This window comes from Cryptosporangium arvum DSM 44712 (genome assembly GCF_000585375.1).
Classification (GTDB): domain Bacteria; phylum Actinomycetota; class Actinomycetes; order Mycobacteriales; family Cryptosporangiaceae; genus Cryptosporangium; species Cryptosporangium arvum.
Window position 1 is genome coordinate 5341565 of sequence record NZ_KK073874.1, and the last position, 55480, is coordinate 5397044.

58 protein-coding genes and 1 pseudogene (2 of these 59 cut by a window edge) are annotated in these 55480 nt (G+C 74.3%); 32 read left to right on the forward strand and 27 right to left on the reverse strand.

Going from position 1 to position 55480, the window contains the following annotated elements:
• A protein-coding gene (locus CRYAR_RS24275) for a phytanoyl-CoA dioxygenase family protein (protein ID WP_051570890.1) crosses the window boundary here: on the forward strand, positions 1-267 show its 3' end. 516 nt of this gene lie to the left of the window's left edge; only the last 267 of its 783 coding nucleotides appear in the window; the start codon falls outside the window, past its left edge; it ends in the stop codon at positions 265-267.
• On the opposite strand, the gene CRYAR_RS24280 is transcribed toward CRYAR_RS24275, so the two are convergent.
• On the reverse strand, positions 249-1025 hold the full coding sequence (locus CRYAR_RS24280; RefSeq protein WP_035855423.1) for an alpha/beta fold hydrolase: 777 nt from the start codon (positions 1023-1025) through the stop codon (positions 249-251). The genes CRYAR_RS24275 and CRYAR_RS24280 overlap by 19 nt on opposite strands.
• 113 nt (positions 1026-1138) lie before the next feature.
• Between CRYAR_RS24280 and CRYAR_RS24285 the strand changes: the two genes are divergently transcribed.
• Genes CRYAR_RS24285 through CRYAR_RS24295 form a run of 3 tightly spaced genes read left to right on the forward strand, consistent with a single transcriptional unit; the run spans position 1139 to position 4415 of the window.
• Positions 1139-2317, forward strand: a complete 1179-nt coding sequence (locus tag CRYAR_RS24285) for a hypothetical protein (protein WP_035855424.1) — start codon at positions 1139-1141, stop codon at positions 2315-2317.
• Between the two features lie 8 nt (positions 2318-2325).
• The gene (locus CRYAR_RS24290; RefSeq protein WP_035855427.1) at positions 2326-3006 is read left to right on the forward strand and encodes a response regulator transcription factor; all 681 of its coding nucleotides are present in this window, start codon (positions 2326-2328) and stop codon (positions 3004-3006) included.
• Entirely contained in the window at positions 3003-4415 is a 1413-nt protein-coding gene (locus CRYAR_RS24295; RefSeq protein WP_035855428.1) for a sensor histidine kinase, read from the forward strand. The genes CRYAR_RS24290 and CRYAR_RS24295 overlap by 4 nt, the downstream gene beginning before the upstream one ends.
• Before the next feature lie 6 nt (positions 4416-4421).
• Here the strand turns inward: CRYAR_RS24295 and CRYAR_RS24300 are convergent, their stop codons facing one another.
• The 9 genes and pseudogenes from CRYAR_RS24300 to CRYAR_RS24335 all read right to left on the reverse strand — a co-directional run bounded on the left by CRYAR_RS24300 (position 4422) and on the right by CRYAR_RS24335 (position 14328).
• The gene (locus CRYAR_RS24300) at positions 4422-5090 is read right to left on the reverse strand and encodes a hypothetical protein (protein ID WP_035855429.1); all 669 of its coding nucleotides are present in this window, start codon (positions 5088-5090) and stop codon (positions 4422-4424) included.
• 104 nt (positions 5091-5194) lie between these two features.
• Positions 5195-5632, reverse strand: a pseudogene (locus CRYAR_RS50895) (helix-turn-helix transcriptional regulator); the annotation flags it as partial.
• A gap of 7 nt (positions 5633-5639) precedes the next feature.
• Positions 5640-6041, reverse strand: a complete 402-nt coding sequence (locus CRYAR_RS49075; RefSeq protein ID WP_211247614.1) for an FHA domain-containing protein — start codon at positions 6039-6041, stop codon at positions 5640-5642.
• Positions 6042-6446: 405 nt separating this feature from the next.
• On the reverse strand, positions 6447-7733 hold the full coding sequence (locus CRYAR_RS24310; RefSeq protein WP_035855433.1) for a VWA domain-containing protein: 1287 nt from the start codon (positions 7731-7733) through the stop codon (positions 6447-6449).
• Positions 7730-8674: a protein phosphatase 2C domain-containing protein gene (locus tag CRYAR_RS24315; protein WP_035866165.1), complete on the reverse strand. Its 945-nt coding sequence runs from the start codon at positions 8672-8674 to the stop codon at positions 7730-7732. The genes CRYAR_RS24310 and CRYAR_RS24315 overlap by 4 nt, the downstream gene beginning before the upstream one ends.
• Before the next feature lie 5 nt (positions 8675-8679).
• The gene (locus CRYAR_RS24320; protein WP_084700902.1) at positions 8680-10923 is read right to left on the reverse strand and encodes a serine/threonine-protein kinase; all 2244 of its coding nucleotides are present in this window, start codon (positions 10921-10923) and stop codon (positions 8680-8682) included.
• A complete protein-coding gene (locus CRYAR_RS24325; RefSeq protein WP_035855434.1) occupies positions 10920-12047 on the reverse strand; it encodes a hypothetical protein in 1128 nt (375 codons plus the stop codon). Before CRYAR_RS24325 ends, CRYAR_RS24320 begins: the two co-directional genes overlap by 4 nt.
• A 5-nt stretch (positions 12048-12052) precedes the next feature.
• On the reverse strand, positions 12053-13024 hold the full coding sequence (locus tag CRYAR_RS24330; RefSeq protein WP_035855435.1) for a glutamate ABC transporter substrate-binding protein: 972 nt from the start codon (positions 13022-13024) through the stop codon (positions 12053-12055).
• Positions 13021-14328 carry a hypothetical protein gene (locus CRYAR_RS24335; RefSeq protein ID WP_035855437.1) on the reverse strand — a complete coding sequence of 436 codons (1308 nt, stop codon included), beginning with the start codon at positions 14326-14328 and terminating at the stop codon, positions 13021-13023. The genes CRYAR_RS24330 and CRYAR_RS24335 overlap by 4 nt, the downstream gene beginning before the upstream one ends.
• A 176-nt stretch (positions 14329-14504) precedes the next feature.
• On the opposite strand from CRYAR_RS24335, the gene CRYAR_RS43580 reads away from it, so the two are divergent.
• The 6 genes from CRYAR_RS43580 (at position 14505) to CRYAR_RS24365 (ending at position 21288) form a co-directional block, all read left to right on the forward strand.
• Positions 14505-15656 carry a hypothetical protein gene (locus CRYAR_RS43580; RefSeq protein WP_157018026.1) on the forward strand — a complete coding sequence of 384 codons (1152 nt, stop codon included), beginning with the start codon at positions 14505-14507 and terminating at the stop codon, positions 15654-15656.
• Positions 15656-16699 carry a serine/threonine-protein kinase gene (locus CRYAR_RS24345; RefSeq protein ID WP_035855438.1) on the forward strand — a complete coding sequence of 348 codons (1044 nt, stop codon included), beginning with the start codon at positions 15656-15658 and terminating at the stop codon, positions 16697-16699. The genes CRYAR_RS43580 and CRYAR_RS24345 overlap by 1 nt, the downstream gene beginning before the upstream one ends.
• Before the next feature lie 360 nt (positions 16700-17059).
• Positions 17060-17227 (forward strand): hypothetical protein, encoded by a 168-nt coding sequence (locus CRYAR_RS47530; protein ID WP_157018028.1) that lies wholly within the window; start codon positions 17060-17062, stop codon positions 17225-17227.
• The gene (locus CRYAR_RS24355) at positions 17205-19688 is read left to right on the forward strand and encodes an Hsp70 family protein (protein WP_035855439.1); all 2484 of its coding nucleotides are present in this window, start codon (positions 17205-17207) and stop codon (positions 19686-19688) included. The genes CRYAR_RS47530 and CRYAR_RS24355 overlap by 23 nt, the downstream gene beginning before the upstream one ends.
• Complete coding sequence (locus tag CRYAR_RS24360) at positions 19685-20626, forward strand: tetratricopeptide repeat protein (protein WP_051570895.1); 942 nt, start codon at positions 19685-19687, stop codon at positions 20624-20626. The genes CRYAR_RS24355 and CRYAR_RS24360 overlap by 4 nt, the downstream gene beginning before the upstream one ends.
• Positions 20627-20679: 53 nt before the next feature.
• Positions 20680-21288: a hypothetical protein gene (locus CRYAR_RS24365; RefSeq protein ID WP_169745081.1), complete on the forward strand. Its 609-nt coding sequence runs from the start codon at positions 20680-20682 to the stop codon at positions 21286-21288.
• Positions 21289-21310: 22 nt separating this feature from the next.
• On the opposite strand, the gene CRYAR_RS24370 is transcribed toward CRYAR_RS24365, so the two are convergent.
• Positions 21311-21553 (reverse strand): hypothetical protein, encoded by a 243-nt coding sequence (locus CRYAR_RS24370; RefSeq protein ID WP_035855442.1) that lies wholly within the window; start codon positions 21551-21553, stop codon positions 21311-21313.
• Between the two features lie 228 nt (positions 21554-21781).
• On the reverse strand, positions 21782-22909 hold the full coding sequence (locus tag CRYAR_RS24375) for an FAD-dependent monooxygenase (protein WP_035855443.1): 1128 nt from the start codon (positions 22907-22909) through the stop codon (positions 21782-21784).
• A gap of 70 nt (positions 22910-22979) precedes the next feature.
• On the opposite strand from CRYAR_RS24375, the gene CRYAR_RS24380 reads away from it, so the two are divergent.
• The 3 genes from CRYAR_RS24380 (at position 22980) to CRYAR_RS24390 (ending at position 25283) form a co-directional block, all read left to right on the forward strand.
• Positions 22980-23660 carry a TetR/AcrR family transcriptional regulator gene (locus CRYAR_RS24380; RefSeq protein ID WP_035855444.1) on the forward strand — a complete coding sequence of 227 codons (681 nt, stop codon included), beginning with the start codon at positions 22980-22982 and terminating at the stop codon, positions 23658-23660.
• Between the two features lie 112 nt (positions 23661-23772).
• On the forward strand, positions 23773-24285 hold the full coding sequence (locus CRYAR_RS24385; protein WP_035855445.1) for a SigE family RNA polymerase sigma factor: 513 nt from the start codon (positions 23773-23775) through the stop codon (positions 24283-24285).
• Positions 24286-24287: 2 nt separating this feature from the next.
• Entirely contained in the window at positions 24288-25283 is a 996-nt protein-coding gene (locus CRYAR_RS24390; protein ID WP_035855448.1) for a hypothetical protein, read from the forward strand.
• Here the strand turns inward: CRYAR_RS24390 and CRYAR_RS24395 are convergent.
• Positions 25280-25849 carry a TIGR03086 family metal-binding protein gene (locus CRYAR_RS24395; protein ID WP_035855449.1) on the reverse strand — a complete coding sequence of 190 codons (570 nt, stop codon included), beginning with the start codon at positions 25847-25849 and terminating at the stop codon, positions 25280-25282. The two genes, CRYAR_RS24390 and CRYAR_RS24395, sit on opposite strands and share 4 nt — an antisense overlap.
• A gap of 97 nt (positions 25850-25946) precedes the next feature.
• On the opposite strand from CRYAR_RS24395, the gene CRYAR_RS24400 reads away from it, so the two are divergent.
• Genes CRYAR_RS24400 through CRYAR_RS24415 form a run of 4 tightly spaced genes read left to right on the forward strand, consistent with a single transcriptional unit; the run spans position 25947 to position 28785 of the window.
• Complete coding sequence (locus CRYAR_RS24400; protein WP_035855450.1) at positions 25947-26576, forward strand: TetR/AcrR family transcriptional regulator; 630 nt, start codon at positions 25947-25949, stop codon at positions 26574-26576.
• Positions 26577-26611: 35 nt separating this feature from the next.
• Positions 26612-27211, forward strand: coding sequence for a TetR/AcrR family transcriptional regulator (locus tag CRYAR_RS24405; protein WP_035855451.1), 600 nt, complete (start codon positions 26612-26614; stop codon positions 27209-27211).
• A gap of 22 nt (positions 27212-27233) precedes the next feature.
• The gene (locus CRYAR_RS24410) at positions 27234-27671 is read left to right on the forward strand and encodes an SUKH-4 family immunity protein (RefSeq protein ID WP_051570897.1); all 438 of its coding nucleotides are present in this window, start codon (positions 27234-27236) and stop codon (positions 27669-27671) included.
• 16 nt (positions 27672-27687) lie between these two features.
• Positions 27688-28785, forward strand: coding sequence for a WD40 repeat domain-containing protein (locus CRYAR_RS24415; RefSeq protein WP_051570898.1), 1098 nt, complete (start codon positions 27688-27690; stop codon positions 28783-28785).
• Here the strand turns inward: CRYAR_RS24415 and CRYAR_RS24420 are convergent.
• From CRYAR_RS24420 to CRYAR_RS24440, 5 genes are all read right to left on the reverse strand, one after another.
• Positions 28782-29984, reverse strand: coding sequence for an MFS transporter (locus tag CRYAR_RS24420; protein WP_051570899.1), 1203 nt, complete (start codon positions 29982-29984; stop codon positions 28782-28784). The genes CRYAR_RS24415 and CRYAR_RS24420 overlap by 4 nt on opposite strands.
• A gap of 74 nt (positions 29985-30058) precedes the next feature.
• Positions 30059-31057, reverse strand: coding sequence for an LLM class F420-dependent oxidoreductase (locus CRYAR_RS24425; protein ID WP_035855454.1), 999 nt, complete (start codon positions 31055-31057; stop codon positions 30059-30061).
• 2 nt (positions 31058-31059) lie between these two features.
• Positions 31060-31812 carry an SDR family NAD(P)-dependent oxidoreductase gene (locus tag CRYAR_RS24430; RefSeq protein ID WP_035855455.1) on the reverse strand — a complete coding sequence of 251 codons (753 nt, stop codon included), beginning with the start codon at positions 31810-31812 and terminating at the stop codon, positions 31060-31062.
• Between the two features lie 10 nt (positions 31813-31822).
• The gene (locus tag CRYAR_RS24435; protein ID WP_035855456.1) at positions 31823-32626 is read right to left on the reverse strand and encodes a crotonase/enoyl-CoA hydratase family protein; all 804 of its coding nucleotides are present in this window, start codon (positions 32624-32626) and stop codon (positions 31823-31825) included.
• Entirely contained in the window at positions 32623-33393 is a 771-nt protein-coding gene (locus CRYAR_RS24440; RefSeq protein ID WP_051570900.1) for an enoyl-CoA hydratase/isomerase family protein, read from the reverse strand. The genes CRYAR_RS24435 and CRYAR_RS24440 overlap by 4 nt, the downstream gene beginning before the upstream one ends.
• Before the next feature lie 79 nt (positions 33394-33472).
• Between CRYAR_RS24440 and CRYAR_RS24445 the strand changes: the two genes are divergently transcribed.
• Genes CRYAR_RS24445 through CRYAR_RS43585 form a run of 4 tightly spaced genes read left to right on the forward strand, consistent with a single transcriptional unit; the run spans position 33473 to position 37204 of the window.
• The gene (locus CRYAR_RS24445; RefSeq protein ID WP_035855457.1) at positions 33473-34429 is read left to right on the forward strand and encodes a Zn-ribbon domain-containing OB-fold protein; all 957 of its coding nucleotides are present in this window, start codon (positions 33473-33475) and stop codon (positions 34427-34429) included.
• Positions 34429-35484, forward strand: coding sequence for a lipid-transfer protein (locus CRYAR_RS24450; protein ID WP_035855459.1), 1056 nt, complete (start codon positions 34429-34431; stop codon positions 35482-35484). The genes CRYAR_RS24445 and CRYAR_RS24450 overlap by 1 nt, the downstream gene beginning before the upstream one ends.
• Positions 35481-36647 carry a thiolase domain-containing protein gene (locus tag CRYAR_RS24455; RefSeq protein ID WP_035855460.1) on the forward strand — a complete coding sequence of 389 codons (1167 nt, stop codon included), beginning with the start codon at positions 35481-35483 and terminating at the stop codon, positions 36645-36647. Before CRYAR_RS24450 ends, CRYAR_RS24455 begins: the two co-directional genes overlap by 4 nt.
• Positions 36647-37204 carry a TetR/AcrR family transcriptional regulator gene (locus CRYAR_RS43585; protein WP_051570901.1) on the forward strand — a complete coding sequence of 186 codons (558 nt, stop codon included), beginning with the start codon at positions 36647-36649 and terminating at the stop codon, positions 37202-37204. The genes CRYAR_RS24455 and CRYAR_RS43585 overlap by 1 nt, the downstream gene beginning before the upstream one ends.
• Here the strand turns inward: CRYAR_RS43585 and CRYAR_RS24465 are convergent.
• From CRYAR_RS24465 to CRYAR_RS24475, 3 genes are read right to left on the reverse strand one after another with little or no spacing between them, the layout of a single operon-like run.
• Positions 37155-38327, reverse strand: a complete 1173-nt coding sequence (locus CRYAR_RS24465; protein ID WP_051570902.1) for a serine hydrolase domain-containing protein — start codon at positions 38325-38327, stop codon at positions 37155-37157. The two genes, CRYAR_RS43585 and CRYAR_RS24465, sit on opposite strands and share 50 nt — an antisense overlap.
• An 8-nt stretch (positions 38328-38335) precedes the next feature.
• On the reverse strand, positions 38336-38710 hold the full coding sequence (locus tag CRYAR_RS24470) for a hypothetical protein (RefSeq protein ID WP_035855461.1): 375 nt from the start codon (positions 38708-38710) through the stop codon (positions 38336-38338).
• Between the two features lie 28 nt (positions 38711-38738).
• Positions 38739-39755 carry a LacI family DNA-binding transcriptional regulator gene (locus CRYAR_RS24475; protein WP_035855462.1) on the reverse strand — a complete coding sequence of 339 codons (1017 nt, stop codon included), beginning with the start codon at positions 39753-39755 and terminating at the stop codon, positions 38739-38741.
• A 90-nt stretch (positions 39756-39845) separates the two neighbouring features.
• Here CRYAR_RS24475 and CRYAR_RS24480 point away from each other — a divergent pair, with 90 nt between their 5' ends.
• Both CRYAR_RS24480 and CRYAR_RS24485 read left to right on the forward strand, forming a co-directional pair.
• On the forward strand, positions 39846-40928 hold the full coding sequence (locus CRYAR_RS24480) for a phytanoyl-CoA dioxygenase family protein (RefSeq protein ID WP_035855463.1): 1083 nt from the start codon (positions 39846-39848) through the stop codon (positions 40926-40928).
• A 5-nt stretch (positions 40929-40933) separates the two neighbouring features.
• Complete coding sequence (locus tag CRYAR_RS24485) at positions 40934-41935, forward strand: Gfo/Idh/MocA family protein (RefSeq protein ID WP_035866192.1); 1002 nt, start codon at positions 40934-40936, stop codon at positions 41933-41935.
• A 101-nt stretch (positions 41936-42036) separates the two neighbouring features.
• Here CRYAR_RS24485 and CRYAR_RS24490 read toward each other — a convergent pair whose 3' ends face one another.
• The gene (locus tag CRYAR_RS24490; RefSeq protein WP_035855464.1) at positions 42037-42639 is read right to left on the reverse strand and encodes a TetR/AcrR family transcriptional regulator; all 603 of its coding nucleotides are present in this window, start codon (positions 42637-42639) and stop codon (positions 42037-42039) included.
• On the reverse strand, positions 42640-43074 hold the full coding sequence (locus CRYAR_RS24495; RefSeq protein ID WP_035855465.1) for a nuclear transport factor 2 family protein: 435 nt from the start codon (positions 43072-43074) through the stop codon (positions 42640-42642).
• 1597 nt (positions 43075-44671) lie between these two features.
• Here CRYAR_RS24495 and CRYAR_RS24500 point away from each other — a divergent pair.
• The 3 genes from CRYAR_RS24500 to CRYAR_RS24510 all read left to right on the forward strand — a co-directional run bounded on the left by CRYAR_RS24500 (position 44672) and on the right by CRYAR_RS24510 (position 46765).
• Complete coding sequence (locus tag CRYAR_RS24500; RefSeq protein ID WP_157018030.1) at positions 44672-45589, forward strand: ABC transporter ATP-binding protein; 918 nt, start codon at positions 44672-44674, stop codon at positions 45587-45589.
• A complete protein-coding gene (locus tag CRYAR_RS24505; protein ID WP_035855467.1) occupies positions 45586-46437 on the forward strand; it encodes an ABC transporter permease in 852 nt (283 codons plus the stop codon). The genes CRYAR_RS24500 and CRYAR_RS24505 overlap by 4 nt, the downstream gene beginning before the upstream one ends.
• An 82-nt stretch (positions 46438-46519) precedes the next feature.
• Complete coding sequence (locus CRYAR_RS24510) at positions 46520-46765, forward strand: helix-turn-helix transcriptional regulator (RefSeq protein ID WP_035855468.1); 246 nt, start codon at positions 46520-46522, stop codon at positions 46763-46765.
• Between the two features lie 7 nt (positions 46766-46772).
• On the opposite strand, the gene CRYAR_RS24515 is transcribed toward CRYAR_RS24510, so the two are convergent.
• The gene (locus CRYAR_RS24515) at positions 46773-47315 is read right to left on the reverse strand and encodes a TetR/AcrR family transcriptional regulator (RefSeq protein ID WP_035855477.1); all 543 of its coding nucleotides are present in this window, start codon (positions 47313-47315) and stop codon (positions 46773-46775) included.
• A gap of 96 nt (positions 47316-47411) precedes the next feature.
• Between CRYAR_RS24515 and CRYAR_RS24520 the strand changes: the two genes are divergently transcribed.
• The 4 genes from CRYAR_RS24520 (at position 47412) to CRYAR_RS24535 (ending at position 50560) form a co-directional block, all read left to right on the forward strand.
• Positions 47412-48215 (forward strand): alpha/beta hydrolase family protein, encoded by an 804-nt coding sequence (locus CRYAR_RS24520; RefSeq protein ID WP_035855478.1) that lies wholly within the window; start codon positions 47412-47414, stop codon positions 48213-48215.
• Positions 48212-49084, forward strand: coding sequence for an LLM class flavin-dependent oxidoreductase (locus CRYAR_RS24525; RefSeq protein ID WP_035855481.1), 873 nt, complete (start codon positions 48212-48214; stop codon positions 49082-49084). The genes CRYAR_RS24520 and CRYAR_RS24525 overlap by 4 nt, the downstream gene beginning before the upstream one ends.
• Before the next feature lie 95 nt (positions 49085-49179).
• Positions 49180-49701 carry a GAF domain-containing protein gene (locus CRYAR_RS43590; protein WP_051570903.1) on the forward strand — a complete coding sequence of 174 codons (522 nt, stop codon included), beginning with the start codon at positions 49180-49182 and terminating at the stop codon, positions 49699-49701.
• A gap of 157 nt (positions 49702-49858) precedes the next feature.
• Positions 49859-50560 (forward strand): hypothetical protein, encoded by a 702-nt coding sequence (locus CRYAR_RS24535; protein ID WP_035855482.1) that lies wholly within the window; start codon positions 49859-49861, stop codon positions 50558-50560.
• Between the two features lie 38 nt (positions 50561-50598).
• On the opposite strand, the gene CRYAR_RS24540 is transcribed toward CRYAR_RS24535, so the two are convergent.
• From CRYAR_RS24540 to CRYAR_RS24550, 3 genes are read right to left on the reverse strand one after another with little or no spacing between them, the layout of a single operon-like run.
• Positions 50599-51705, reverse strand: a complete 1107-nt coding sequence (locus CRYAR_RS24540; RefSeq protein WP_051570904.1) for a peptidoglycan recognition protein family protein — start codon at positions 51703-51705, stop codon at positions 50599-50601.
• 35 nt (positions 51706-51740) lie between these two features.
• Positions 51741-53195, reverse strand: coding sequence for an O-antigen ligase family protein (locus tag CRYAR_RS24545; protein ID WP_035855485.1), 1455 nt, complete (start codon positions 53193-53195; stop codon positions 51741-51743).
• Positions 53192-54115, reverse strand: coding sequence for a glycosyltransferase family 2 protein (locus tag CRYAR_RS24550; protein ID WP_211247615.1), 924 nt, complete (start codon positions 54113-54115; stop codon positions 53192-53194). The genes CRYAR_RS24545 and CRYAR_RS24550 overlap by 4 nt, the downstream gene beginning before the upstream one ends.
• Positions 54116-54217: 102 nt before the next feature.
• Between CRYAR_RS24550 and CRYAR_RS24555 the strand changes: the two genes are divergently transcribed.
• Positions 54218-55051 carry a sulfurtransferase gene (locus CRYAR_RS24555; RefSeq protein WP_035855487.1) on the forward strand — a complete coding sequence of 278 codons (834 nt, stop codon included), beginning with the start codon at positions 54218-54220 and terminating at the stop codon, positions 55049-55051.
• 23 nt (positions 55052-55074) lie between these two features.
• Positions 55075-55480, forward strand: the 5' portion of a protein-coding gene (locus CRYAR_RS24560; protein WP_035855488.1) for a hypothetical protein. 149 nt of this gene lie beyond the right edge of the window; the window shows 406 of its 555 coding nt (coding positions 1-406); the start codon lies at positions 55075-55077; the stop codon falls past the right edge of the window.

A 55480-nucleotide genomic window follows, 5' to 3' on the forward strand; every position in this document is an offset into this window, starting at 1 on the left:
CATCCCGACGACGCGTTGGGGCGGCTGCGGCCCTCGGTGCTGTGCCGCACGGTCGTGCACGCCACCGGGCGCGCCGGTGACGTGTTCCTCGGCCATCCGTTCCTGGTGCACACCGCGACCTGGCCCCATCGGGGCGTGACGCCGCGGATGGTCGCGCAGCCCGCGGTGCACGCCGGCGGGTTCGCGCTCGACGGGTCGGACCCGTCGCCGGTCGCGCGGGCGATCGTGACCGGGTTGCGCGAGGAGGCCTACGCGCCGAGGAAGTGACGCACGGCGCCGGCGAAGAGCTCCGGGGCGGTGTGGGTCGCGAAGTGCATTTGGCCGGGGAACACGACCCGTTCGGATGCCGGGAGCACCGCGGCCAGGGCATCCATGGTGGACGGAAGGGGATCCCAGCTCTCCCCGCCCTGCAGCAGCAGCACCCTGGCGTGGATCGCCCGCCAGCGTTCGACGTCGCCCGAGTCGGCGGCCAGAGCCTCCAGGTCGTGCGACGACCCGACCGCCTCGGCCGGGTCCGGGCTCGACGCCGCCAGGGCGGAGAGGAGGGGTTCCGGTACGCGGGCCACCTTCTCGGCGAACAGGTGATTGGCGGCGGCCAGGTCCCCGGCCGCCACCAGCGTCCGGTACTCCTCGGCCACCCCCGCCGTCCCCGCCGCGAACAACGGCGGCTCGAACAGGACGAGCGACTCGATCCCACCCGCCCGCGCCGCGTGCAGGCCCACGATCGCGCCGTACGACGCGCCCACCACCGCGGCCGATCCGGCGCCGCCCCCCGCGGCCGCGGCCACGGCACGGAGATCACTCACGTCGTCGGCGAAGGACTTCGGGCGGGTGGGCCTGCCGCTCGGCGCGTAGCCGCGCCGCGCGTACGTCCAGAGCTCGAACGTGTCCTCGAGGTACGGCGCCACCGGCGCCCACGAGTCGAGCCCGCCCGCCGTGCCGTGCACCAGCACGACCGGGGCACCCCGCCCACTGCGCCGCGCCGCGATGCGCGTCCCGTCGTCCGCGTGCAGAGAGATGTCCACGGGGCGGAGCCTCGCACGCCCCGTGCCGGCACCGCACGCGAGATTCGCCGGCTCTGAGAACTCACTCAGAACTTCTGCCGGGACACCTAACCCGGCCCAGCAGTGTGCCGCCCATGACACCCATCCTCCGCGGCGCGGCGGCCGCCCTCGCCGCCCTGGCCGTGACGGCGGGCCTCGCCGTGACCGCGCTGGCCCTCCTCGACCTGCCGATGACGCTGGTCCCCGCGGTCCTCTCCGCGGCCGCCGGCGCGCCCGCCGAGCTGAGCGGCGAGGTCGCGACGCCGCTGGTCCCGATCGCGCTGCGCGGCACCGTCGACGTGGTGCCGCTCGGCATCACCGCGCCCGGCGTCGTCGTCCTCGCGCTGGTGTCGTGGGGTTCGGCGCGGACGCCGCTCCGGACGCTCGCGCTGCGCGCGGCCGGGACCGCCGGAACGGCGGTGGTCGCTCTGGCGGTGCTCTCGCGCGCGGGGAGCACCGTGGTCGACGTCCCGCTGCCGGCCGGGCGGGTGCCGCTGCCGACGAGCGCGGCACTCATGGTCGAGCCCGGGTCCGCGGTGCTCAGCGGTCTGCTGGCGGTGCTGGGGCTGGCGGCCGCCGGCGCGCTGCTCACGCGTGTGCCGTACCGCCGGGTCGTGATGGTGACGGTGCTGGCCGGGGCGGTCGTGCCGGTGCTGATCGGGCTGGTGGCGGCCGTGGTCCTGGTGGGGCGGCAGCCCGCGCTCGCCGGGGCGGCGCTGCTGTTCGGCGCGAACGCGGTGCTCGCCGCGGTCGGAGCGTCCTCGCTGACGGGGCCCGGCGGGCCGTCGGCGCAACTGGTGGACGCCGCGGTGAGCCGCGCCGACTGGCTGCCCGGCGCCTGGGCTCCCGCCACGGCCGTCTTCGTCCTGCTCGCCACCGCGGCCCTGGCCCTCACCGCACCCCGCCCGCACGCGACCCCGCCCCTGCGGGCGCGCCGACCGGGCCCGCACCCCCGTCCGTTCCCGGCCACCCCGCGGACCACGGCCGACGGACGGTGGCGGCGCGCCGGGACCGAGGCGGTGGTGGCGGGGGCCGCCCTCGGGCTCATCCTCGCGCTCACCGCCCTCCTCACCGCCGGCGGGCTCGACCTCGCGATCTCCCTCGCGGTCTTCCGCACCCCGCTGCTCGCGCTGCGGCTGGAACCCGCCCCCGGCTGGGCCCTGCTCGCCGGCGCGCTCGCCGGCGCCCTGGCGGGTGGCGTCGGCAGCTTGACCGCCGACGTACGGTGGCGGGCTCAGCAGCGCCTCCTCCGGCGCATCCGCGCCTACGGGTGAGGTCAGCAATGCAGCGCTTGCTCGTGGTCGACGACGACGACACGGTCCGCGGCCTCCTCGCCGACGCGCTGCGTTACGTCGGGTACGACGTCACCGCGGTCGCCACCGGAGCGGACGCGCTCGACGCGGCCCGGCACGACCCGCCCGACCTGGTCGTGCTCGACGTGATGCTGCCGGGCCTGGACGGCTTCGACGTGATCCGCCGCCTGCGCGCGGCCACCGAACACGTTCCGGTGCTCTTCCTCAGCGCCCGCGACGACTACGCCGACAAGGTCAACGGCCTCACGCTGGGCGGCGACGACTACGTCACCAAGCCGTTCCACCTGCCGGAGCTCATCGCGCGGATCGAGGCGATCCTGCGCCGCGCCGGCGGCGGGCCCGGCGACGGCACGCTGAGCGTCGCCGACCTGACGCTCGACCCGACGACCCGCGAGGTGACCCGCGGCGGCCGGCCGGTCCGGCTCTCGCCCACCGAGTTCCGGCTGCTGCGGTACCTGATGGAGCGCGCCGGTCAGGTCGTCTCCAAACCGCAGATCCTGGAGGACGTCTGGCACTACGACTTCGCGGGCGACACGAGCATCGTCGACACCTACGTCAGTTACCTGCGGCGCAAGGTCGACGCCGGGGAGCCGAAGCTGATCCACACCCTGCACCGCGTCGGCTTCGTGCTGCGGGGGCCACGGCGATGATCCCCCGCTCGCTGCGGGCCCGGTTGCTGCTGATCACCGCGGCGCTGCTGGTCGTCGGCCTGCTCGTCAGCGACGCGGTGGTGACCTCGGCGCTGCGCACCCGCCTGGTGGACCGGGTCGACCACCAGCTCGTGCCGATCACACTGGTGCTGGCGCGGCTGGAGCCCGGGGTCGTGAACCTGGACGGCGCGGCGACGGTCGTCCGCGCGCTGGACCTGATCAGCGCGGTGTCGGTGGCGTACGTGGGAGCCGACGGCAGCGTGGCGCACGTCGACAGCACCGGCGCACCGCCGCCGCGCTTCGACGGGTCGCTGCTCGGCGCGCCGCCCGGCGAGGCGTTCACGCTCGGCGGGTCCTGGCGCGCGGTCGTCGCCCCACGGCCGGGCGGCGGTGTCGTGGTGGTCGCGGCCTCGCTGAGCACGATCGACGCCACGATCCGGCAGCTGCGCCTGGTGTGCCTGGTGACCGGCCTGATCGTGGTCGCGCTGCTGACCGGCGTCGGCTGGATCGCGATCCGGGCCGGGCTGCGCCCGCTCCGCACGATCGAGGACTCCGCGGCCGCGATCGCCGGCGGCGACCTGACCCACCGCATCCCCGAGGCCGGCCCTCCCGGCACCGAGGTGGCCCGGCTCACGCTCGTGCTCAACACCATGCTGACGCAGATCGAGCGGGCGTTCGCGGCGCGGGCGGAGTCCGAGGCCCGGATGCGCCGGTTCGTCGCCGACGTCAGTCACGAGCTGCGCACACCGCTGTCCGGCATCAAAGGTTCGGCCGAGCTGCACCTGATGCGCGGCGGCGCCGACGAGACCGTGCGGCGCATCGACCGGGAGGCCGGGCGGCTCGCCGCGCTGGTGGAGGACCTGTTGCTGCTGGCGCGGCTGGACGAGCCGGCGGCCGGGCCGGTGCTGGAACCGGCCCCGATGGACCTGCGCACGCTGGCCGCGGACGCCCGGCACGATCTGCTGGCGCTGGACGCCGCCCGTCCGGTCTCGCTCACCGGCCTGTCCGACGCCGACCCGCCGGGCGCCGCCCTGGTGCTCGGCGACGAGGCCCGGCTGCGTCAGGTCGTCAGCAACCTGGTGGGAAACGTGCACGCGCACACCCCCGCCGACGCTCCGGTGCGCATCGGCGTCGGCCGCCTCGGCGACGAGGCCGTCCTGGACCTCGCCGACACCGGCCCCGGGGTGGCCGACGACGACGCCGAGCGTGTGTTCGACCGCTTCCACCGGGCCGACGATTCGCGTACCCGGGCGGCGCCCGGCCGCCGGGGCTCACCCGCGGGGGCCGGGCTGGGGCTGGCGATCGTGCAGTCGTTGGTGGTCGCGCACGGGGGGCGGGTCGAGGTGCGGCCGACACCCGGCGGCGGCGCGACGTTCCGGATCGCGCTGCCGTGGCTGGCCGACGGCTGAGCGAGCTCATCCCCGCCGGGTCGGCAGCTCACGCACCCGGGAGGCGAACGCGGCCACCAGGAGGACGACGAAGATCGCCAGGTTCACGATCCACCGCGGATCGTCCACGTGGAGTCCACGCGCGAACTCGGCCCGCTCGGCCGCCGTGAGACGCGCGGTGGAGTGCTCCGCGCCCGCGAAGTCCAGCCGGGCGCCCGCGAACACGAGGTACGTCCAGACTCGGAGGCCGAAGTAGAGCCCGGCCGCGACCAGGATCAGCACCCGCCGGAGCCCCGGGCGCCACCCCACGATCAGCAGCATCGGCATCACCACGAGCTCGGTGGGCGCGTTGGCCAGGATCGCGATCGGGATGCTCGGGAGGAACATCGCGATCACCACCTCGCCGGTGACCGATCCGGTGTCCAGCGCGGTGCTCAGCATGAGCAGCCCGACCGCCCCGCCGAACGCGAACAGCGCCATCGCGGTGGCGCCGAACGCCACCAGCACGTCCTCGGTCCAGGCGCTGCGGACGGGACCGCGCCGCACCCACCGCGCGAGGATCGCGACGAGAGCGGCCCAGACCGCGGCGAGCCCGACCGCCACCGGGGCGGGCAGGAACTCGACGAGCGAGAGACCGTGAACGACGAGCGTGAAGATCGTGGCGAGCACAACGCTGACTTTCGAGCCGGATTCCATGCCGGCCGACGGTAGGAAGCCGGACCGTTCCCGGCATCTGCCGAACGGCCTAGACCGGGTTCAATCCAGCAGACCGGCGTCGCGGGCCGCGCCACGGCCTGCAGGCGGCTCGTCGCGCCGAGCTTGCGGAAGATGTGGTTGAGGTGCGCTTTCACGGTGCCCCGCGCGACGAACAGCGCCGCCGCGATCTCCGCGTTCGAACGCCCGGCCGCGAGCTCACGCAACACCTCGACCTCCCGGGCGCTCAGCGCCTCTCCCCTCCACCCACCGCCCACGCCGCGCCCGGACGCGGCGACGTCCGGGGGCCGCTCGTCGGCGGACCGCTCGGCGGCGGGCGGCTCGTCGGCGGGCGGGGGTGGGGCGAGGACCGAGCGGACGGCGAGGACCGTGATGAGGAGGACGGCGGCGCCGAACGGGGGGACGATCCACCACTCGTCGAGACCGCGTTCGACCATCGCGAACGACAGGCCGACGACCACCATCACCCAGGTGAAGCAGCCGCCGACCACGGCGGCGACGAGTGCTGCTCGGCGGACTCGCATCTTTCGCCTAGGCGGGTGGGCCGGCGTGCAGGGTGAGCCTGGTCCAGGCGCCGACGTTCACGGTGGCGCCGTCGGGCAGGGGCACGGGACGCTCGGCTTCGATCGGGTCGGCGCTGCCGTTGAGGTAGGTGCGGTTCGTGGAGCGCAGGTCGATGATCGCCCAGGTGCCGTCGGGCTGGGGCACGAGCAGCGCGTGGGTGGCGGAGACGGCGGCGTCCTCGGGGGGTCCGGTCAGGTCGATGTCCGGGTAGATCCCGCGGGAGCGGCTGCGGCGCCCGATCAGCAGCTGGCGGGGGCCGAGCGGGAAGCGTCGCTCGGGGACGAAGGCCGGGAAGTCGACGTCGGCGGCGTCGGGTCCGTCGAGCGACTGCATGCGGTCGAAGTAGGCGCGGTCGGCGGTGACGCTCACCCACCACGTCCCGCTCGCCCGCTCCTCCGCCGGAGCCGCGAGGTCACCCCAGCCCGGTGCGGGCGTGGCCGGTGCCGGGCCCGGCGGGGCCGAGGACGGCAGGGGCGAAGTCGGCGGGCCCGAAGCCGGAGGGGCCGAAGCCGGAGGGATCGAAGCCGGAGGGGCCAGGGAATCCGCTCCGCACTCCTCGCAGAACCGACCGGCGAGACCCGTACCGCACTCCGGACACACCGCGGCGCCCCCGGGCCGCTCCCCCGCAGGCTCACTCGCCGCCGAGCCCGCCCCGGAACCCGCCCCGGAATCCCGCCCGGAGCCCGCCCCGTCCAGCCGGACCCCGCATTCGTCGCAATAGTCCGTCGCCTCGGACGCATGCCCCTTCGGACACACCACCATGCCGAAGCCCTCTCAGTCGGTCTGCCGCGGCCGGACCTGCTGCGTCTTCCGGGACGCCACCGCCGCCATCTCGGCGTCGATACTCGCAGCCACCTTCCGCAGCCGCACCGTCCCGGTCCGCTCGTCGACCACGTCCACGACCTTCGCCAGCAGCTTCGCGGTGTCCTCCCGGCCCGACTCGGCCGCCAGCTGCACCGCCCGCCCGAGCTTCAGCGTCGCCCGGTCCAGGTCACCGGCCTTCTGCGCCTCGGTCCCCTCCAGGATGGCCTCGGCCAGCTCGGTCTCGTCGGTGTAGTGCGCGACCTGGCGGTTGATCGCCGTCGTCGAGGTCAGGTCGTCCGTCCACACCGCACGTACGAGCGACTGCCCGAGCACGTCGTCGCCGTGGACGACCGAGACCCGCGCGGCGAGCACCTCCTCACCGATCGGGTTGGGCTCCAGGTCGATCTTCAGGTGGTAGTCGCGGCTCTCCGCCCCCCAGGCGCCGATCGGGTACTCGCCCGCACGCTTGCCGGCGTCCCGGCGCCGCCCGGTCAGGTCGATGATCTCCGGGTGGACCTGCTTGACGAAGCGGATCGTCGCCCCGGCCGGTGTCCACACCCGGAGCAGCACGTCGGCCCGGGTCTTGCCCATCGCCGCCTGCGTCATCGCGACGAACTCCGCCGCCAGCGCACCCGGGTCGGTGATGCCCGACGCGGTCCCCAGCAGCTGTTCGGCGACCTTGATCAGGTCACGCGCCATCCAGCCGTCGCCGACGCCCCGGCTGTCGCAGACGAACAGACCGGCGCAGCGCTCGAGCGCCCGGTCGAACGTCTGCTCGGACTCGCCGTTGGCGCCGTCGGTCAGCAGGATGCCGTGGTTGATCGCGGCTCCGTGGCGCCGGAACAGGTCGGCGGCGAGCGTGAGCCAGGTGCCGATCGCGGTGCCGCCGCGCGTCCGCAGGTGCTGGACGGCCTCGCGGGCCTCGGACCGGTTGGCCGGCGAGGACGTCGCGAGCCGGGTCCGGCCGGGGTAGACCGTCCAGGCCTCGGTGTCGCCGGCCACGATCGCGAACGCGACGCCGTCCGGGATCACGTCGATCGCGGCGATCGCGGCCGCCTTCGCGGCGCGGAGCTTCGCACCGCTCATCGAGGCGGAGACGTCGATCATGATGACTTCGGCCGCACCGGCCGCGCGGGGAGGAGCCGCGGACACCTCGCCGGACTGCGTGACGGTGACGACCGCGTCCACGGTGCGGCCGCCGGCCGGGAGGAACTCGTTCTGGTGGGTCTCCACGGTGACCTGCGGTGTGCTGCTCATGGCAACTCCCCTCCCGGGATGCTGGGTACCGCCAGCAGGGCGACGGCGATGTTGTCGGCGCCACCCGCGTCCAGCGCGAGCCCGACGAGCTCCCGCGCGGCGGCGGCGGGCGGCGACCCGGCGACGCGGGCGAGGTCGGCCGGGCCGGCCAGGTAACGGGACAGGCCGTCGGTGCAGAGGAGCAGGAGGCCGGGTCCGTCCGCGGGAACGGCGACGACGTGCGGGCCGACGCCGGGCGCGTCGGCGCCGAGCCAGCGGGTGAGCGGCGCACCCGGGGTGTCGGGCCGGGCGTCGTCCTCGGTGAGGCACCGCGCCGCGCCGCGGTCGGGGATCCAGTACGCCCGGGAGTCACCGGCCCAGCTCACGGCCATCCCCTCGCCCGTGACGACGCCGGACACGTAGGTGCAGCTGGGCGCGTCGGCCGGCACCGTGTCGACGAGCGCGTCCACCGCGGCGAGCGCGTCGTCGAACGCCTCGAGCGAGGCCGCGCCGGGGTCGCCGCCGCCGGTGAGCGCGCGGAGCAGGGCGGGCAGCGCGGCCTCGCAGGCGGCCACGGCGGCCGCGTCGGCGCGGGGCGAGCTGGAGACGCCGTCGCAGACGACCGCGACGGGCCCGGCGGGGGTACGCCCGATCGCGACCGCGTCCTCGTTGTGGTGGCGGTGGGTGCCCCGGTCGGTCAGCGCGGCGACCCCCGGCAACTCCAGCGCGGCCCGGTCCCGCCCGGCTCCGCGGCGGCGCCCGCACTCACCGCAGTAGCCACCGATCGACGCGTCCGCTCCGCAGTGCGCACACCGCCCGGCCGCCGCCCCCGACCCCAACCAGCCGCCGACGGCGTCCGACCCTCCCGGGGCCGCCGGGGGTCGCCCGGGCAGATCGGCGCCGCAGGCCTCGCAGAAGACGTCGGTGGGGGCGGCGGGGGCCGCGCAGCGGGTGCAGGTCATCCGGGTCACACCAGCGTCCGGGGGCGCACCCGGTTGGCCCGGTCGACGAACGTGATGCGCCGCTCGGCGTCCGGGGCCAGTTTGGCCAGCGTGCGGTACACCGTCTCCAGTCCGAGCCGGACGTCCCGCTCGGCCAGCCGGCAGCCGAGCACCGTCCCACCGGGAAGCGCCCCACCGCCGGACCGCGCTCCGGTGGTCAGCCAGGTCAGCACCGCGGTGAGCACCTCGGCCGACAGCCGGGCCCGCGGCTCGCCGTCGAGCGGCAGCCGTTCGATCCGGGCCGACACGTCGAGGAACCCGGCGGCCGACGGCGGCGACTCCAGCCGCGCCCGCACCGCCGCGACCTGCGCGGTCAGGTGATGGCTGGACGCGGCCGGGACCTCCTCGAGCACCTCGATCGCGCCCGCGTGGTCACCCCCGGCGCGCCGGACGCGGGCCAGGCCGAACGCGGCGCTGACGTACGCGTGGTCGCCGGACCACACGCGCTGGTAGCGGGCGAGCGCCGCCTCCGGTTCCCCGGCCCACTCGGCGGCGACGGCGAGCGCGAGCTGGGGTGCGAGCTCGCCGGGCAGCGCGCCGTACACCGCGTCGAACGAAGCCAGGGCCGCGCGCGGGTCACCGTCGGTCAGTGCCGCGAGCCCGCGGAGCCAGTCGACGCGCCAGTCCAGCGGCTCGTCGCGCGCCCGCTCGTCGATCAGGGCCCGGGCGGCGGTGGTCTCGCCGGCCAGGAGGCGCGCGCGGGCCACCGCGATCGGCACCTCGACGCTGTCCGGCGGCGCGCCCCGTGCCGCGGTCGCCAGGTCGGCCGCGCCCAGGTCCCGGGTGGCGAGCAGGAACGCCGCGCCGGGGTCGGCCGCGTCCACCTGCGGCACCGGTAACGCCGCCGCGATCGCCGGCCCGTCGAAGGCCTCGGCTCCGGTCGTCGTGGCGAAGGCGGCGCCCTCGTGGGTGAAGCGGGTCGAGGCCGCGGGGCGGGGGGTGCCGTCGGCGGCGCAGAGCACCTGCCGGAGGACGCCGAGCAGCTGGTCGGACAGGTCGGCGGCGGAGTCGAAGCGGCGGTCGGGGTCGGGGTCGGTGGCCCGCAGCAGGAGCCGGTGGTAGGACTCCTGCTCGGCCAGCAGCGGCTGCTCGGCGGGGTCCGGCAACCGGTCGGCGTACCGGCCGGAGAAGCCGCGGAAGTCGAAGCTGAGCACGGCCATCGTGCGCGCGACCGTGTACAGGTCGGAGCTGATCGACGGCCCGTCGGTGGACACCTCGGGCGCCTGGTACCCGACCGTTCCCCACACCACGCTCACCGCGTCGTCGAGGCGGCGGACCGCACCGAGGTCGACGAGTTTGAGCCGGTCGTCGCCGTGGATGGCGTTGTCGGGTTTGAAGTCGCAGTACAGCAGCCCGCGCTCGTGCAGGTACCCGAACGCGGGGAGGATCTCCAGCCCGTAGGCGAGCACCTGGTCGAGCGGCAGGGGTCGGGCGCCGCGGGCCGGGTCGGTGCGGAGTTCACGCAGGGAGCGGCCGCCGACGTACTCCATCACGAGGTAACCGACGTCGGCGTGCGTCCTCGGGTCGGGGTGCAGCGCGAAGTCGTGGATCGTGACGATCGTCGGGTGGTCGACCGAGACGAGGAAGCGGCGTTCGGACACCGCGGCGGCCACGGCGTCGGGGTCGCCGGCGTCGATCAGGCCTTTCAGGACGACCCAGCGGTCGCTGACGTCGTCGCCGACGTTCTTGTCGCGGGCCAGGTAGATCCAGCCGAGGCCGCCGTAGGCCAGGCAGCCCAGCACCTCGTAGCGTCCGCCGACGAGCGTGCCCGGGGCCAGACCGGGCACGAACGAGAACGGCGTGCGGCAGGCCGGGCAGAAACCCGCGACGCGGCCGGGCCGGTCGTCCCGGTCGCGCCCGACCGGCCGTCCGCAGTCGGGGTTGCCGCAGAAGCGACGGTCCTGGGCCACCTGGGGGTCGGCGAGCACGGCGGTCGCCGGATCGCGCAGCGGCACCCGCGGCAGATCGAGCAGACCACCACCGAGCCGCGCCCGCGAGGAGCCGGTCCGCCGCGACGCACCGGTCCCCCGCGAGGAACCGGTCCCGCGCGAGGACCCGGTCCCGCGCGACGCACCGGTCGCCACGGGCGACGGCCCGCTCGCGCCGGAGGTTCCGACCCCCGCCGCCGGGGCCTTCCGGCCGCACTCGTCGCAGTACCCGTCCGCGTCGTACGTACCGGGGCATCCCGGCCGCCGGCAGGATCCGCTCACGCCGCACCCCCTCCCGGCCCGGCGAGGGACCGCTGATACGCCACGACCGCGCGGGTCGACGCGGCCAGATCGCACGGCGCCGTCCACAGCAGCGCCCGCGCCGCCTCGTACGCCGCCAGCACCGCGGGATGCTCGCCCACCCCGGTGCGCACCGCTTTCGCCCGGTAGGAGTCCAGCCGTCCGCGCAGTTCCTCCCGCCGGGCCAGCAGCCCGTCGGCGAACTCACGGCGCTGCGCCACCGCGTTCAGCGCGGCGCCGACCGCCTCCTCCAGGGCCGGGAGCGCCTGGTCGAGCGCGGCCGCGTCGAGCCGCTCGAGCGTGTCGAGCCGCCGCCGCAGGCCGGCCGACGCGACCCCGTCCGGAGGCAACCGCGGGTCGTGGATCCTGGCCAGGGCCCGTGCGTTCGCGTCGCGCACGCCGTGCTCGTCGGACTCCAGCCGGGTCAGCGCCCCGGCCAGCGCGGCCCGCCGGGCGCCGTACCCGGCTCGCCTGGTCGCCAGGGCACGCAGCCGCTCGACCGTCGCTTCGGTCGTCGCGATCAGCGAGGCCGCCGCGGTGGCGTGCAGATCGATGCCGAGCGGGTCGGCCGCGGCCCGCCCGGCCAGGTCACGCAGGGCCGCCGCGACCGAGGCCTCGCCCGTCCCGGCGGCGCGCGACGCGTCGTCCAGCGCGGCGTCGAGCCGACGCAGCGTGTCGACGGTCGCGAGCCGTTCGCCGACGTCGGCGAGCGCGGCCCGGACCTCCCGGCATTCCTGTTCGAGCCACTCGCCGACCCGCGCCACCGGCACCCCACGCACGGCGTCGGGGACGTCCGGGCCGGTGAGGGGGCCGAGCAGCCGCGCGGAGAGCGACGTCAGCTGGGTACGGCTCCACCGGTCGCCCGGCGGACGGGCGGTGTCCAGGGCTTCGCCGAACGCGGCGAAGGACGCCCAGAGCACGTCGATGCGCAGGCGCAGGCGCTCCCAGAACTCCCGGGTCACACCGTCCAGCGACGTCACCCGCAGGTACGCGAGCCCACCGTCGGAGCCGTCCATCGCCAGCAGCGCCTCGGCGATGCGGCTGCGTTCGTCGGCCAGCTCGGTCAGCAGCCGGGTGATCGACGCCCGGTTCGGCGCGGTGACCACGGCCGTCAGTCCCGGTAGACCGCGGCCGGCGTGGGCGCGGGGCCCAGCGCGTTCAGCCAGCGCCGGTAGCTGCGCGCCAGTGCGCCGCCGGACCGCAGCCGCTCGAGGACCCCGTTGGTGAACCGCACCAGGTCGACGTTCTCCTTCGGGATGGCGACGCCGGACGGCTCGCTGCTCAGCGGCGGCCCGACCATCTCGGTGCCCGGGTCCTGGGCGACGAGCCCGAGCAGAATCGTGTCGTTCGTGGAGACCGCGTCGACCTGGCCCTGCTGGAGCAGCACGAGGCAGTCGATCGTGCTGTCGGTGGTCACCGGCCCGATCCCGGGGATCGTGGCGATCTTGGCGATGCTCGTGCTGCCCTTGGTGGCGCAGACCTTGCCCCGCCGCGCGGCGACGTCGTCGAGCGAGGTGATCCCGGACCCGCGGTCGACCACGATTCGCTGCCGGGCGCGCAGGTACTCGGTCGAGAAGTTGACCTGCTGCCACCGGGAGCAGTTCATCGTGACGGTGCGGATCACCATGTCCACTTCGCCCCGCTGCAGCACCGGGATGCGGTCCTGCGTGGTGATGTGCCGGAACTGCACCTTGGCCGGGTCGCCGAAGAGCGCCCTGGCGATCTCCCGGGCCAGGTCGATCTCGAACCCGGCCAGGTCACCGGTGGTCCGGTCGCGGTAGGCCAGCAGGTAGGCGTTCTGGTCGATGCCGACGACCAGCCGGCCGCGCTGCACGATCCGCGCCATCGTGCTGCCGGCCGGCATCCGGCCCGGCGCCGGCATCGACGCCGGCGGCCGGTAGCTGGCCAGCGGGTCGCACCCGGGCTGCGGCGACGGGCTCGGCACCACGGCCGGGTCGGCGACGTTCTGCGGCCGGGGCCGGAGCGGCGCGGGGTCGTCGGTCCCGGCCCCGGGCCGCGCGGAGGAGCAGGCGGTGCAGGCGGTCAGCACGAGCACGGCCAGCGCGAGCAGGAGGCGCCTCATCGGTACTCCCCGATCCGGTTGCGGGTGCCGAGCACCACCGCGGCGAGAGCGATCAGACCGAGCGCGAGCACGGCCACCCGGGCGCCGGCCAGGTCGGCGGCAGCGTCGTCGGCGCGGGCGTCGAACCAGCGGCCGGCGGCGTCGGCGTACTCGTCGAGCGCGCGGTCGAGCTGCTCGAACGTCGCGGACGGCGGCCCCGCCGCGAGCCGGACGGCCTCGGCGTACCGGCCGCTGTCGTCGAGCGCGCGGACGTCGGCGTGGAGCGTGCGCCACCGTGCGGCCAGGCCGGCGATGCGCCGGACCTGGTCGCGGTCGGCGCCGGGTGCGGCCGCCGCGTCGCCGAGGAGCCCGGTGCGGCCGTCGTTTCCGATCAACCCGTTCAGCATCTCGGCGTAATGGCGCTCGTTGGCCGCGCCGTCACCGCGTGCGATCAACGTCAGCGACTCGTCCGCGCGGGCCTGCAGCACCACGACCCGGGCCTCGGCCAGCCGGATGAACTGCTCCGACCCGGTTTCCCGGCCGATGTTCACGTTCCCGACCGCCGACCCCACCGCCACGACGAACCACACCAGCGCGACGACGGTCGCCGCCGACGCCACCGCCAGGCCCGGGTTGACCAGCCGGTTCGTGCGCCGGGTGAGGAACACCTGGGCACCGGCCAGCGCGAGCAGCAGCGCGAGCCCGACGATGAGCACGAGCACCGGGAAGTCGGCGCCGCTGCGCTGGGCGTCGGCCAGCCGGCCGGTCTCCAGCGTGAACAGCCGCTGCGCGGCCGGGAGCAGCGTGTCGCGCATCAACCCGGAGGCTTCACGCAGGTAGGCGGCGCCGAGCGGCAGCTGCTGGCGGTCGTAGGCCCGTGCGGTCTCGACCAGTCCGGTGTAGACCGGTAGCCCGGTGGACAGCGCCCGGAGCTGGTTCTCGCTGGCGCGGCCGGGGTCGCTCGCGCTGCTGGTGGCCCGCAGCGCCGACGCGATCGCCGACCCGGCCGTGGCGACGTCGTCGAGGTAGCGGGTACGCAGCGCGGACGTCTCGGCGCCGGTGCCGAGGAACGCCGCCGCGGCGGTGGCGTCGGCATCGGAGAGCGAGCGGTAGATGTCCAGCGCGTGCACCGACAGCGGCCCGCTGACCACGCGCACGTCGTCGACCAGGGCGGCGCGCCCGCCGACCGCGAGCAGCCCCGCGACGCTCCACACCAGGCCGAGACCGACGAGCGCGACCGTGATCGTCACCAGCAGACCCGGCGTGGTACGCGCGCGCCGGGCCGCCGGTGAGGCCGAGATCCGAGTGGGTATTTCCAGCCGCACGACCGCCCCCGTTCCACGGGCCGAGCACCGAGTACGCCTCAGGTTAGGGACCGGGTCAACCGGTGGGCGGGCACGACTGTCGGTAACGCGACAACCGACCGTGGTGTGTAGGTGACGTGTAGCGGCGCCGAACACTCTGGACGCTCACGGCCGGCACGCGGCGACGGGGCGCGGTGATGGACTCAGTGCTAGCGGCGTTACGGGAGAGCGCGACACCCGCTCTCTACCGGCGGAACATGTTCCGCCTGACCGGGCTGCCCACCGGCGCCGACCGGCGCACCGTCCGGCAGCGACGGCAGCGGGTCCTCACGCTGCTCGAGGTCGGAGCCGATCCGGGTGGGGAGGGCGGTGACCCGCAGGACGTCGCCCGCGCGTTCGACCTGATCCTCGGCGACCCGCGCCGGCGCCTGGTCGACGAGCTGTTCTGGTACTGGGACGCCGACACCACCGCCTGCTCCTGCCCCAGCACCCTGCACCGCGACCACGACGAGGCGGTGCTCTCCCACTGCGAGGTGCTCGAGCGGGAGGCGCGCAGCGCGCAGCTGTCCCCCGGCGAGCTGCGCGAGCTCGACGAGGACTGGGCCGACGCCGCCGAGGAGTGGGCGTCGGTGCTGCGCCGCGTCGCGTTCTGGGACCACGTCCGCCACCGGATCGAGGCGCTCGACGACAAGCAGCTCGACGAGTCCGCGATCGACGTGATCCGCGACGAGCTCCCGCTCGTGCTGGTCAAGCCGCTGGTCCTGCTCGCGGCCGGCTCACCGGCCCGCCCGGCGACCCTCCGCGGCGCGGCCCTCGGCTGGCCCGCGCCCCGCGACCAGGTGCTCGACCTGCTCGAACAGTCGGCCGAGCCGCTCTACGACGAGGTCAGCGCCGCCCTGCGGGAGGCGCGGGAAGCGCTCGAGGGCAGCAGGCCGCTCGCCGCCGCGACCGCGCTGACGAGGTCCGCGGTGCCGCGGCTCGAACGCCTGGACGCCCTGGCCCCGGCGGCCGACCACCGCCGCACCAGCCGCACCCGCAACGACGTCGCGATCGCGTTCAACAACTGTGCCGTCCAGGACATCGACACCCGCGGCGCGCCCGCGGAGCAGTCCGCACGCCAGTGGCTCACCACCGCGAAGGGCCTCGCGACCGACGCCGGCACCCGCACCGCGATCGCGCAGAACACCGAGTACGTGGGTCAGGTGGTGCTCGCCGCCCGGCTGCGCGGCGTCGGCCGCGAGTTCCAGCGGGCACCGGCTCCGCAGCCCCGGACCTCCGGCGCCGGATGTGTGCTGTGGCTGGTGGTGGTCGCGCTGGTCGTGATCTTCCTGATCGCGGTGAACCGCTGATGGCGCTGGTCCGCAGCGGTGAGCGGATCGGCGACTCGCTCGTCGTCGACCGGATGCTCGGGGAGGGCGCCTTCGCCGAGGTGCACCGCGTCGAGCACCGCTACCTCGGCTGGCAGGCGATGAAGGTGTTCAAGCGGGTCGCGTCCGAGGCCGAGACCCGCGAGCTGCTCGACGAGGCGCGTCTGCTCTCGACGCTCGGGCACCGGCACGTCATCCGGCTCTTCGACGTCGGCACGCTGCCGACCGCCGAAGGCCGGCGCGGGTACTTCACGATGGAGTACGTGCCCGGCGGCACGCTCGAGCGGTTCGTCGCCGCGCACCGCCCGGCGGTGCCGACGGACGTGGCCGCCGAGGTGATGACGCAGATCGCGGCCGGTCTCGCGGTGGCGCACGGCCAGGACCCTCCGGTGCTGCACCGCGACCTGACGACGGCGAACATCCTGGTCGGCTACGACGGCGCCGGCCTGCGGATCCGGATCAGCGACTTCGGGCTGGCCAAGCGGGCCGACCCGTTCACGCGGCTGGCCAGCGCCCAGGGCACGTACGCGTTCATGGCGCCCGAGGTGATGCGCTCCGGCGGGTACTCCTGCGCCGGGGACGTCTGGTCGGTGGGCGTCCTCGCGTACCTCATGCTCACCGACCACCTGCCCTACGACGACGGGGCGCCGTTCGCGCCGCACCACGCGCGGTTCACGCGACCGCTGCTGCCGCCGAGCCGGTACAACGAGACCGTCGACGAGGAGCTGGACCGGATCGTCACCGGGGCGCTCACCGTCGACCCGTGGCTGCGCACCCCGACCGCCCGGGAGCTCGGCGACGCCCTGGCCGCGCGCCGCGTGCGGGCTCCGGTGCCCGCGGTCACGACGGCCGAACCGAGCCCGCGGGCCCGGCGGCTGGTCGGCGACGCACACGAGCTGGCGCGCACCCCGGGCGGGCTGCAGCGCGCCGCGGATCTCCTGGAGGAAGCCATCGGTCTCTCCCCGCGCCTGGCCGGAGAACACGCCCACACGCTGATCCGCTGGCGGCGAGGAGTGGTGATGTGAAGCCCCTGATCCGTCTGCGGGCCGGGCTGCGGCAGCGCAGACAAACCCGCGAGCTTCCGCATCGCGCCGCCGGACGACGACGAGGTCATCGCGCTCCTGACCCGGCTCGTCGGGACGGTCCCCGACGAGCCGGCGCCCGACGAGCCGGCGCCCGGGAACGATCCACCGGACGACAAGGCGCTCGCCGACGCGGCCACGAACCTCTGGCGGGCCCAGCGGCGGCTGGCCCGCGACGCCCGGACCGCCCGCGACCGGCAGACCGGCCGCTACCTGCGCTCGTGCCGCGACGCGCTGAGCGACGCCGGCCTGGTCATCCAGGAACACGACGGCGACGCGTTCCACTCCGGCCGGTCGATCGAGGTGCTGGCCGTCCAGGAAGAGGAGGGCCGGACCACCGAGGTCGTCCTCGAGACCGTCCGCCCGACCGTGTACCTGCACGACCGCCGCATCCAGATGGGCCAGGTCATCGTCGCCGGCCCGGCCGTGACGACAACGAGGAGCGACCATGCCGGCCAGCAGCACGATTGACGTCGGGATCGACCTGGGCACCACGAACAGCGCCATCGCGGTCGTCACGAACGGCGAGGCCGTCATCGTGAAGAACAACGACGGCTGGGACACCACGCCCTCCGCGGTATGGATGCCGAAGGCCGACGTCGTGCACGTCGGGCGTCGCGCCCGGGAGCGGGTCGAGTCCGACCCGGACAACACGGCGGCCGAGTTCAAGCAGGAGATGGGGCTCGCCGACGCGCGCCACCCGTTCGCCCGGGCCGGGCGGGAGCTCACGCCCCCGCAGCTGTCGGCCGAGGTGCTCACCTCGCTGCGCGCCGACTTCGCGCAGCGGCTCGACACCGCTCCCCCGCCGTTCGCGGTGATCACCGTGCCGGCCGCGTTCACGCTGAACCAGAACCAGGCGACGGTCGAGGCCGCGACGCTGGCCGGGTTCGAGCCCGGCTGCCCGCTGGTGCAGGAACCGACGGCGGCCGCGTTCGCGTACGGCTTCCAGGACGCGGCCGACCGCGGGTACTGGCTGGTGTTCGACTTCGGCGGCGGCACGTTCGACGCGGCGATCGTCAACAAGCGCGACGGTGACCTGCGCGTGCTCAACCACGCCGGCGACTCGTTCCTGGGCGGCAAGCTCATCGACTGGGCGATCGTCGAGAAGGTACTGGCGCCGGCGGCGGGCCGCGCGCTCGGCTTCGCCGACTTCCGGCGGGACAACGCGGCCTGGCGCGCGAACTTCGCGAAGCTCAAGCTCGCCGCCGAGGAGGCGAAGATCCAGCTCTCCCGCACCGACCGCGTCGACGTGGACGCGGTGCTGCGCGGCCCGAACGGCGAGGAGGAGGAGTTCGAGTACGCGCTGCGCCGGGACGAGCTGGACTCGATCGCGGAGCCGTACTACGTCCGCGCGATCAACCTGTGCCGCTCCGCGCTGCGTGAGGCCTCGCTGGAGCCCGCGGACGTCGACCGGCTCCTGCTCGTCGGCGGCGTCACGCTCTCGCCCGGGCTGCGTGAGCGGCTGGCCGACCCGCGGCACGGCATCGGCATCGCGCTGGACACCAGCCTCGACCCGAGCACCGTCGTCGCGCGCGGCGCCGCGATCTTCGCCAGCACGATCCGCCGCCCGGCCACGACGCCGACCCGCGCCGCGTCCCCGGGCGAGTTCCTGGTCGAGCTGGCGTTCGAGCCCAGCGTCACGACGACGACGCCCACGGTCGGCGGGCGGCTGCGCGGCGCGGGCACGCCCGACTGGACGTCCTACGGCGTCACGCTGACCAACCCGGACGGACACCCGCCGTTCCGGTCCGGTCTCATCCGCCTGAACGCCAACGGCGCGTTCGCCACCGAGGTCGACCTCGACCCGCACACGACCTCGCACTTCACCGTCGCGCTGACCGACTCCGGCGGCACCCGCCGGCCACTGACCCCGGACACGTTCTCGATCACCCACCGGGACGTGGAGTTCGGCGGCGTGCGGCTGGCGCACTCGCTCGGCATCCAGCTCGCCGACCGCGCGTTCGCCGCGATCCTGCGGAAAGGCGAGACGCTGCCGGCGCGGGCCCGCGAGGTGTTCCACACGTCCGGGGCGCTGCAGCGCGATCAGGCCGACGCGGTGATCCGGATCCCGATCGTCCAGGGTGAACGCCCGCGCGGCGACCGCAACCGGGAGGTCGGGGTGCTCGAGATCCGCCCGCGCGACGTGCGGATCGACCTGGCGGCGGGCACCGAGGTGGAGGTGACGTTCGAGGTCGACGCGTCCAGCCTGGTCACCGTCGTCGCCGACGTGCCGCTGGTGCAGGCGCAGTTCGAGGCCGAGATCAACCTCGACGAGGTGCGCACGGCCAGCGTCCAGAGCCTCCAGGAGCAGCTCGCCGAGGTCGACCGGCGCCTCGAGCGGCTCCGCGAGGCCGCGCCGGCCGGCGGTGGCCGCGAGCAGCTGGACCGGCTGGACGACGAGAGCGCGCTGGACACCGTCCGCGACCAGGTCGGGGCCGCCCGCGTCGACCGGGGCGCGGCGGCGGCCGCCGAGGAACGCCTGCGCGACCTGCAGGCCGATCTGGACGACATCGAGGAGAAAGCGCAGCTGCCGGAACTCGTCCGTCAGCTGCGCGGGGTGCTCGACGAGGCCGCCGGGACCGTGGACGCCGCCGGCGACGCCGCCGACCGCCGGGAGCTCGCCGACCTGCGCCGCCGGGCCGACACCGCGATCGACGCCGGGGACGTCGCGGCGGTGCGCGCGGCGATCGATCGCACGTCGTCGTTCGTGATCGAGCTCGAACGGCGCCGGCCGGACTGGCCGGTCCAGCTGTTCTTCGCGCTGGAGGCGATGGTGCCGCGCTCGGCGGCCGCCGAGGGGTTGCTCTCCGAGGGGCGCCTGGCGATCGCGAACCAGGACGCGACCGCGCTCACCGCGGTCAACCAGCGCCTGGTGCGGCTGCTGCCGAAGGAGGCGCAGGACCAGGTCATCGGCTTGCGGTCGGCGTCGTGACCGCGACCGCGCGCGCCACGCCGGAGCACCGGCTCACGCTGCACCGGGCCCGCTCCGCGGCGTACGTCGGCGACCTGGAGACCGCGTCGGCGCTCCTGGCCGAGCTGGACCCGGGCGGGGACGGGCCGCACCCCGGCGAACCGGGTGCGGACGCGTTCGATCTGCGCGCCCGGGTGCGTGCCCAGCGGGGTGAGTACGGCGCGGCCGACGAGGACTGGGCGCGGGTGCTCGCGCTCCGGCCCGGCGACCCGGACGCGGTGGCCGGGCGGGCCACGCTGGCCCGGCTCGCCGCCGGGCGGCGGGTCCGTCCGGTGTACACGCCGGCCCGTGCGGTGGCGCTGCTCGCGGCCGCGCTACTCGTGGCGTCGACGACGGCAGTGGTGTGGGTGGGGACCGACCGCGGGGAGGCGACCGGCGACCCGGCCGCGGCGGGGTTGCGGCGCGAGGTCGCGACGCTGCGGGCGGAGCGGGACGCGCGCGCGGCCGCGGAGGCGCGGCAGCGGGAGGCGGGCGCGGCGGCCGCGGCGCGGCACCGGGAGCGGCTGACCGCTGTGGCCTCGGCGTTCGCGGGACTGCCCGGGGTGCGGGTGGAGCAGCGGTCCGCCGACGTGCGGCTGGTGTTCACCTCGGGGGTGTTCGCTTCCTCGACCGAGCTGACCCCGGCGGCCGGGCCGGTGCTGGCCGCGGTCGGCCGCCGGCTGAGGACGCTGGAGGTGGTGACGACGGTCGTCGGGCACACGGTCGCGGTGCCGGGCGGGCGCACCAGCGGCGGGTCGGTGGTCGGGTACGGGCGGGCGCAGGTGGCGGCGCGGGAGCTGGCGGTGGCGTCCGGACGGCCGCTGGCGCAGTTCGCGCTGGTGAGCGCGGAACAGTCGGAGGGCCCGTTCCCGGACGCCCGTCGCAACCGGACGGTGACGATCCTGCTGCGCCCGGAGTGATTCCCGGTGAACCCCGGCGTGTCACCCACCCGCCTGCCACGCTGATCGGAGAAGTGCGGCGATCAGCGGACCCGGCGGCGGACGGACCGGAGGTGGGTGTGGTCGGCGAGGACGGGCTGGTGGAGTTCCGGGCGGCGGCCCGGGCGGCCGCGTCGGCGCGGGCGGCGATGACGAACGTGGCCCGGCAGCGTGAGGTGGCGCAGGCCGCGGTCGCGCAGGCGGCCGGATCCGCGCGGCACTACCGCGAGATCGATCTGCTCCGCACCGAGGACGCCCGGCTGACCCGGGAACTCGACGCCGCGCGCACCGAGCTCGTCGCGGCCGAGCAGGCGGCGGCCACGGCACGCGACGCCGCCGACCGGCTTCCGCTGACCGCGCGGACGCGACGCCGGGAGGCCAGGGCGGACGCGTCCCGGGCCGCCGCGGACGCGGACGCCGCCCGGGCCCGCCTGGCCGTGGCCGAGGAGAAGGCCGGGCAGCAGCGCGCGCTCACCGACGCCCGGGTGGCCGGCGAGCACGCGGCCGTCCGGTTCTCCCGGGCCGAGGTCCACGCCCGCCTCGAACGTCTCCGCGACGCCGACGAGCGCCTGCTCGCGGCCCGGGCCGCAGCCGAGGACGCGGCCGCGATCGAACACGCCGCCGCCGCCCGCCGCCGCTCCTGACCGGCGGCGCGCACCGATCCGGTCAGTCCCCGGGCACGGCCTGCCCGGGGAAGAGTCTGCGCCACAGATCGCGCTGCGCCGCGACCGCGGAGCCGCCGAACTCCCCGATGGACTCCTGCCACCAGCCGGCGGCTCCGGTGGGTTCGGCGGGTTCGGCCATCGCGCCGGCCAGCTCGTCGCGCAGCCACGCGTAGTGGCCGTCGGCCAGGCTCGCGCGGAGGTCGGCGATGCCGCTGGGGTCGAAGTTCCAGCAGTAGGTGCGCAAGATTTGGCGTAACCGCAGTGACGGAACGGAGCGATCCTGCGTGCCTGATATCGAAGGAGCCTGCATGGCGTGTTCCTCCCGCAACGGCGTGTTCACCCGAGCGTCAGGCTAGCGATACGCAACGCACATGAACACAGTCCGACGGGCTCGAATTTGTGAGAACCAATCTGTGATTCGCAGATCTGCAATTCCCACCGGCGAGCGCGGCTGCCGGCGCCCCCGTGCGCGTCACGCGTAGCTGGGCAGCGCCGGGTCGGCGGCGAAGTTGTCGGTGCTCTTCAGCAGCGCGCTGCGCACGACGGCCTGGCTGAACAGGGCGTTGCGCAGCCAGAGGCCGTGGCGGGTACGCGGCGCGAGGAAGCGGCCCGGGTCGGCACGCTTCTGCCAGCGGCCGGCGTACCGGCGCAGGTGCTCCTCGTACGCGGCGAGCGGACGGCCGTTCGCCACCTCGCCCGCGAGCACGTGCGCCCCGACGATCCCGGTGCCGACGCCCATCCCGCCCAGCGTGACGCCCCAGGCGGCGTCGCCGAGCAACGCGACCCGCTCGCTCGTCCACCGCGGGACGCGCACCCGGCTGATCGCGTCGAAGTAGATCTCCGGGGCGTCGGCCAGGCCGGCGAGCAGCTCCGGGACGCGCCACCCGAGGCCGCGGAACGTCGAGGTGATCAGTTCTTTCTGGGGTGCGGCGTCGTGGAAGTCGACCGGGAGCTCGGGCGCGGCGAACACGACCATCGCCGAGCGCGGGCCGAGCGCGGCGAGCCGGCCCGGCACCCCGTAGTGCAGCACGTCGGAGCCGGCGCCGGACACGTCCCAGCCGGCGACGTAGTAGTTCAGATGGCGCACGAACTGCTGCTCCGGCCCGAAGCGCAGGCGCCGGACGCCGGAGTGCATGCCGTCGGCGCCGACGACGAGGTCGAACGTGCGGTCGGGCGCGTGCCGGAACCGCACCTCGACGCCGTCGGGGGTCTCGGTGAGGCCGGTGATCGCGTCGCCGAAGACGTATTCGGTGCTCGGGGCGCTGTGGCGGACCAGCGTCGCGGACAGGTCGCTGCGCCGCACTTCGAGCTCACCGCCGGTGAACTCGGGCGGCAACCGGAAGATCTCGCTCCCGTCCTCGGCCACGAACGTCATCGCGCTGCCGTGCGTCTGCTGCTCACGCAGCTCGTCGAGGACGCCGAGGCGGTCGAGGACACCCAGCTGCGCGGGGCCCCGGACGTCGACGGCGAAGCCGCTGGTGCGCAACCGCGGCGCGACCTCGACGACGGTCACGTCGGCGCGGGCGCCGGCGCGGCGGAACGCGAGGGCAAGGGCCGGGCCGGCCACACCGGCCCCGGAGATCAGTACGCGAAGGGTCATGGCAAAAACTGTATCCCTCGGATACAGATTACGCTAGACGCAGTTGACGACGACGACGCGAGGAGAGCGAGTGGACGTCCTGTGGGGAGAGCGACCCGCACCCCGGCGGGGCCCCCGCCCCGCGTTCGACCGCGAGCGCATCGCCAGGGCCGGTATCGAGATCGCCGACCGGGAGGGCCTCGCCGCGGTGACGATGCAGCGGGTGGCCGAGAGCCTCGGTGTGACGAAGATGGCGCTCTACCGCTACCTGCCGGGCAAGGCCGAGCTGGTGGCGCTGATGGTCGACATCGGAATCGGCGCGCCCCCGGCCCCGGGCGGTGCGGGCTGGCGCGAGGCGCTCGCGCTCTGGGCACGTGAACTGTTCGTGCGCTTCCACCAGCACCCGTGGACGCTCGAGGCCACCCGCGGCGCCCGTCCCGTCGGGCCGAACGAGCTGGGCTGGATGGAGGTCGCGGTCGCCGCGCTGGCCGGCTCGGGGCTCGACGGCGCCGAGACGCTCGACACGGTCGTGGTGCTGACCGGCCACGTCCGGGCGCTCGGCGAGCAGACCGTGGCGTTCGGCACGGTGTCGGCCGAGGACCCGCTGACCACGGGGGTCCAGGCGATCCTGGCCGGGCGCGAGGACCGCTTCCCGGCCGTGAGCGCCGCGTTCGCCTCGGCGGCGGCGAGCGGGAACCAGAACCAGGCCCTCGACTACGGCGTCGATCGCATCCTGGACGGCGTGGCGGCCCTGATCGCGTCCCGCCGATAGGGTCCGCCACGGACACCGGGGTCTGACGAAATAGTGCCCGACGCCGGGCAACCCGGCGCCGGGCACAGCCCTCTAGGGAGAGGAAGCGCGCAGAAATCCCGGAGGACGCGGCGTGAGCGAAGGATTCCGCGAGTACGTGGACGTGCGCCTGCCCGCGCTCCACCGGCTGGCGTACCTGCTGTGCCAGGACCGGCACCGCGCCGACGACCTGGTGCAGGACACGCTGGTCAAGCTGTACCTGAAATGGGACCGCGTCCGGGCCGCCACCGACGCCAACGCCTACGCGCGCACCACGCTGGTACGCACGTTCCTGAGCGAGCGCCGCACCAACTGGGCCCGCCGGGTCGTCCTGGTCGACCGCCTGCCGGACACCGCGTTCTCCTCCGATCCGGACACCGCCGACGCGGTCGCGGTCCGGGCCGCGCTCGCCGGGCTGCCTCCGCGCCAGCGCGCGGTGATCGCGCTGCGCTTCTACTCCGACCTGTCGGTCGAGGAGACCGGCCGGACGCTCGGCTGCTCCCCCGGCACGGTCAAGAGCCAGACCGCGAAGGGCCTCGCCGCACTCCGGCGCGCCCTTCCCCACGTCGAGCCGGACGGCGCCGCACCGGCCCGGGCGAGGAGCTGACGATGGACGAGTCCACGACCCGGATGCTGCTCGAACGGGTGCTCGCCCAGGCCCCGCCGCCCGCGCCCGTCGACTACGACCGGGTGGCCGCGCTGGCCACCGCGCGCCGGTCGGCCCTCCTGCGCTCGACGATCGCCGCCGCCGCGGTGCTCGTCCTGGTCGTCACCGTGACGGTCGCCGTGCTGACCGGCGGCGTCGAGGGCGACCGGGCCGCCCCGCCGGCGCTGAAACCGGCCGAGACGGAGCAGCGGGCCGCCGCGGACGGCCTGCCGGACAGCGCACCGGCCTGGTTCGACCCGGCCCGCAGCACGCTCACGATCGGCGGCCTGCCGGGCTCGATGCCCGACCGCGCGACCGCGAACCGCACCACCGACCTCGAGATCCGGGCCGCCGGCCGGGGCACGTCGCTGCGTGCCCGCGTCGGGGTGCGGGGCTACGACCTGTCCGAGCTGATCGGCGACGGCCCCGCGGCGAGCACCACCGGGCCGGCGATCGAGGGCCACCCGTCGGAGTGGGTGGACCAGGGCGACGAGCGCTACACGCTGGTCTGGCGGTGGGCCGAGGACGCGTGGGCCTCGGTGGCCACGACCGGGCTGCCCGACCCGCTGGCGCTCGCGACGACCGTCGCCACCTCGATGTCGGTGGACCTCGAGGCGCGCACCCGGCTCCCGTTCACGGTGACCACCCCGGACGGGTTCGAGCTCACCGAGGTCGACACCGGGTCGGCCCCGTCCGTGTCGATGGAGTTCACCGGCCCGTCGTCGACGATGCGCGTCACCGTGGAACCGCTCGGTGACGGCATCGGCGCGGCGACGGAGACGTTCCGGGGACGCCCGGCCCGGGTGGACGGCACCGCGATCGTGATGGCGGCGGGCGCGGTCAAGGTGACCGTCGCCTGCCGCGCGAAATACGACCCGTGCCGCGAGACCGCCGCGAGCGTCGACCCGATCGCCGACCTGGCGGACCCCGCGGCCTGGCCGCCGTACTCCCCGCGCTAGCGGGCCCACTCCGGGTCGCGGCCCAGGAAGCGCAGGAGCCGGGCCGCCGCGTCGTCGCCGGGCTCCGGGTCGAGCGCGGGGCCGAACGCGAACGCCCGCAGCGCTCCCGCGATCAGCTCGGCGACCGGGGTCAGGTGCGCGGCCAGCTCGGGCGCCAGCGGCGAGGGCTGACCGGTCGCCACCGCGACGTCCCACGCGTGCACGACGGCGTCGAGCGCGGCCGCGTCGACGACGGTCTCGGCCGGCAGCGGCCCGAGCGGTAACGGGCACGCCACCTCGGGCGTACCCGGCGCGACCGTGGCGAACGCCGCCGCGGCGGCGGCCAGCGCCGCGTCGAGATCGGTGGCGCCCGGCCGGCCCTCGGAGGGCGCGAACGGGTCCTCGGTCGGCCCCCCGCTGCCCGTGATCGCGGCCGCGTAGCCGAGCTGATCACCGGCGGCGTGCCGCACCACCTGGGCGACGTTCCACTTCTCGCACGGCGTGCGCAGCGCCCAGTCACTCTCCTCGATTCCGGCGACGACCGACCGCAGCGCCCCGTGAGCCTGCTCCAACACGGTCCACGACATCGCACAGCTCCCTAGTTTCGGAACGGAACCAATCGTTCCGTTCAGTGGTTCCACCCTAACGGAATGGATCGTTCCGTTCAAGAGCTATGCTGACTTCATGCCGAGCCTGAGCGGACGCCGCGCCGAAGCCGCGCGCAACGACCGGACGATCCTCGAAGCCGCCCGCGAGGTGTTCCTCCACGACCCGACCGCACCGATGTCCGCGGTCGCCGACGCCGCCCACGTCGGCATCGGCGCCCTCTACCGGCGCTACGCCGGCAAGGACGAGTTGCTCCGCACGCTCTGCGGCAACGGGCTCGCGCAGTTCGTCGCGATCGCCGAGGACGCCGCCGGGGTCGACGACCCGTGGGACGCGTTCGCCGGGTACGTCACCGGGATCGTCGAGGCCGACGTGCACTCGCTCACCGTCCGCCTGGCCGGGACGTTCACCACGACCGCGGAGCTGAGCGCGCTGGCCGGCCGGGCCGGGACGCTCGGCGACGCGCTGTTCGAACGCGCGCTGGCCGCCGGGGTGCTCCGCGGCGACCTGCGGCCCAACGACGTCACGATGGTCTTCGAACAGCTGGCCGCGATCCGCCTCGACGATCCCGCGCGCACCGCCGCCCTGCGCCGGCGCTACCTCACGCTCCTGCTCGACGCCCTCCGCCCCGCGGCCGCGGCGACCCCGCTGCCCGGCACCGCCCCCACCCCCGCTGAACTGGGCGAGCGCTGGCGCCGCCGCGAGTAGACGGCAGTTGTCGTGCTGCTCTAGCGTCGGCCGACGTGACTGCCAAGCGGCCGATGATCGACAACACCGACCCGCGGGCCGTGCGCACCCGGGAGAAGCTGCTGGCCGCGTTCCACGACGCGGTCCGCACGCAGGACCCGGCCCAGATGTCCGTGGCCGCGCTCACCCGCACCGCCGGGGTCAACCGCACCAGCTTCTACACGCACTTCGCGTCGCCCGAGGACCTCGCCGTGCACGCGCTCAGCGAGCTGTTCGACCTGGTCGGCAACGCCGACATCGTGCTGCGGTCGGCCGGTTCGGTGACCGGGGTGCAGGCCAGCCGGCGCGCGCTCACCGACGTCGTGGGGTTCGTCGCCGAGCGCCGCGCCTCGTACGTCCACCTGCTCGGGCCGGGCGCCGCGCCGACCGTCAAGAAAGCCATCACCGACGCCTACGTGCGGCGCACGATCGAGGCGTTGGAGCGCAACGAGAACCGCCCGCCCGACGTCGACCCGGTCGTCACCGCGCACTTCCTCGCCGGCGGGGTGCTCGGGGTGCTCGGCGGCTGGCTCGCGGCCGATCAGCCCGAGCGCTCCCCCGACGAGCTCGTCGAGGCCCTGATCCGCTGCCTACCGGCCTGGATCATCGCCGGCTGACGGCCACCTCTAAGGTGCGCACGTGCCACTCACCGACACCGACATCGCCGCCGCTCTCGCCGACGTCCTCGACGGCGACCTCACGCTCCCCTACCCCGGCGACTGGGGCATCGGCCCCGACGGCAACGGGCGCACCCGCGTCGCCGTCGACCCGGGCCTGTCCAGCATCGTCGTCGACCGCGCGGACGGCACCGTGCTGCTGGTCGGCCCGGACGGTGAGGAGTCGGTGATCAACAGCTCCCCGGACACGCTCGCGGAGTTCGCCGGGCGCTACAGCGCGGCGCTGGGCGCGGCGGCGGTGCCCGACGAGCAGGACGAGGCCGACGAGTACTGGGAGTCGCTCGGCGAGGAGCTGCTGGAGCGGTTCCGCGGCATCGACCCGGTGGCGGTCGAGGACGCGGAGAGCTTCTGGTCGGTGGCCGTCGAAGAACTCGGGTACGGCATGCACGCGCCGGGCTGACGCCTACGGTGAACGGGTGGACGTGCTCGACTCCGGCGGCGCGGACCGCCCACCCCGCCGTCGGCTGCCCCGGCGCCGGCCGCCCCGCCCGGAGCCGCTCCGCCCGGAGCCGCCCCGGCGGAAGCTGCCGCCCCGGGCGGGCTACGTGCTGCTGGTGGTCGCGGTCGCCGCGGTGCTCGCGACCGTCGTCCGGGCGAACTGGCCCTCGGACACGATCACCGGCGCCCGGCTGGTCACCACGCTCGGCGACGGCGGGGCCGGCATCGTGCGCAGCGTCGCGTTCAGCCCGGACAGCCGGCGGCTGGTGACCGGCGGCGACACCCGGCTGCCGACGCTCTGGGACGTGGCCGCGCGCCGGCCGCTGCGGACGTTCGAGGTGGACTACCGGCTTCCGGTCAGCAGCGTCGCGTTCAGCCCCGACGGGCGGACCGTCGCGTTCGTCGGCGGGCCGCTGCAGCTCTGGGACGTCGCGACCGGGGCCCGCCGGACCGGACCGGTGTCCGGCCAGGCTATCGGCGTCACCGCGGTCGCGTTCAGCCGCGCGGGCCGGATCGCGACGAGCGACACCGGCGGGAGCGTCTACCTCTGGGACGCGGCCACGCGCCGCGCCACCGGCCCGCCGATCGAGGTGTACGACATCGGCGACGTGCTCGACGTCGGGTTCTCGCCCGACGGCAGGCGGATCGCCACCGCGGGCGGCGACGGCGTCGTCGAGTTCTACGACGTCGAGACCCGGCGCCCCGCCGGCGGCGAGCTGATCGGGCACGAGGGCCCGGTGCTCGGGGTCTCCTGGAGCCCCGACGGCACGACGCTGGCCACCGCGGGCTCCGACGGCACCGTCCGGCTGTGGAGCGTCGCCGACCGCGAGCCGATCGGCGACCCGCTGACCGGCCACGCCGGGAGCGTGTACGAGGTCGCGTTCTCGCCCGACGGCCGGACGCTGGCCACCGCCGGTGAGGACGGCACCGCGCGGCTCTGGGACGTCGGCGACCGCGACCGGCTCCAGGTGCTGCGCGGACCCGGCAGCGCCGTGTACGACGTCGCGTTCTCGCCCGACGGCCGGATGCTGGCCACCGCGGGCACCGCCACCAGCCTCTGGGAACTGCGCCGCTAGGGCCGCCGGTCGAGGGTGCGGCTGAGCACCACCAGCAGCAGCGCGGCCACCGGGACCACGAGCAGACCGGTCCGCACCGAGTAGGCGTCGGCGAGCGCACCGATCATCGGCGGGGCCAGCAGGCTCCCGATCCGGGACACGCTGCCGACGAGGCTCAACCCCACCCCGGCGCTCAGTCCGGGCAGGGCGTCGGCGCCCCGCATCGCCGCCGGGATCATCGTGGCGATGCCCAGTCCGGCCGCGCCGAACGCCGCGATCGTGCCCACCGGCGACGGGAACGCCAGGGCCGCGCCGACGGCCACGCCGGCCAGCGCGGCGCCGGCCCCGGCGACCCGGGGATCGCCCCACCGGGTGACCAGGCGATCACCGACGAGACGACCCAGGGTCTGCATCGTCTGCAGCGCGGCGAACGCCAGGCCACCGACGGCCGGCGCGGCGCCGAGACCCTCGCGCAGGTACACCCCGCTCCAGGTCGCGCCGCTGTCCTCGATGCCCTGGGCGAGCGTGGCGACGCCCCCCAGCGCCAGGATGCCGGCGCCCAGCCGCCACCGCCGCGCCACCGCCGGCGCCCGGCCGGGCCGGACGACCGGAACGGCGGGCCGGTCGTCCGCGCCGGCGAGCAGGAACCGGGACGCGGCCGACGCGAGCAGCGCGAGCACGCCGGCCACGATCGCGAAGTGCACGGGCAGCGGCACGTCTCCGCCGGCGGCCGCGCTGCCGATCACTCCCCCGGTGACCGCACCGATGCTCCAGACGGCGTGCAGCGAGTTGAGGATCGAGCGGCGGTAGAGCCGTTCCACCCGGAGCGCGTGGGCGTTCTCCGCGATGTCGGCCACCGTGTCCAGCGAGCCCGCGACGAAGAGCGCGGCGGCCAGCGACCACCAGGATCCGGCCAGCCCGACGACGACGAGGTTCGCGCAGGCGCCGAGCGTCACGGCGGTGGCCACCCGCCCCGAGCCCCAGCGCTTGACGACCAGGCCCCCGCCGAAGCCGACGAGCAGCGCGCCGAGCCAGAACGCGGACACGGCCGCGCCCAGCGCCGCGTTCGACAGGTCCAGCTGCTCCTTCACGTCCGGGTACCGGGGGACGACGCTGGCGAAGACGGCGCCGTTGGTGAAGAACAGCGCGGCCACGGCCGCCCGGGCCCGCCGCGCGGCCGCGGCGGGGTGGGGTCCGCCGGGATGCTCGAGGGAGGTCACCGGCTGAGCCTGCCGCAGACGACCGGCGACACCGTCACCACACGCCGACCGGCCGCGCCCGCGACCGGCGCCGGCTACGCGCCGCGGGCCGCGGTGACGAACTCGGTCCAGCTCGCCGGGTCGATCGGGTACGCGGCGTACGCGGACGCGCGGTCGACCACGTCGCCCAGCTTGGCCGCGAACGCCTCCCCGGCGGCGGCCGGGGTGCCGACGACCGCGAACTCGTGCAGCATCGTGTCGTCGATCAGGCCGGCCATCGCGTCCCACCGGCCCTGCTTGGACAGCGCGGTCAGCTCCGGCTGGACGTCACCCCAGCCGTGCAGCTCCAGCACCGGCCGGTACGCCGGGGTGGAGGCGTAGAACGCGATCTGCTTCCTCGTACCGGCGATCGCCGCCGCCAGCGACGCGTCGTCGCGCCCGATCGCGACGAACGCGGGGCCGCAGATCGTGAACCCGGTCAGGTCGGGGCGTCCGCGCCGCAGCGCCGGCAGCGTGACCTCGTCGACGTAGCGCCGGGTGGTGAACGCGTGCAGGATGAACCCGTCCGCGACCTCGCCCGCGACCGCGGTCATCTGCTCACCCACGCCGGCCAGGTACACCGGCGGCGGCCCCCACTCGTGCGGCGAAGGCGCGAACATCGGCGTCATCAGCGTGTGCGTGTAGAACTCGCCGCGGAAGTCCAGCGGCGTGCCGTCCTGCCAGGCCGCCCAGATCGCCCGCAGCGCGAGCACGTACTCGCGCATGCGCGCCGCGGGGCGCGACCACGGCATCGCGAAGCGCCGCTCGATGTGGGCCTTGACCTGCGAGCCGAGGCCCAGCACGAACCGGCCCCGGCTGTAGCGGGCCAGGTCGTACGCGGTGCTCGCGAGGGTCATCGGCGAGCGGGCGAACGCGATCGCCACCGACGTGCCGACGCTGATCCGCGACGTGGCGTCGGCGACCCGCAGCGCGATCAGGAACGGGTCGTGGGTGGTCTCCGGGATCCACACCCCGTCGTACCCGGCGGCCTCGACCTCCCGGGCCCCCGCGGCCGTGGCCTCGAGGTCCCGCGGCAACCCTCCGTCGATGAGCACGATCAGACCCCACCGTCGACGACGAGCCGGTGCCCGTTCACGTACCCGGCGCTCACCAGGAACAGCACCGCCTCCGCGACCTCGCCGGCCGAGCAGACGTGCCCGTACGGCGACCGGCCGTCCAGCTCGCGGATGTCCGCGGCGCCCACGGTCGCGCGGGCCAGCCGGAACCCCATCTCGGTGTCGACCAGGCCGGGCGCGACCACGTTCACGTGGACGCCGTGCGCCGCCTCCTCGCGGGCGAGCGTGCGGGCCAGGGCCTCCACCGCGGCTTTGCCCATCGTGTACGGCGCTCCACCGGGCGGGGCCGTGTGCGCCGCGACGCTGGAGACGAAGACCAGGTCCGAGCGGGGCGCCCGGCGCAGGTGCGGGAGCGTGACCTGGGCCAGCCGGTGCGGCCCGAGCGCGTGCACGCGCAGCACCGTCTCGAGCTCGGCCGGGTCGGTGTCGACGACGGTGCGGCCCCGGCTGGCGATGCCGGCGTTGCTCACGACCAGGTCGAGCCCGCCGAGGTCGGCGACGGCGGAGGCCACGGCCGCGTCGACCTCGGCCGGTAGCGCGATCGAGGCCCGATAGGCCCGGCCGCGGACCCCGAGCTCCTCCACCGACGCGACGGTCTCCGCGGCGGCGGCCCCGTTGCGCACGTAGGTCACCGCGACGTCGGCCCCGGCCGCGGCGAGCGCCAGCGCGACGGCCCGCCCGATGCCGCGTCCGCCGCCGGTGACCAACGCGCGCCGGCCGGTCAGCTGATCCATGAGGGGCACCCTAGGCACCGACGAAGTTCGGCGGGCGCTTCTCCAGGAACGCCCGGGGTCCTTCGGCCGCGTCCCGCGACGCCATCACGCCGCGCCCGAGCGCCTCCTCGATCTCGAACGCCGACGCCTCGGGCAGCGTCTCGGTCTCGCGCAGCGTCGCCAGGATCGCCCGCACGGCCAGCGGCCCGTTGGCCGCGATGCGCCCGGCGATCTCGCGCGCCGTGGCCAGCGCCGTGCCGTCGGGCACCACGCGGTTGATCAGCCCGAGCTGGTAGGCCCGGGCGGCCGGGATGTCGGCGCCGGTGAGCAGCATCTCGGCCGCGACCGCGTACCCCATCTGGCGGCGCAGCCGCACCGCCGACCCGGCCATCGGGAACAACCCGCGCTGCACCTCGGTGACGCCGAAGACCGCGCTCTCGCCCGCCACCCGGATGTCCGTGCCCTGCAGGATCTCGGTGCCGCCGGCCCGCGCCACGCCCTCGGCGGCCAGGATGATCGGCTTGGTCGGTCGGTAGGTCTTCAGGTAGGCGGCCAGCGAGATGCCCGGCTCGTCCTGCAGCCGGGCGATCCACTCGTTGTCGCGCACGCCGGCACGCAGGCGCCCGATCTCGGCCAGGTCCATGCCGGCGCAGAACGTGGGGCCGCGGCCGGTCAGGATCGCCACCCGTAGCGTGTCGTCGGCGTCCAGGCGCTTCCACGCGTCCAGCAGCCGGCACAGCACCTCGGCGTTCGTGGCGTTGCGCTTCTCCGGGCGGTTGAGGGTGACGGTCAGGACGGGCCCCTCGGCCTCCACCAGCACCAGCGGCGAATTCATCGTGCACCTTTCGAATCCTCGAGATGACCGCGGATCGCGGCTCCGATGGCCGGGGAACGCAGGATCTCGGCGAACGCGGCGCCTTCCCGCCGCCGGGCCTCGGCGACGAGGCCCCGCCGCGACGCCACGATCAGCGCCTTGGTGGCCCGCACCGAGGCCGCCGGGTGCGCGGCGATCGTGGCCCCGAGCGCGAGCGCGGCCGGGAGCAGGTCCTCGGCCGGGTACCGCGCCAGCGCCAGACCGCAGGCCACGGCGTCGGCCGCCGAGATCCAGTCCGACGTCAGGAGCGCCGCGGTCGCCCGCTGGACGCCCATCCGCTCGGGCAGCAGGTAGCTGCTGGCCGCCTCCGGCACGACCCCCATCTGCGTGAACGGCGCCCGGAGCCGCGCGGTCTCGGACACCAGCACCAGGTCGCAGTGCGCCAGCAGCGTGAGCCCGAGACCGACGCCGGCCCCGTTCACCGCGGCGATCAGCGGCTTGCCGAACGCCACCACCGAATCCAGGAAGACGTCGAACGGCGGACCGTCGGCGCCCTCGGCGGCGTTAGCCATCTCGGCCAGATCGGTGCCCGCCGTGAACGACCGGCCGGCGCCGGTGAGCACGACGACGCCGATCGTGTCGTCCCGGTCGGCCGCGTCGAGCGCGGCGGCGGCGGCCCGGTACAGCGCCGCGTCGAACGCGTTCGCACGGTCCGGCCGGTCGAACGTCACCACCCGCACCCGGCCGTGGTCCTCGATCCGAACTCGACCTTCCGAAGCAGCGGTCACCCGGGTCCTTCCGCTTGACGCAACACTGTGATTACACCGTAATCTAGAACGCGTTCTTGCAACGACGAAAGGGTCGGATGTGACAACGTTCGTCGAGTCGACCGTTCGGTTCCCGTACAAGCGGTCGTTAGGCCCGGTCATCGGGCACTTCATGACGCAGCTGACCGAGAAGCGCCTGGTCGGCATCCGCTCGGGCGAGCGGGTGATCGTCCCGCCGCTGGAGTGGGACCCCGACACCGCCGAGACGCTCGCGCCGGACTTCGTCGAGGTGGGGCCGGCCGGCACCGTGCGCTCCTGGTGCTGGGTCGCCCGGCCCTCCGAGCAACACCCGCTCAGCCACCCGTTCGCGTTCGCGTTGATCCAGCTCGACGGGGCCGACACCACGCTGCTGCACGCGGTCGACGCCGGTGACGCCGCCGCGATGGAGACCGGCATGCGGGTGGCGCCCCGCTGGCGGGCCCGGCGCGTCGGCCACATGACCGACATCGAGGCGTTCGTTCCGGGCGAGGAGCCGGAGGTGCCCGCCGACGATCAGGGCGCGGCGCCGGAGCCGGTCACGATGATGAATTACGACGCCCAGATCGCGTACACCACGCCGGTCCCGGAGACCCAGCTCGTCTTCGCGAAGGCGTTCGCGCAGGGGCGGATCGTCGGTCTGCAGTGCCCGAACTGCAACCGGATCTACACCGGGCTCCAGCAGGCCTGCCCGGTCTGTGCGATCCCGCTGAACGCGAGCCACGAGCTCGAGCTGCCGCAGACCGGCACGATCACGACGTTCACCGTCATCACCCCGGTGCAGTACCCCGGGCAGACCGAGACCGAGCCGTTCGCCCGCGTCCACGTGCTGTCCGACTCCGCCGACGCCGTGCACGCCTACCAGCCGGTGGTGGACCTCCCCAACGCCGACGTCCGCCCCGGGCTGCGCGTCCGAGCTGTCTGGACCGACCTGGACGACGGCACGAAGGAGCTCGCCGGCTGGACCCCCACCGGCGAACCCGACCTCGCCGACCCGACGATCGTGAATCGGATCTTCTGATGACTGAACCAGTAGCGATCGTCGGCTGGAGCCTCACCCCGATGGTCCGCCGCACCGACAAGTCCGAGGCCCGGCTGCTCTTCGACGTCGTCACCGGCGCGACCGAGGACGCCGGCATCACCCGCGCCGACGTCGACTTCTCCTGCGCCGGCTCCTGCGACTACGTCGCCGGGCAGGCGTTCTCGTTCGTGCAGAACATCGACGCGGTCGGCGCCTGGCCGCCGAAACGCGACTCGCACGTCGAGATGGACGGCGCCTGGGCGCTCTACGAGGCCTGGGTGCGCCTGCAACTCGGCGACATCGACGTCGCGATCGCGATGGGCTCCGGCCGGTCGTCGACCGCGGACCCGGCGACGATCTACCCGATGGAGATGGACCCCTACTACCTGGCTCCGCTGGGCGCGGACGCGCTCTCGTTCGCCGCGCTGCAGGCCCGCGTCCTGCTCGACGCCGGGCTGATCACCGAGCGGCAGCTGGCCGAGATCGCCGCCCGCGCCCGGCGCGACGCGCGTGACAACCCGTACGCGCAGGTCTCCGGCGAGTTCGACGTCGACGCGCTGCTCAAAGAGGACTTCGTCCGCTCTCCGCTGCGCCGCCACGACCTGTCGCCGATCACCGACGGTGCCGCCGCGGTCGTCATCGCGCGCGGCGACAAGGCCCGCGAGCTCACCGACCACCCGGTCTGGATCACCGGCTTCGCGCACTCGGCCGAGCCGCACCAGCCGGGCGTGCGTGACCTGACGACCTCGAAGTCGGCCACGCGGGCCGCGAAGGCCGCCGGCGCCGACCAGGGCCCGATCGAGGTGGCCGAGCTGCAGACCGCGTTCACCCACGAGGAGCCGCTGCTGGCGGCGGCGATGGGCCTCGAAGGAGTGCCGGTCAACCCGTCGGGCGGCCCGCTGGCCGCCAACCCGGTGATGGCCACCGGGCTCGTCCGCGTCATCGAGGCGGCCCGGGCGATCCGCGACCACGGCAGGCAACGAACACTCGCGCACTCGACGTCAGGCCCGTGCCTGCAGCAGAACCTCGTCTGCGTGTTGGAGGGATCCCGGTGAGCAGCAAGCCCTGCGCCATCGTCGGCATCGGCCAGACCCACCACAAGACCCGCCGCTGGGACGTGTCGCTCGGCGGCCTGGTCCGCGAGGCCGCCACCCGCGCGCTCGAGGACGCCCAGCTGACCTGGGCCGACATCGACGCGGTCGTGCTCGGCAAGGCGCCCGACCTGTTCGAGGGCGTGATGAAGCCCGAGCTGTACCTCACCGACGCGCTCGGCGCCGCGGGCAAACCGATGTTCCGGGTGCACACCGCCGGGTCGGTCGGCGGCACCACCGGCATCGTGGCCTCGCACCTGGTCGAGTCGGGCGTCCACAAGAACGTTCTGGCGGTGGCCTACCAGAAGCAGTCGGAAGGCAACGCGCAGTTCGCGCTGGGGTCGGGGAAGGGCGCGTCGCTGGGCGCCGGTGGGGCGTTCGCGCCGTACATGCGCGCGTACATCCACCAGACCGGCGCCCCGGCCGACATCGGGCCGATGGTCGCGGTGAAAGACCGCCTCAACGCGCTGAAGAACCCCTACGCGCACCTGAAGCTCAAGGACATCAGCGTCGAGAAGGTCAAGGACTCCCCGATGATGTGGGAGCCGGTACGTTACCTCGAGTCGTGCCCGTCGTCGGACGGCGCGTGCGCGGTCGTGTTCACCGACGAGGCGGGCGGCAAGGCGGCGGCCTCGGACGGGCGCCCGCCGGCCTGGGTGCTGGCGTCCGCGGTGCGTTCGGAGCCGTCGTCGTTCCCCGGGCGCGACCCGGTCTGGTCGCAGGGCGCGGCGGACTGCGCGGCCGACATCTACCAGGCGGCCGGCCTCACCCGCCCGCGCGAGCAGATCGACTGCGCCGAGCTCTACGTGCCGTTCAGCTGGTACGAACCGATGTGGTTGGAGGCCCACGACCTCGCCGACCGCGGTGAGGGCTGGAAGATGGTCGAGCGGGGCGACACCGCGCTCGACGGCGCGTTCCCGGTGAACATGTCCGGCGGGGTGCTCTCCAGCAACCCGATCGGCGCGTCCGGCCTGCTCCGGTTCGCCGAGGCCGCGCTCCAGGTGCGCGGGATGGCCGGTGAGCACCAGGTCGAGGGCGCGAAGATCGCGCTGGCCCAGGCCTACGGGGCGTCCGCGCAGTACTACAGCATGTGGCTGGTCGGCAGCTCACTGGATCCGGTCGGTTGATGCCCACCGCGGACGAGATCGTCCGCGCCGCCGTCGAGATCCTGTACGAGCAGGGTCTCGACGCGGTGAGCATGCGCACGGTCGCCGCCCGGCTGGGGGTGTCCCCGGTGCCGCTCTACAGCCGGGTCGGCAACAAGGAGGCGCTGCTCGACGCGGTGGCCGACACCGTGCTCGCCGACGTCGCGCCCGCGCACGAACCCGGCGAAGCCTGGCAGGACTACACCGTCCGCTGGGCCTCGACACTGCGTGACCGCCTCACGACGATCCCCGACATCCGTCGGCTGCTCAGCCTGCACCGCTCCTCGCTCGTTCCCGCCGCCACCGCCCTCGTCGCGACCCTGCGTGACGAGGGCGGGTTCGGCGGCCGGGGCGCGATCGAGGCCGTGCAGCTGCTGTCGTGGGCGACGATCGGCTACGCGGTACTCGGGCACCCACCCGACGAGCAGCCCCGGCGCGGCCCGTCCACGGTGACGAGGGACCAGGCCGACCACCTGTTCGACCTGCACATCAAATACCTGGTGCAGGGTCTGGAGCGGGACCGGCCGCGTACCGGCTGACCCCGCGCAGGAACGCGACGGTCTCGTCCTCCCGGTTGGTCTCCTCGCCGGTCGACGTGCCGTAGGCGCGGTTCGCCGAGAGCTTCACGATCGTCGCGCGGCTCGGCGGATCCACGTACACGAACTGGTTGTAGACGCCGATCGCGCTGAACTCGCCCCGGTTGCCCTCGGGCAGCCACCACTGGTAGCCGTAGCCCAGGTTGACCCGCTCGCCGCCGACGACCGGCTGCCAGGGCGCGAGGTGCGGGGCCGCCACCACGGTGGAGTCGCGGACCCAGCCGGCCGGCACGATCTGCGCACCGTTCCAGCGTCCGCCGTTGCGGTAGAGCTCGCCGATCCGTGCGTAGTCGCGCGCGGTGAGGTTGAGCCCGCCGTACGCCACCTCGGTGCCGGCCGAGTCGGCCAGCCAGAACCCCGGCGACTCGAACCCGAGCGGCTCGACGAGCTTCTCCTGCATGTACCCGGTGAGCGAGCGCCCGGTCGCGTGGGCGATCAACGCGCCGAGCACCTGGGTCTCACCGGAGTTGTACCGGCAGATCGTGCCGGGCCGGGCCTCACGGGCCATCGTCGCGACGAAGTCGTCGAGCGTGCCGAAACCGGCGAGCGCGGCGTTGAGCCGGAAGACGTCGGACCCGGGGTCGGAGTAGTCCTCGTTCCACCGCGCGCCCGACGACATCCGCAGCACGTCACGGATGCTGACGCCGTCGTAGGCCGACCCCGGCGCGACCGGCACGTACGCGCTGATCGGCTCCTCGACCCCGGTGAGGTGACCCTCGGCGAGCGCGATGCCGACGAGCGCGGAGACGAAGCTCTTCGCCACCGACATCGACAGCCACGGCACGTCCGGCCCACCGGTGAGCCAGTAGCTCTCGTGGCGCACGGCCCCGTCGACGAGCACGAGCAGCGCGGCGGTGTCGGTCGCGGTGAGGAACTCGTCGGTGGAGCGGGCCCGGCCGCGGTACTCGTAGGTGTCCGGGAGCCCCACCGGGTCGCCCGGCGGCCAGGCGGACGGCGCCGCGGACGGCGCCAGGTCGCGGCTGGGCGCGAAGTCGTTCATCCGGCAGAAGTTCTCGTGCTGCGGCACCCCGGTGAACAGTCCGACGTCGACGATGGACTTGGCCATTGATCCAGTTAACAGGAAGTCATGGCGATCGGCAGCCGACCGTGGTCGACCCGGTGGTTCCGGCACCGCATCCGGCGGTGGGCGGCGGCCCGCTCCGGGTCCGGGAACGACACCTCGACCGTGGCCCGGCAGGTGTGGCCGGCCGATCTCCGCCGGCAGTCGTGCCGCTGCGTCCGCAGCTCGCCGCTCCGATGCGGACCGCCGGCGACGCCCCACCGGTACACCGCCCAGGTGCCGTCGGCGTCGCGGGTGTCGAGGCGGTAGACCCAGGACTCGGTGGCGGGTGCGCGGTCCGAGGGGCCGGACACGATCGTCAGCAGCAGAGCCGCGGTGATCAGCGCCAGCACCGCACCGGCCGCCGCTCGGGCTCGGAGCATCGTCATCGGGTGCCGAGCGTAGGCGAGGACACACCTACGGGAGGACCCTCCCGTCTGGGGGCATCGGCACGTTGAACGGCGTCACGACTTGAATGTTCGACGACGTCGAGCCGACCGGGCCCGGCAGCGCACCGTGCGTGCGCAGCAGCAGCTGGCAGGCCCGCCGCACGTCCTGGTGCAGGTCGTGGTGGAGCACCGCGGAGAGGGCGCCGTCACGCAGGAGCCGCCGGTTGTCGGCGTCGAGGTCGTGAGCGATGAACACCGGCCGGTGCGCCCCGAACGCCTCGACGATCGCCGCGTTCCCACCGCCGACCGAGTACACCGCCGCGATGTCGCGCCGGGGCAGCCGCCCGACCAGGCCGCGCATCGTCGCGTCGAGCCCGTCGCTGTTGTCGATCTCGACGACGTTCCGGTTCGGCAGGGCCCGCCGGAAGCCGGCCTTGCGCTGGTCCTCGCCGTGGAAGTAGCCGCGGCTGAGCGTCAGGAGCACGTCGCCGGGCCGGTCGCCGAGCCACTGGGCGATCAGGTACGCGGCGGTGGCCCCCGCGGCCCGGTTGTCGATGCCGACGTAGGCCACCCGCCGGGTGCCGGGCAGGTCGGTGGCCAGCGTCAGCACCGGGACGCCCGCGTCGGCGAGGTCGTCGGCCGCCCGCCGCACGCCGGCCACGTCGGGGCCCTTCAGGATGACGCCGTCCGAGCCGCGCCGCCGGATGCGCCCGAGCGTGGTGACCAGCTCCTCCGGCGTCCCGGTCTCGCGCAGGTGGTAGCGCACCCGGATACCGGCCGGGCGGAGCAGCGGCAACTCCGCGTCGAACGCCCGGCGCACGGCCGCGGAGAACCGCTCCGGCGTCTGCATGACGAGGTCGACGAGGAACGTGCGCCCGGTGAGCCGCACCTGGGTGCGCTGGCGCTCCAGGTCGGCGATCGCGCGGTGCACGTCGTTCGTCGTGTCGGGGCGGACGCCGCCGCGGTCGTTCAAGACGCGGTCGACCGTGGCCTCGCTGAGCCCCGCCTGCCGGGCGATCTCCCGGATGCGGAACGCGTGGCCCACGGCGGCCTCCGTTGAGGGGTTTTTGAGGGATCCGGCCGCTTGATTATCCGGGGCACTTTTCTACGCTGCAAGGTGTCGAAGGGAACGCCCATGTGGTTTTCGCACGGCGACTGCCGGGTCGAGCATCTCGCCGCACTGGTGGACACGAAGACATCATCCGACGATTATCCGTTCGCCTCGTCGATCGAGGAGAACGTGCTGATCTACGACGCGAATCGGCTGCCGGATCCGGTCGAACTGTCCCGGGCCCTTTCCGAGGGCCCCGGCGTCGTCATGATCACCGGCGCGTTCGCCGACCTGTCGATCGTCGATCGCGCGACCGCGGTTTTCGACGCGATCATCGCGGATCAGCCAGCGGGCGGTGATCATTTCGCCCCGCCGGGCGCGAACGACCGGGTATGGAACGCGCTGGAGAAGCTTGCGCTACGTGCCCCGGACGTGTTCGCCGAGTACTACGCGAACGACGTCGTCGCGCGGGTCGCGACCGCGTGGCTCGGCCCGGGATATCAGGTGACCTCGCAGGTCAATGTGGTCAATCCCGGGGGTGCCGCGCAGAACGGCCACCGCGACTACCACCTCGGGTTCATGTCCGCCGCGCAGGCCGCACGCTACCCCGCCGCGGTGCACAGCCTCTCGCCGCGGCTGACGCTGCAGGGCGCGGTGGCGCACTGCGACATGCCGGTGGAGAGCGGACCGACGATGTACCTGCCCCATTCGCAGAAGTACGAGCCGGGTTACCTGGCGATCGGAAGACCGGAATTCCAGGAGTACTTTCAGGAGCATCACGTGCAATTACCGTTGCGTAAAGGGGACGCGGTGTTCTTCAACCCCGCGCTGATGCACGCCGCCGGGACGAATCGCTCCGCCGGGGTCCGGCGAATGGCGAACCTGTTGCAGATCTCGTCGGCCTTCGGGCGGGCGATGGAAAGCGTGGATCGGGAGCGGATGTGCACCGCGGTCTATCCGTTCCTGATCGGAATGGCCGACCCGGAGAACGTGATCGCGGCCACCGCGGAGGGGTACGCGTTTCCCACGAACCTCGATCGGGACCAGCCGGTGGACGGGCTCGCCCCGCCCAGCCAGGCCGACGTGGTGCGCCGGGCGGTGGCCGAGCAGTGGCCACCCGACGCGCTGCGTGACCGGCTCGCCGCCCACTCCGCGCGGCGGCGGTGATCACGATGCGCCTCGGACTGATCGGACTCGGTCGCATCGGACGATTCCACGCCGGGCTGCTGCGCGGCCTGCCCGCGGTCAAGGACCTGGTGGTCACCGACCTCGACGCGGCGCTGACCGCGCAGGTCGCGGCGTCGCTGGACGCCGAGCCCGCGGCCTCACCGGAAGCGCTGCTGGCGGCGGGCGTCGACGGCGTCGTGATCGCCACCTCGACGCCGACGCACGCCCCGCTGGTGGTCGCGGCGGTGGCCGCCGGTATCCCGGCGTTCTGCGAGAAACCGCTGGCCACGACCGCGGCCGGCGGAGCCGCGCTGGTGCGTGAACTGACCGGCGCCGACGTGCCGGTGCAGGTCGGCTTCCAGCGGCGTTTCGACCCCGCGATGGCCGTCGTGCACGACGCCGTGCGGCGCGGGGAGCTCGGGTGGCTGCACACCGTCCGGTCCACGACGATGGACCCGGCGCCGCCGCCCCAGGCCTACATCGCCGCGTCCGGTGGCATGTACCGCGACTGCGGCGTGCACGACTTCGACATCCTGCGCTGGGTCACCGGCCGTGAGGTCGCCGAGGTGTACGCCACCGGCAGCAACAAGGGCGCTCCGTGGTTCACCGAGGTCGGTGACGTCGACACCTCGACCGCCGTGCTGACGTTCGACGACGGCACGCTCGGTCTGGTGTCGAACACCCGCTACAACGCGCGGGGGTACGACGTGCGCCTGGAGGTGCACGGGTCGGCCGACAGCGTCGCGGCCGGTTGGGAGCCGCGGGTGCCGGTGCGCCCGGCCGACGCCGACGGGTTCGTGCCCGCCGACACCCCGCACCAGTTCTTCATGGACCGCTTCGCCGAGGCGTACCGCCGCGAGTTCGAGGCGTTCACCGAGGTGGTGGCCGGTACCCGCCCGTCGCCCTGCACGATGGCCGACGCGCTGGAGGCCGACTGGATCGCCGAGGCGTGCGTCCGCTCGGCCGCCGAACGACGCCCGGTCACGCTGGCGGAGGTGCGCGGCTAGCCGGGGTCCGGCCGGGGTCCTGCTCGCCGGACCTCGATTCAGCGGGCCCGGTTCGGCGGGCCCGGTTCGGCGGGCCCGGTTCGGCGGGCCCGGACCGCGGTTCAGCGGGCCAGCGCCGCGAGGATGACGTCGCGGGCGGCGCGGACGGTGGCGTCGCGGGCGGCGCGGTCGCGGCCGATGCGTTCGGCGCCGGCCCGCATCGCACCGGAGAGCAGCTCGACCGTGAGCCCGACGTCGCCGACGTCACGGAACTCGCCCCGCGCGACGCCGTCCCGGACGACGCTCTCCACCTCGGCCACGATCGCGTGGAACGGGTTCGCCGGTCCCCTGGGCATCGCGTCGACCAGGGGGCCGGAGCCCGGCCGGAACATCGGCTGCAGCGCCGGGTCGGTGGACGCGTCGAGCACCGCCTCGACGATCTCACCCATCCGGTCGGCCGCCGGGTCGCCGGCCCGCGCGGCGATCGAGGCCACCCGGTCGAGCGCGGGCCGGGCCGCGCGCTCGGTCAGGGCCAGCACCAGCGCGCTCTTGTCCCCCGCGTAGTTGTAGAGCGTGTTGCGCGCGAGCCCGGCCCGCGACGCGATGTGGCCCATCGTGATCGACTCGTAGTCGCGCTCGAGCATCAGCTCACGCACCGCCGCCGCGAGGTCGGCCCACACCCGCTCGTGGTGCTCCTCGATGCTGGCCCCGCGGATCCGCGGCACCTAGCGCACCCCGGCCGCGAGGTGCGCGTTCTCCTGGTAGGACGCGGTGAGCGCCACCCGGCGGAACCGCCAGCCGTCGGCCGTCCGCACCGCCTCGTTGTCGTAGAAGCCGACCACCAGCCAGCGGTTCGGCCCCTCGCCGGGAAGCCAGTGCTCGGCCCGGACGTGCGCGTGAACCGTCGCGCGGTCCCCGTCGACCGTGACGACGTGCCCGGTGATCGCGTGGTGGGTCGCCAGGAAGGGCGCGAAACTCGCGCGCAGGATCTCGACGTAGTCGCCGAGCGGCAGGGTCATCGGCGGGATGCCGGCGACCGATTCGAAGTCGAGCGTGACCGGATCGGTGAAGACGAGGCCGGGCAACTCGTCGTACTCCTTCTGGTCCGCGATGTCGGCATACCGCCCGAACAACTCGACGATCTCAGCGTGGGCGTCCATGGGAGCTCCTTTTAACGACAACTTGTCGTAAACAATACGACAGGTTGTCGCAATCAGGTAGTGCGGGGCCGACGGGTGGGGTTGAGCATCGAGGCGAGCTACGGCCCGGTCCGGTGAGCCGCTGAGGGCGACCGCCGGTTACGCCTGGTTACCGGGCGACGGGCGAGACGAACGAATGCGGACGGTCCGCCCGGTGGACGTGACACATCGCGGCCAGCGTCATGTGAGCCGATCGGCGGCATCCTTGTTCGCCGAGTCGCACGGAGACCTCGACAACGGCGAACACGTAGCCGAGGCGCGTCCACATTGGCGTCCCAGACCGCGAACCACGGAAGGGCGGGCGTGACGCGGCAGGTGTGACGGGGCAGATGTGGCGGGGCAGATGTGGCGGGGCAGGCGCGGCGGGGCAGGCGCGGCGGAGCAGGCGCGGCGGAGCAGGTGTGGCAGAGCAGGGCAGCCCGGGCGGGCGCGGCAGAGCGAGCGCGGCAGGGCGGGGCGCCGCGGGACAGGCGCGGCGGAGCAGGCGCGGCGGAGCAGGCGCGGCGGAGCAGGTGTGGCAGAGCAGGGCAGCCCGGGCGGGCGCGGCAGAGCGAGCGCGGCAGGGCGGGGCGCCGCGGGACAGGCGCGGCAGCCGGGCGGGACAACCCCTGGCGGGCATGGCGGGGCAGGCGCGACGGGGCGGGCGCAATGGGCGTGGCGGAGCAGGCGCGGCAGGGCGGGGCGGGACAACCCCTGGCAGGCGCGGCGGGACAGGCGCGGCGGGACAGGCGCGGCGGGGAGGTCGCCGCTGAGCCTGGCGCGCGGCTCGCGGAGCGCGGCCACCGGATCTGCCGGGCCCGCCCCGCCGCAGGAGGTCGGCAGGGATCCGACCTCGTCGTCCAGTCGCGGCCGACCTGTCCGGGCGCGTCGCAGACGAACTCCGGGCGACTTCAGCCGGTTCGATCGGGCACCGGGCAACAAGGCCGCGGGGCCGAGCGCTGACACCGGAGCGGCGAACTCTCGCCGTGGCACCGGCTCGAGGTCTCGGACGGCGATGAGCAGGACGCCGGCGAGAGCCGAGTGCGTGGTCGCCACCGTCGCCGTGTGCGTACGGCTGGACTCGGCGACCACCCGGCCGCAGCTCGCGCAGGCCCCGACCGAGCCGAGCACACCCGGCTTGTGCAGCGAGGAGTTCGGCCGGGCAAGTGGAACGGTGCAGGTTGCCCGTGGATCCGCGAGAACGAGCAGTCCGCCCCGGAGCGGCTGTTCGAGCGGCAAACGGCCGTCGGCACCCGCCGAGATCAGCGGCACCCTCCAGGTCAGCGGCGCCCTCCAGGTCAGCGGCGCCCTCCAGGTCAGTGGCACCCTCCAACGCCAGCAGCGCCCGCCAACGCCAGCAGCGCCCTCGAACCCAGGCGCCCCGGAGGCGATGAGCTCCACCGCGGCTTCGAGCCCGGCCGACGCCCCCTACGACCGCCCACCACTCCCCTCTGCGGCCGACAGCGGCATTCCCCACCCCCGGCGAATCCGGAAGCCACATCGGAAAGCGCTCTGCGCCCACGCCCCCACCATCAACAAACCATTGTGTACCTGCTCCCAAATGTAGTACACCTACTACATGCAGGCCGACACCACGATTGATGTGCGTGACTTACGGATGCGCTACGGGGACACCGACGTACTGACCGGGGTCTCGTTCACTGCCCTCCGGGGCGAGGTCCTCGTCCTGCTCGGCCCGAACGGCGCCGGCAAGACCACCACGATCGAGATCCTGGAAGGGTTCCGGAGGCGGTCGGCCGGGGAGGTGCGGGTGCTCGGCGCGGACCCGGCGCGCGGTGGGGAGAGCTGGCGCGCCCGCGTCGGCATCGTGCTGCAGTCCTGGCGCGACCACAGCAAATGGCGGGTCCGGGAGCTGCTCGAGCACCTGAGCCGCTACTACCGGGCGTTCGCCGGCGACCGCCGCCCGTGGAACGTCGACGATCTGCTGGCCGCGGTCGGCCTGTCCGCCCAGGCCGGCCTCAAGATCAGCAGCCTCTCCGGCGGCCAGCGACGCCGGTTCGACGTGGCGGTCGGCATCATCGGCCATCCCGAACTGCTCTTCCTCGACGAGCCGACCGCGGGTTTCGACCCCGAGGCCCGCCGCGAGTTCCACGACCTCGTGCACGAGATCGCCGACGACGACACCACGATCCTGCTGACCACGCACGACCTGGACGAGGCCGAGAAGCTCGCCGACCGGATCCTCATCCTGTGCGGCGGCACGATCATCGCCGACGGCTCGGCCGACGCGCTGACCCGGCGGATCTCCACCCAGGCCGAGGTGCGCTGGCGCGTCGGCGGCACCCGCTACGTGCACGCCACCGACGACGCGACCGCGTTCGTCCGCGGGCTGTTCCGGCAGCACGACGACGGGATCACCGACCTCGAGGTGCGCCGGGCCAGCCTCGAGGACACCTACATGACGATGGTGCGGCAGTTCGAAGCCGGACGCCGCGACACCGCGGTCCGCGAGTTCTCGGAGGTGGCGTCGTCGTGAACCCCACTCTGAACGCCGTCCGGGCCGGGACGTCACGTGGTCTGATCGAGCTGCGCCAGACCCTGACGACGCCGATGGACCTGTGGAACCACGTGTTGCCCAGCGTCATCTACCTGGTCGTCATGTACTTCACCCGTGGCGACACCGTGCCGGGCACGGACTTCTCGCTCGGGGCCCGGACGCTGCCCAGCCTGATGGGCATGACGATCGTCTTCAGCGGACTGTCGACGATGATGATGTCGCTCGCGGTCGAGCGCGAGGACGGCACGCTGCTGCGGGCCAAGGCCGTGCCGAGCGGCATGGTCGGGTATCTCGTCGGCAAGATCGTGCTGGTGTCGTCGATGACGGTCGTCAACATCGCGATCATCCTGGTGCCGAGCCTGTTCCTGCTCGACGGGCTGGCGATCGGCAGCGTCACCGGGTGGTTGACGCTCGCCTGGGTGCTGGTGCTCGGCCTGGTGGCGACGCTGCCGCTGGGCGCGGTGCTCGGCGCGCTCATCGACAACCCGCGCAACGGCGGCCTCGCGATCCTGCCGATCATGGCGCTCATCGCGATCTCCGGGATCTTCTACCCGCTCGACGGTTACCCGGACTGGCTGGCGGCGCTCGGGCGGGTGTTCCCGGTGTACTGGCTGGGCCTCGGGATGCGGTCGGCACTGCTGCCCGACAGCATGGCGGCGGTGGAGCACGCGGGGTCGTGGCAGCACCTGGAGACGCTCGGCGTCCTGGGGGCCTGGGCGATCGCCGGACTGCTCGCGGCGCCTATCGTTCTGCGCAGGATGGCCCGCAGGGAGTCCGGTTCCGCCGTGATCGCACGGCGGGAGCGGGCTCTGCAGCGGGCCGCGTGAGGAAACCGGGCGGCGAGCCGCGCGAGGAAATCCGGCGGCGGGCCGCGTGAGGAAACCCGGCGGCCAGCCGCCCGAGGGGAACATGGACAAGAACGAGGCCATTTACAACCGGATCGCGATGCTCCGGGCCGAACGGGGCATCTCCCGGCGCGACCTGGCCGAGGCGCTCGGGGTGCACTACCAGACGGTCGGCTACCTCGAGCGCGGTGAGTACAGCCCGTCGCTGCACCTCGCGCTGCGGATCGCCGACTACTTCGAGGTAGCGGTCGAGGTCGTCTTCTCCACCGCCCCGTTCCCCCGCCTCGGCGGTTCCCGCCAGTCGGCGTAGCGGCGGGTCAGCGGGCCAGGCCCGCGATCAGGAAGCCGACCACGCGACGGGCGTCGTAGCGCGGATCGTTGCCGATGCAGAGGTTGCCGACCGCGTACAGCAGCTCGAACGGGTCGACGTCGTCGCGGATCTCGCCGGCCGCGGCCGCGGCGGCGATCAGCTCGCCGCAGACCGGCTGGAGGCGGTCGAGGAAGTACGCGTGCAGCGACTGGAACCCCGCCTCGTCGGACTGCAGCGCGGTCGCCAGGCCGTGCTTGGTGACCAGGAAGTCGACGAACTTCTCGATCCAGCGGCCGAGCGCCGCGTGCGGCGTCTCGCTCGACTCCAGCAGGGCGGGCCCGGCGGCGGCGGTCGCCTCCACCTGGTGGCGGTAGACCGCGATGATCAGGTCCGACCGGGTCGGGAAGTGCCGGTAGATCGTGCCCATGCCGACGCCGGCCTTGGCCGCGATGTCACGCACCGGAGCGTCCACGCCCGAAGAGACGAAAACGGCCGCCGCCGCGTCGAGCAGCGTCTCCTCGTTCCGCCGTGCGTCAGCCCGCTTCGCCATGGGCCCATGGTGCCCCACGACCTGCCCTGTTGCTAAACGGAACAATGCTCCGTATGTTTGTGGAACAACGCTCCGCTTAACTGAGAAGGTACCTCAATGAGCACCACCGTCGTGTTACCCGCCCCCGGCCGGGGCGAGGACCTGCAGGTCCGCGTGTCGATGCCGCCGACCGGCGACCACCTGCCGGTGATCGTGTTCTCGCACGGCTTCGGCGAGTCGAAGGACGGCTACGACCCGCTCGTCGACCACTGGGTCGCGAACGGGTTCGCCGTGCTGCAACCCACCCACCTGGACTCCCGCACGCTGGCCCTGCCCCCGGACGACCCGCGCACACCGGAGATCTGGCGGACCCGCGCCGAGGACCTGACCCGGGTGCTCGACGAACTGCCGGCCATCGGACGCCTCGACCTCGACCGGATCGCGATCGCCGGCCACTCCTGGGGCGCCCAGACCGCAGGCATGCTGCTCGGCGCGCGGGTCGTCGGCGTCGACGAGGACTGGACCGACCGGCGGATCACCGCCGGCGTGCTGCTGGCCGCCACCGGCACCGGTGAGGACCTCGTGCCGTTCGCGGCCGAGCACTTCGCGTTCATGCGCCCGGACTTCGCGAACCTGAAGACGCCGACGCTCGTCGTGGCCGGCGACGCCGACCAGTCGCGGCTCTCCACCCGCGGGCCGGACTGGTTCACCGACGTCTACCGCCTGAGCCCCGGCGCCACGCACCTGCTGACGCTGTTCGGCGGCGAGCACTCGCTCGGCGGCATCACCGGCTACCACGCCGGGGAGACGACCGACGAGAACCCGGAGCGGGTCGCTCAGGTCCAGCGGGTCACCACCGCCTACCTGCGCGGAACCGACATCACCGTCGACGCCGAGCAGGGAAAACTGGGGCAGAAATGAGGCCGACGTTCGGCATCATGACGGCGCAGGCCCAGGTCGGCTACCCGGACCTGCAGCGGGTCTGGCGGGAGGCGGACACGGTCGCGGAGATCGAGCACGCCTGGCTCTACGACCACCTGATGCCGATCTTCGGCGACCCGGACGGCCCGGCGTTCGAGGGCTGGACGCTGCTCTCCGCGCTCGCCGCCCAGACGTCCCGGCTGCGTGTCGGGCTGCTGGTGACCAGCAACCGGTTCCGGCCGCCGGCCGTGCTCGCGAAGATGGCCACGACCGTCGACGTGGTGGCGGGCGGGCGCCTCGACTTCGGGATCGGGGTCGGGTCGCGGCCCGGTCACCCGCTGGCCCGCCGTGAGTACGAGGCGCACGGCCTGCCGTTCGTGGAGACCGACGACGCGATCGGCGCGTTCGCCGAGGCGTGCGCGGTGATCCGGCGGCTCTGGACGGCGGACGAGCCGTTCGACGTCGACGGGAAGTACGTGCGGCTCACCGGGGCGTACGGCAACCCGAAGCCGGTGCAGCGCCCCGGTCCCCCGATCGTGATCGGCGGACGGGCGTCGTCGACGCTGCGGGTGGCGGCCGAGCACGCCGACGTCTGGAACATCGCCGGTGGCGGGGACGTCTCCGACCTCGCCGAGCGCAGCGCCCGGCTCGACCGGTACTGCGCGGAGATCGGCCGGGATCCGGCCGAGATCGTGCGGTCGATGCAGCTCGGGGTGGCGTACGAGGCGCCCGGAGTGGCCCGGGACGCGATCGGCGCGGCGCTCGACGCCGGGTTCCGGCACTTCGTGCTGAGCGTGGCGGCGCCCTACCCGGACGGGGTGGCACGGTGGCTGGCGGACGAGGTGATCCGCGGGGTGACCGGCCGGTAGCGGTCCGGGTGCGGACCGCGCCACCGGCTCCGGACGCGCGAAAAGCAACCGACGAACCTGGTGTCCGGCTCACCGCCCAGGGAGGGGCAGCGCCAATGCAGTTCGTCGAATCGACGCTCGGTGACCCCGCGCGCCTGGCCGAGGTCGGCCGGTACGACCCTCGTGACCCCGCGCTGACCGCCGAGCTCGACGACATCGCCGCCCGCACGGTCGCCTGGACCGGCCGGCCGATCAGCCTGATCACGCTGCTGGGCGGCGAGTTCCAGTACTGCGTCGGCCTGCACGGCCTGCCGTCGGCGGTGCGGGTGGGCGACCGCGTCGTCGACCGGTTCAGCGTCCCCGTCCGGTGGTCGTTCTGCGCGCCGATGATCCGCAACGGGCACTCGCACGTCGTCGCCGACCTGCGGGCCGAGCCGCTGCTCGGCGCGAACCCGTTCGTCACCGCGCTCGGGCTGCGCGGCTACGCCGGGGTGCCGCTGTTCAGCGCCGGTGGCGACGTCATCGGCAGCCACTGCCTGCTCTCCCCCGAGCCGTTCACCGCGGGCATCGCCGACGTCCTGGCCCTGGAGACCGGGGCCGCGGACGCGCTCGCCGCGCTCGGCCGCTACCGCTCCTGACGGCGGCCGCGGGCGCGGCCGCACCACCCCGATGTCGGTAACCGGCCGTCGCGTTGCACGCTGTCGGCAACATGACGGTAGGTGGCGCGTCCACTGTGACCGGTAGCACCCTCGTCGTCACCACCGGACCGCCCGGTGAGAACGGGGAAGCAGTCACATGACACTCAGGACACTCCGCGGACGCCTGGCGGCCGCAGCGGCGTTCACGATGGTCGCCGCCGCGGTCGGCGGTATCGCCGCGCCGGCGGCCGCCGCACCGGCCCGGCCCCAGACCCCGGCGGCGCCGCAGCCGCCGCTCACCACGTCACGCACGATCGACCGGTTCGACTGGCAGAACGCGACGCTGGACACGCCGTGGACCCGGGCCCGGCTGCGCGACGGCCTGCGCTGCCCGAGCGGCCGGGTCACGTTCCGCGACGTCGCCCCGGGCGAGAGCGACTACGGCCAGGTCGTCCGCGGACGCTCCACGCTGCTCGTACGCAAGGTCGACACCGCGGACGTCAACCGCGACGGGCAGCCCGACGTGCTCGTGCACTTCCTGTGCCAGCGGACGAACAAGGACGTCGGCTACTCCTGGTACTACGTCTACACGTTCAAGAAGGTGCGGGGTTACCACGGCTCGTTCAAGGGCTACCGGCCGCAGGTCCTGGACTTCGTGACGTCGTCGGACTTCGCGTCGAACGGTCAGTGGAGCATCCAGACGATCGACGCCCGCCGCGGCGCCGTCGACGTCGAGCAGTGGGTGCGGGCCCGGCGCCCGATCAGCGTGGACCGCACGTTCCGCTGGACCGAGCGCTGGGGCCTGGTGGCCAACCGTCCGCTCCCGATCCACCCGGAAGCCGACCGCGCGCCGCGCTGAGTGCGACGGGCCCCGGGGAGTTCCCCGGGGCCCGGTCGTCAGCCCAGCAGGTCGGCGACGTCCTGGCGCACGCTCGCCAGTTCGGGGAAGAACAGGTCACCCGGGCACAGCGTCGCCGCCCACTCCCGGTGACCCGGGATCGTCGGCACGGTCTTCGAGGCGCCGCTGATCGGGTTCACGTACGTGGTGGTACCGAGCGGGTCGAGGCCGCCGAGCGCCACGATCGCGGCCAGCAGGTAGGTCAGCGACCGGCGGGCCGCCGCGGTCGGCTGCCGGCTGGTGAAGTCACCCAGCAGGACGATGCCGACGTTGCCGGCGTTGAAGCCGCCGACGTGCGCGGCGTTGTTCATCCTCGGCTTGCCGCCCTCGCCGAGCGGGCCGCCGTACACCGGGAACGGGTCGGTGCCCGACCAGCGGCCCTCGTAGACCCGGCCGGTCTCGTCGATCGCCAGGTGGTACCCGAAGTCGCCGAAGTCGCGCGTGATCGTCTGGTCGTAGTAGATCGCGCGCATCGTCGCGGCCGGGTCCGGGTCGTCGTTGATGCCCGCGGAGTGGTGCACGGTGACGGTCTGCACCGGGTAGTAGTCGGCCGGGAACCGCTCGGTGCCGTCGTCCTTGAAGCGCAGCGACTCGTCGGCGCCCCAGGCCGCGCGGCTCAGGTACGGGCGGCCGATCGTGCGGGTGGAAAGCGGCGTCGCCGAGCGGGTCGCCGCGGCGGTCGCGCGCGTCGGGCCGTCCACCGTGTTCAGCTCGGTGACCGTGCCGGTGCCGGGCAGCGTCAGCTCGTAGCCGACGCCGCCGGGAACGTTCAGCAGCGCGCGCTTGGCGATCGCGCGGCCGTCCCGGCCCCCGTCGCAGCCGTGCAGGCCGGTCCAGTCGCTCCAGCCGGTCCGGGTCCGGATCCGCACCGCGGCGCCGTCCGCGGGCCCGGTCCAGCCCACCGCGAGGTGGGTCAGCGGGAACTTCGACTCGTCGGCCTTCCGGCGGGCGTTCACCGCGAGCTTGCTGGCGAGGGTGTCCGGGATCGGGCTACCGGCGGCCGGCGCCGGACCCGGGGCGGCGAGCGCGGTGGCCGGCGCCCCCAGGACCGGTAACCCGGCTAACACTCCGGCGGCGGCGGCGAGTACGGAACGACGGGACGGCATTGGTGTCCTCTCGGCGGGAATCATCCACTCCGGACTTACTTAACCGGAGTTGTCAAGATTCCCACCGGTAACTCAGGTTCCACCGGCGGAGCCGGCCGGAGCACCAGGTACGCCTCACCGGCGACCAGGAGGAGCCAGAGTGCGCCGTTCGTCCCGCCGAGCAGCCAGTCCTCGGTGGCGATCGTCGGCACCACCGCCAGCGCGCCGATCGTGAACCACGCGGCCGGCCACCCGCCTCCCCGGCGTCGGCGCAGGGCGTGGACGACGAGCAGCGCGACGCCGAGCACGAACGCGACCGCGCCGACGACCCCGCCGCGCCGGAACGCGCCGACCGCGGCGTTGTCGGTGTTCAGCTGACGGCGCGGACCCTCGGGCGGCGCGCCGTCATCGAGCCGGATGACCACCGCCCGCGAGGTCGTCGCGTCGCCGAACAGCTTCTCGGCCACCGGTGCGTTCTCCCAGTCGCGCCAGACCTGCCGCCAGGTGTCGGTGCGGCCGCTCGTGGCCGCAGCCACCGGGCTGCCGCCGGGGGTCGCGCCGGTGCCGAGCCGGTCCCGGGTCAGGTGGTCGATGCCGCCGGACGAGACGTAGACGATCACCAGCACGAGGAACGGGGTGGCGGCGGCGAGCCAGCGGCGCCGGTGGTCCGGCAGGTCCGCGCGCCGGTTCCGGAGCACCAGGAACGCGTGCAGCACGGCCGCGGCACCCGCGAACAGCAGGCCGGTCCGCGAGTTGCTGAGCAGCAGCACCAGGCCGGCCAGGCCGGTGACGGCCAGCCGCGGCGCGAGCCCGAACGCCCGGTCGGCGCCGACGCGGATCGCCGCGATCACCGCGAGACCGGAGAGCGAGTTCGGGTGGTAGAAGAACCCCAGGCCGCCCCAGAAGCGGTCGCGCATGCCCTGCGCGGAGCCCGCCGGAGCCTCGCGCACCGAGTCGAACAGGCTCCCGGCCCCGGCCCACAGCAGCGCCGCGACGCCGAGCAGGATCGCGGCGGCGACGGCCACGCTGGGGTCCCGCCCGGTGCCGCGTACGTAGGCGACGACGGCGAGGACGGCGAGCGCGAACACCCCGGCGTAGGCGGCCCGCTGCGCGCCGACGGTCCAGTGTCCGACCAGGAGCGCGCCGGCCACGCCGAGCGGCCAGTACGCCAGGCCGGTCCACGCGCCGCCGAGCCGGGGCAGCTGCCGGAGACCGCCGAGCCACGGCCGGCTCCACCACGCGTAGAGCACGCCGCCGACGCCGAGCACCGCCCAGATGGCGATCGGTCGGTCGGTGGAGGTCCAGGTGAGGATGCCCGCGAGCACCAGCGTGCCGCCGAGCACGGTGCCCTGCACGGTGGTGCCCGGAAGCGAGAGCGCGAGCCACGCGACGCCCGCCGCGATCAGCGCGGCGACCGCGGCCTCACCGGTCTCGGTGACGCTGCCGGTGCGGACGAACTCGACGATCGTGGCCGCGACCACGAGTACCGCGGCCGAGAGGACCCTGATCATCCGGCCGCGGCCTGGCCGAGCACACGGTCGCGCACGGCGCGCCGGAAGCCCGGCGGGAGCAGCCACACCTGGACGTAGGTCAGGTAGTCGATCGGCCCGGGCCGGCCGTGGCGGACCGCCTCCCCCAGCAGATCGGCGAACACCCGTGGGCTCTTGCTGGTGGCGGCCATCGACGCGACGACGCTCATCGCCAGCGCCGCGTACGCGCGGGGCGTGACCCGCGCGCGGCTCTCCTTGAGCCACTCGATCGACTGCTCCCAGGGCGCGTCGGCGCTGATCCGCGCCCGGTTCTCGTCGGCGTGCCAGATGACGAGGGGCTCGTCGGCGTAGACCAGGCCGACGCCCTCGTGCTCCAGGCACCGCAGGCTCCAGTCGAGCTCCTGCAGGCGGCGTAACCCGGCGGTGAACGGCACCCGGCGCAGCAGCTCGGTGCGCGCCATGATCGTCGAGGTCTGCAGGAAGCCGTCGCCGTGGAACACGCCCCGGCGCACGGTCAGGTACTCGGTCGGCTGCTCGCCGTCGCCCGGTAAGCGGCGCGGGAGCACGGTGTCGGCCCGCGGCGTGCGCATGTACAGGCGGCTGGAGACGATCGGCAGCGCGTACGGCGACTCCTGCGCGAGCGCCAGCTGGGTCGCGAGCTTCTCCGGCAGCCATTCGTCGTCGTCGTCGAGGAACGCGGTCCACTCGCCCCGCGCGGCGCGCACGCCGGCGTTGCGGGCGTTCGGTGCGCCGCCGGACTCGGCGAGCTCGACGACGCGCAGCCGGTCGTCGCCGATCGCGGCCAGCGCCGCGCCGGTCGCGGGGTCCGGACCGTCCACGACGACGACCACGTCGAGGTCGGGCAGAGTCTGCGCCAGCGCGCTCCGGACCGCCCGCACCACGAGTCCGGGCCGGTTGCGGGTGGGGATCACGACACTCACCTGGAGACTCTGCACGAGTCCACACCGTTCGCGCTCGACCCGACCGGCTCGCGACGCGCGGGTGGGCGCCAGGTGAACAACTGATTAGCGGAGACTGGGCCCATGAGTCGTGAACAGATCCTCGTCGACGTCGTGAGTCTGCACGCCGCCGAGCAGGCCCCGGCGTTGCTCGACGTCCGCTGGGCCCTCGGTGATCCGCATGGCCACGACCACTACCGCGAGGCCCATCTCCCGGGGGCGGTCTTCGTCGACCTCGACACCGAGCTCGCGGCCCCGGCGGGCCCGGAGGGTGGGCGCCACCCGCTGCCCGACGTCGCCGACCTGCAGGCCGCCGCCCGCCGCTGGGGCCTGCGCGAAGGGCAGCCGGTCGTCGTCTACGACAACACCGGTGGTCTCGCGGCCGCCCGCGCCTGGTGGCTGCTGCGGTGGGCCGGGTGCGAGTCCGTCCGCGTGCTCGACGGCGGCTTCGGTGCCTGGGCCGCGGCCGGCTACCCGACCGAGTCCGGCGACCACGAGCCGGAACCGGGCGACGTGACGCTCAGCCCCGGCCACCTGCCCACGCTCGCCACCGACGACATCCCGGCGTTCCCGGGGGTCCTGCTCGACGCCCGCGCCGCCGAGCGCTACCGCGGCGAGGTCGAGCCGGTCGATCCGCGCGCCGGGCACATCCCGGGCGCACACAACGTGCCGACCGCCGGCAACCTCGGCCCCGACGGCCGGTTCCTGTCGACCGGCGCGCTCCGGGAACGGTTCGCGCCCTACGCCGACGCCGAGATCGGCGTCTACTGCGGCTCGGGCGTCACCGCGGCCCACGAGCTGGTCGCGCTGGCGGTCGCCGGTATCCCGGCCACGCTCTATCCGGGCTCGTGGTCGGCGTGGTCGGCCGACCCGGCGCGCCCGGCCGCGACCGGGGAACTCCCGGGCGCGGCCGATTGACTCTGCGTTGTAGAGTTCTAGGTATGACAGAGGCGTACCTGGAAGAGCTCCGCGACCGCGTCCGCAGCGACCGTCGTGCGGTCACGGCTCCCCTGCTGACGTTCGGCGCGCTGGTCGTCGCGCACGTCCTGCTCGCCGCGGCGGTGTCGGCGGCGACCGAGAGCGCGATGGCCACGCACCTCACCGCACTGGTCTACTGGCCGCTCGCCGGGGCGCTCGGGCTGTTCGCGCTCTGGCAGCACGCCCGCCACGTCGCCGCCCGCGACGGTGTCGGCGAGGGCCCGCGCTCCTACCGCCCGATCACGATCGGCTACGTCGTCAGCGTGCCGCTACTCGCGATCCTGTTCGTCCCGGTGCTGTTCGTCGGCGTCTTCGCGCCCCTGGTGTGGCCGGCCGCCGTGCTCTACGCGGTCGCACTGAAGCAGCACA

Bases quoted from the DNA above. Each gene is read 5' to 3' on its own strand.
- CRYAR_RS24285 (WP_035855424.1), top strand. From the start codon at position 1,139: ATGACACCCATCCTCCGCGGCGCGGCGGCCGCCCTCGCCGCCCTGGCC.
- CRYAR_RS24290 (WP_035855427.1), top strand. From the start codon at position 2,326: ATGCAGCGCTTGCTCGTGGTCGACGACGACGACACGGTCCGCGGCCTC.
- CRYAR_RS24295 (WP_035855428.1), top strand. From the start codon at position 3,003: ATGATCCCCCGCTCGCTGCGGGCCCGGTTGCTGCTGATCACCGCGGCG.
- CRYAR_RS24300 (WP_035855429.1), bottom strand. From the start codon at position 5,090: ATGGAATCCGGCTCGAAAGTCAGCGTTGTGCTCGCCACGATCTTCACG.
- CRYAR_RS24310 (WP_035855433.1), bottom strand. From the start codon at position 7,733: ATGAGCAGCACACCGCAGGTCACCGTGGAGACCCACCAGAACGAGTTC.
- CRYAR_RS24315 (WP_035866165.1), bottom strand. From the start codon at position 8,674: ATGACCTGCACCCGCTGCGCGGCCCCCGCCGCCCCCACCGACGTCTTC.
- CRYAR_RS24330 (WP_035855435.1), bottom strand. From the start codon at position 13,024: ATGAGGCGCCTCCTGCTCGCGCTGGCCGTGCTCGTGCTGACCGCCTGC.
- CRYAR_RS43580 (WP_157018026.1), top strand. From the start codon at position 14,505: ATGGACTCAGTGCTAGCGGCGTTACGGGAGAGCGCGACACCCGCTCTC.
- CRYAR_RS24345 (WP_035855438.1), top strand. From the start codon at position 15,656: ATGGCGCTGGTCCGCAGCGGTGAGCGGATCGGCGACTCGCTCGTCGTC.
- CRYAR_RS24355 (WP_035855439.1), top strand. From the start codon at position 17,205: ATGCCGGCCAGCAGCACGATTGACGTCGGGATCGACCTGGGCACCACG.
- CRYAR_RS24375 (WP_035855443.1), bottom strand. From the start codon at position 22,909: ATGACCCTTCGCGTACTGATCTCCGGGGCCGGTGTGGCCGGCCCGGCC.
- CRYAR_RS24390 (WP_035855448.1), top strand. From the start codon at position 24,288: ATGGACGAGTCCACGACCCGGATGCTGCTCGAACGGGTGCTCGCCCAG.
- CRYAR_RS24395 (WP_035855449.1), bottom strand. From the start codon at position 25,849: ATGTCGTGGACCGTGTTGGAGCAGGCTCACGGGGCGCTGCGGTCGGTC.
- CRYAR_RS24400 (WP_035855450.1), top strand. From the start codon at position 25,947: ATGCCGAGCCTGAGCGGACGCCGCGCCGAAGCCGCGCGCAACGACCGG.
- CRYAR_RS24430 (WP_035855455.1), bottom strand. From the start codon at position 31,812: ATGGATCAGCTGACCGGCCGGCGCGCGTTGGTCACCGGCGGCGGACGC.
- CRYAR_RS24435 (WP_035855456.1), bottom strand. From the start codon at position 32,626: ATGAATTCGCCGCTGGTGCTGGTGGAGGCCGAGGGGCCCGTCCTGACC.
- CRYAR_RS24450 (WP_035855459.1), top strand. From the start codon at position 34,429: ATGACTGAACCAGTAGCGATCGTCGGCTGGAGCCTCACCCCGATGGTC.
- CRYAR_RS43585 (WP_051570901.1), top strand. From the start codon at position 36,647: ATGCCCACCGCGGACGAGATCGTCCGCGCCGCCGTCGAGATCCTGTAC.
- CRYAR_RS24465 (WP_051570902.1), bottom strand. From the start codon at position 38,327: ATGGCCAAGTCCATCGTCGACGTCGGACTGTTCACCGGGGTGCCGCAG.
- CRYAR_RS24470 (WP_035855461.1), bottom strand. From the start codon at position 38,710: ATGACGATGCTCCGAGCCCGAGCGGCGGCCGGTGCGGTGCTGGCGCTG.
- CRYAR_RS24480 (WP_035855463.1), top strand. From the start codon at position 39,846: ATGTGGTTTTCGCACGGCGACTGCCGGGTCGAGCATCTCGCCGCACTG.
- CRYAR_RS24485 (WP_035866192.1), top strand. From the start codon at position 40,934: ATGCGCCTCGGACTGATCGGACTCGGTCGCATCGGACGATTCCACGCC.
- CRYAR_RS24495 (WP_035855465.1), bottom strand. From the start codon at position 43,074: ATGGACGCCCACGCTGAGATCGTCGAGTTGTTCGGGCGGTATGCCGAC.
- CRYAR_RS24500 (WP_157018030.1), top strand. From the start codon at position 44,672: ATGCAGGCCGACACCACGATTGATGTGCGTGACTTACGGATGCGCTAC.
- CRYAR_RS24510 (WP_035855468.1), top strand. From the start codon at position 46,520: ATGGACAAGAACGAGGCCATTTACAACCGGATCGCGATGCTCCGGGCC.
- CRYAR_RS24515 (WP_035855477.1), bottom strand. From the start codon at position 47,315: ATGGCGAAGCGGGCTGACGCACGGCGGAACGAGGAGACGCTGCTCGAC.
- CRYAR_RS24520 (WP_035855478.1), top strand. From the start codon at position 47,412: ATGAGCACCACCGTCGTGTTACCCGCCCCCGGCCGGGGCGAGGACCTG.
- CRYAR_RS24525 (WP_035855481.1), top strand. From the start codon at position 48,212: ATGAGGCCGACGTTCGGCATCATGACGGCGCAGGCCCAGGTCGGCTAC.
- CRYAR_RS43590 (WP_051570903.1), top strand. From the start codon at position 49,180: ATGCAGTTCGTCGAATCGACGCTCGGTGACCCCGCGCGCCTGGCCGAG.
- CRYAR_RS24535 (WP_035855482.1), top strand. From the start codon at position 49,859: ATGACACTCAGGACACTCCGCGGACGCCTGGCGGCCGCAGCGGCGTTC.
- CRYAR_RS24540 (WP_051570904.1), bottom strand. From the start codon at position 51,705: ATGCCGTCCCGTCGTTCCGTACTCGCCGCCGCCGCCGGAGTGTTAGCC.
- CRYAR_RS24545 (WP_035855485.1), bottom strand. From the start codon at position 53,195: ATGATCAGGGTCCTCTCGGCCGCGGTACTCGTGGTCGCGGCCACGATC.
- CRYAR_RS24555 (WP_035855487.1), top strand. From the start codon at position 54,218: ATGAGTCGTGAACAGATCCTCGTCGACGTCGTGAGTCTGCACGCCGCC.